The organism is Labedaea rhizosphaerae (genome assembly GCF_004362825.1).
Taxonomy (GTDB): Bacteria; Actinomycetota; Actinomycetes; order Mycobacteriales; family Pseudonocardiaceae; genus Labedaea; species Labedaea rhizosphaerae.
The window spans coordinates 1-57,671 of the sequence record NZ_SNXZ01000011.1; the positions used below are offsets into that span (position 1 = coordinate 1).

46 protein-coding genes (1 of these 46 running past the window's edge) are annotated in these 57,671 nt (G+C 72.1%); 24 read left to right on the forward strand and 22 right to left on the reverse strand.

Annotated elements, in window-relative coordinates:
• Positions 1-135: 135 nt before the first annotated feature.
• Together EV186_RS36735 and EV186_RS36740 are read right to left on the reverse strand one after the other, a co-directional pair.
• On the reverse strand, positions 136-723 hold the full coding sequence (locus tag EV186_RS36735) for an LOG family protein (RefSeq protein ID WP_243754517.1): 588 nt from the start codon (positions 721-723) through the stop codon (positions 136-138).
• Entirely contained in the window at positions 720-2,018 is a 1,299-nt protein-coding gene (locus EV186_RS36740; RefSeq protein WP_133854164.1) for a Zn-dependent hydrolase, read from the reverse strand. The genes EV186_RS36735 and EV186_RS36740 overlap by 4 nt, the downstream gene beginning before the upstream one ends.
• A 306-nt stretch (positions 2,019-2,324) precedes the next feature.
• Between EV186_RS36740 and EV186_RS36745 the strand changes: the two genes are divergently transcribed.
• From EV186_RS36745 to EV186_RS36765, 5 genes are read left to right on the forward strand one after another with little or no spacing between them, the layout of a single operon-like run.
• Positions 2,325-2,510, forward strand: coding sequence for an MbtH family protein (locus EV186_RS36745; RefSeq protein WP_243754518.1), 186 nt, complete (start codon positions 2,325-2,327; stop codon positions 2,508-2,510).
• Entirely contained in the window at positions 2,503-3,543 is a 1,041-nt protein-coding gene (locus tag EV186_RS36750) for a pyridoxal-phosphate dependent enzyme (RefSeq protein ID WP_243754519.1), read from the forward strand. Before EV186_RS36745 ends, EV186_RS36750 begins: the two co-directional genes overlap by 8 nt.
• Positions 3,543-5,048 (forward strand): lyase family protein, encoded by a 1,506-nt coding sequence (locus tag EV186_RS36755; protein WP_133854165.1) that lies wholly within the window; start codon positions 3,543-3,545, stop codon positions 5,046-5,048. Before EV186_RS36750 ends, EV186_RS36755 begins: the two co-directional genes overlap by 1 nt.
• On the forward strand, positions 5,048-6,226 hold the full coding sequence (locus tag EV186_RS36760) for an ATP-grasp domain-containing protein (protein WP_133854296.1): 1,179 nt from the start codon (positions 5,048-5,050) through the stop codon (positions 6,224-6,226). The genes EV186_RS36755 and EV186_RS36760 overlap by 1 nt, the downstream gene beginning before the upstream one ends.
• Before the next feature lie 14 nt (positions 6,227-6,240).
• Entirely contained in the window at positions 6,241-7,305 is a 1,065-nt protein-coding gene (locus EV186_RS36765; protein ID WP_133854166.1) for a GntG family PLP-dependent aldolase, read from the forward strand.
• Positions 7,306-7,551: 246 nt separating this feature from the next.
• Here the strand turns inward: EV186_RS36765 and EV186_RS36770 are convergent, their stop codons facing one another.
• The 6 genes from EV186_RS36770 to EV186_RS36795 all read right to left on the reverse strand — a co-directional run bounded on the left by EV186_RS36770 (position 7,552) and on the right by EV186_RS36795 (position 25,690).
• The gene (locus tag EV186_RS36770) at positions 7,552-8,769 is read right to left on the reverse strand and encodes an MFS transporter (protein WP_133854167.1); all 1,218 of its coding nucleotides are present in this window, start codon (positions 8,767-8,769) and stop codon (positions 7,552-7,554) included.
• Positions 8,762-17,494 carry a non-ribosomal peptide synthetase gene (locus EV186_RS36775; protein ID WP_133854168.1) on the reverse strand — a complete coding sequence of 2,911 codons (8,733 nt, stop codon included), beginning with the start codon at positions 17,492-17,494 and terminating at the stop codon, positions 8,762-8,764. Before EV186_RS36775 ends, EV186_RS36770 begins: the two co-directional genes overlap by 8 nt.
• Positions 17,495-17,519: 25 nt before the next feature.
• On the reverse strand, positions 17,520-20,684 hold the full coding sequence (locus EV186_RS36780; protein WP_166659513.1) for a non-ribosomal peptide synthetase: 3,165 nt from the start codon (positions 20,682-20,684) through the stop codon (positions 17,520-17,522).
• Positions 20,685-20,809: 125 nt separating this feature from the next.
• Entirely contained in the window at positions 20,810-23,140 is a 2,331-nt protein-coding gene (locus tag EV186_RS36785; RefSeq protein WP_133854170.1) for a lantibiotic dehydratase, read from the reverse strand.
• A complete protein-coding gene (locus EV186_RS36790) occupies positions 23,137-25,452 on the reverse strand; it encodes a lantibiotic dehydratase (protein ID WP_133854171.1) in 2,316 nt (771 codons plus the stop codon). Before EV186_RS36790 ends, EV186_RS36785 begins: the two co-directional genes overlap by 4 nt.
• 7 nt (positions 25,453-25,459) lie before the next feature.
• Positions 25,460-25,690, reverse strand: a complete 231-nt coding sequence (locus tag EV186_RS36795; protein ID WP_133854172.1) for an acyl carrier protein — start codon at positions 25,688-25,690, stop codon at positions 25,460-25,462.
• A gap of 166 nt (positions 25,691-25,856) precedes the next feature.
• On the opposite strand from EV186_RS36795, the gene EV186_RS36800 reads away from it, so the two are divergent.
• The 4 genes from EV186_RS36800 to EV186_RS36815 all read left to right on the forward strand — a co-directional run bounded on the left by EV186_RS36800 (position 25,857) and on the right by EV186_RS36815 (position 29,936).
• Positions 25,857-27,698 (forward strand): AfsR/SARP family transcriptional regulator, encoded by a 1,842-nt coding sequence (locus tag EV186_RS36800; RefSeq protein ID WP_133854173.1) that lies wholly within the window; start codon positions 25,857-25,859, stop codon positions 27,696-27,698.
• Between the two features lie 20 nt (positions 27,699-27,718).
• The gene (locus EV186_RS36805) at positions 27,719-28,327 is read left to right on the forward strand and encodes an LOG family protein (RefSeq protein ID WP_133854174.1); all 609 of its coding nucleotides are present in this window, start codon (positions 27,719-27,721) and stop codon (positions 28,325-28,327) included.
• A 46-nt stretch (positions 28,328-28,373) separates the two neighbouring features.
• Positions 28,374-29,303, forward strand: a complete 930-nt coding sequence (locus EV186_RS36810) for a GHMP family kinase ATP-binding protein (RefSeq protein ID WP_243754521.1) — start codon at positions 28,374-28,376, stop codon at positions 29,301-29,303.
• A 75-nt stretch (positions 29,304-29,378) separates the two neighbouring features.
• A complete protein-coding gene (locus EV186_RS36815) occupies positions 29,379-29,936 on the forward strand; it encodes a VanZ family protein (RefSeq protein ID WP_133854175.1) in 558 nt (185 codons plus the stop codon).
• 4 nt (positions 29,937-29,940) lie between these two features.
• On the opposite strand, the gene EV186_RS36820 is transcribed toward EV186_RS36815, so the two are convergent.
• Positions 29,941-30,432, reverse strand: coding sequence for a carboxymuconolactone decarboxylase family protein (locus EV186_RS36820; RefSeq protein WP_133854176.1), 492 nt, complete (start codon positions 30,430-30,432; stop codon positions 29,941-29,943).
• A 50-nt stretch (positions 30,433-30,482) separates the two neighbouring features.
• Positions 30,483-31,886, reverse strand: coding sequence for a MocR-like pyridoxine biosynthesis transcription factor PdxR (gene pdxR, locus EV186_RS36825; protein ID WP_133854298.1), 1,404 nt, complete (start codon positions 31,884-31,886; stop codon positions 30,483-30,485).
• 77 nt (positions 31,887-31,963) lie between these two features.
• Between pdxR and EV186_RS36830 the strand changes: the two genes are divergently transcribed.
• The 3 genes from EV186_RS36830 (at position 31,964) to EV186_RS36840 (ending at position 35,000) form a co-directional block, all read left to right on the forward strand.
• Positions 31,964-33,154, forward strand: a complete 1,191-nt coding sequence (locus EV186_RS36830) for an MFS transporter (protein ID WP_208115991.1) — start codon at positions 31,964-31,966, stop codon at positions 33,152-33,154.
• A gap of 69 nt (positions 33,155-33,223) precedes the next feature.
• Positions 33,224-33,574 (forward strand): effector-associated constant component EACC1, encoded by a 351-nt coding sequence (locus EV186_RS36835; RefSeq protein ID WP_133854177.1) that lies wholly within the window; start codon positions 33,224-33,226, stop codon positions 33,572-33,574.
• A gap of 1 nt (position 33,575) precedes the next feature.
• A complete protein-coding gene (locus EV186_RS36840) occupies positions 33,576-35,000 on the forward strand; it encodes a caspase family protein (RefSeq protein WP_133854178.1) in 1,425 nt (474 codons plus the stop codon).
• On the opposite strand, the gene EV186_RS36845 is transcribed toward EV186_RS36840, so the two are convergent.
• From EV186_RS36845 to EV186_RS36855, 3 genes are read right to left on the reverse strand one after another with little or no spacing between them, the layout of a single operon-like run.
• Positions 34,900-35,919: a hypothetical protein gene (locus EV186_RS36845; protein ID WP_133854179.1), complete on the reverse strand. Its 1,020-nt coding sequence runs from the start codon at positions 35,917-35,919 to the stop codon at positions 34,900-34,902. The genes EV186_RS36840 and EV186_RS36845 overlap by 101 nt on opposite strands.
• 30 nt (positions 35,920-35,949) lie before the next feature.
• Positions 35,950-36,417 carry an MSMEG_6728 family protein gene (locus tag EV186_RS36850; protein WP_133854180.1) on the reverse strand — a complete coding sequence of 156 codons (468 nt, stop codon included), beginning with the start codon at positions 36,415-36,417 and terminating at the stop codon, positions 35,950-35,952.
• 7 nt (positions 36,418-36,424) lie between these two features.
• Positions 36,425-36,811 (reverse strand): STAS domain-containing protein, encoded by a 387-nt coding sequence (locus tag EV186_RS36855; protein ID WP_133854181.1) that lies wholly within the window; start codon positions 36,809-36,811, stop codon positions 36,425-36,427.
• A gap of 117 nt (positions 36,812-36,928) precedes the next feature.
• Between EV186_RS36855 and EV186_RS36860 the strand changes: the two genes are divergently transcribed.
• The 6 genes from EV186_RS36860 to EV186_RS36885 all read left to right on the forward strand — a co-directional run bounded on the left by EV186_RS36860 (position 36,929) and on the right by EV186_RS36885 (position 42,171).
• Positions 36,929-37,672: a phytanoyl-CoA dioxygenase family protein gene (locus tag EV186_RS36860; RefSeq protein WP_133854182.1), complete on the forward strand. Its 744-nt coding sequence runs from the start codon at positions 36,929-36,931 to the stop codon at positions 37,670-37,672.
• A complete protein-coding gene (locus EV186_RS36865; RefSeq protein ID WP_133854183.1) occupies positions 37,669-38,535 on the forward strand; it encodes a helix-turn-helix transcriptional regulator in 867 nt (288 codons plus the stop codon). Before EV186_RS36860 ends, EV186_RS36865 begins: the two co-directional genes overlap by 4 nt.
• 73 nt (positions 38,536-38,608) lie before the next feature.
• The gene (locus EV186_RS36870; RefSeq protein ID WP_133854184.1) at positions 38,609-40,192 is read left to right on the forward strand and encodes an FMN-binding glutamate synthase family protein; all 1,584 of its coding nucleotides are present in this window, start codon (positions 38,609-38,611) and stop codon (positions 40,190-40,192) included.
• Positions 40,193-40,258: 66 nt separating this feature from the next.
• Positions 40,259-40,495 (forward strand): microaggregate-binding protein 1, encoded by a 237-nt coding sequence (mbp1, locus tag EV186_RS36875; protein WP_208115992.1) that lies wholly within the window; start codon positions 40,259-40,261, stop codon positions 40,493-40,495.
• A gap of 138 nt (positions 40,496-40,633) precedes the next feature.
• Positions 40,634-41,602: an RNA polymerase subunit sigma-70 gene (locus EV186_RS36880; protein WP_133854185.1), complete on the forward strand. Its 969-nt coding sequence runs from the start codon at positions 40,634-40,636 to the stop codon at positions 41,600-41,602.
• The gene (locus EV186_RS36885) at positions 41,599-42,171 is read left to right on the forward strand and encodes a dihydrofolate reductase family protein (RefSeq protein WP_133854186.1); all 573 of its coding nucleotides are present in this window, start codon (positions 41,599-41,601) and stop codon (positions 42,169-42,171) included. The genes EV186_RS36880 and EV186_RS36885 overlap by 4 nt, the downstream gene beginning before the upstream one ends.
• A gap of 27 nt (positions 42,172-42,198) precedes the next feature.
• Here the strand turns inward: EV186_RS36885 and EV186_RS36890 are convergent, their stop codons facing one another.
• From EV186_RS36890 to EV186_RS36905, 5 genes are all read right to left on the reverse strand, one after another.
• Entirely contained in the window at positions 42,199-42,945 is a 747-nt protein-coding gene (locus EV186_RS36890) for a hypothetical protein (RefSeq protein ID WP_133854187.1), read from the reverse strand.
• Position 42,946: 1 nt separating this feature from the next.
• Positions 42,947-43,525 (reverse strand): hypothetical protein, encoded by a 579-nt coding sequence (locus tag EV186_RS40385; protein WP_243754522.1) that lies wholly within the window; start codon positions 43,523-43,525, stop codon positions 42,947-42,949.
• A complete protein-coding gene (locus EV186_RS40390; protein WP_243754523.1) occupies positions 43,510-44,211 on the reverse strand; it encodes a hypothetical protein in 702 nt (233 codons plus the stop codon). Before EV186_RS40390 ends, EV186_RS40385 begins: the two co-directional genes overlap by 16 nt.
• A gap of 7 nt (positions 44,212-44,218) precedes the next feature.
• Positions 44,219-44,620, reverse strand: a complete 402-nt coding sequence (locus EV186_RS36900; protein WP_133854188.1) for a DUF6294 family protein — start codon at positions 44,618-44,620, stop codon at positions 44,219-44,221.
• A gap of 78 nt (positions 44,621-44,698) precedes the next feature.
• Entirely contained in the window at positions 44,699-46,561 is a 1,863-nt protein-coding gene (locus EV186_RS36905; protein WP_243754524.1) for a RiPP maturation radical SAM C-methyltransferase, read from the reverse strand.
• On the opposite strand from EV186_RS36905, the gene EV186_RS36910 reads away from it, so the two are divergent.
• A complete protein-coding gene (locus EV186_RS36910) occupies positions 46,538-46,762 on the forward strand; it encodes a hypothetical protein (protein WP_133854189.1) in 225 nt (74 codons plus the stop codon). The genes EV186_RS36905 and EV186_RS36910 overlap by 24 nt on opposite strands.
• A gap of 64 nt (positions 46,763-46,826) precedes the next feature.
• On the opposite strand, the gene EV186_RS36915 is transcribed toward EV186_RS36910, so the two are convergent.
• Positions 46,827-49,592 carry an AfsR/SARP family transcriptional regulator gene (locus EV186_RS36915; RefSeq protein WP_133854190.1) on the reverse strand — a complete coding sequence of 922 codons (2,766 nt, stop codon included), beginning with the start codon at positions 49,590-49,592 and terminating at the stop codon, positions 46,827-46,829.
• A gap of 135 nt (positions 49,593-49,727) precedes the next feature.
• Between EV186_RS36915 and EV186_RS36920 the strand changes: the two genes are divergently transcribed.
• Positions 49,728-50,366: an RNA polymerase sigma factor gene (locus EV186_RS36920; protein WP_133854191.1), complete on the forward strand. Its 639-nt coding sequence runs from the start codon at positions 49,728-49,730 to the stop codon at positions 50,364-50,366.
• 193 nt (positions 50,367-50,559) lie between these two features.
• A complete protein-coding gene (locus EV186_RS36925) occupies positions 50,560-51,732 on the forward strand; it encodes a CynX/NimT family MFS transporter (protein WP_208115993.1) in 1,173 nt (390 codons plus the stop codon).
• A 2-nt stretch (positions 51,733-51,734) separates the two neighbouring features.
• Here the strand turns inward: EV186_RS36925 and EV186_RS36930 are convergent, their stop codons facing one another.
• The gene (locus EV186_RS36930; RefSeq protein WP_133854193.1) at positions 51,735-52,412 is read right to left on the reverse strand and encodes a hypothetical protein; all 678 of its coding nucleotides are present in this window, start codon (positions 52,410-52,412) and stop codon (positions 51,735-51,737) included.
• Between the two features lie 65 nt (positions 52,413-52,477).
• Here EV186_RS36930 and EV186_RS36935 point away from each other — a divergent pair, with 65 nt between their 5' ends.
• Positions 52,478-53,185, forward strand: coding sequence for a DsbA family protein (locus EV186_RS36935; protein WP_133854194.1), 708 nt, complete (start codon positions 52,478-52,480; stop codon positions 53,183-53,185).
• Between the two features lie 27 nt (positions 53,186-53,212).
• On the opposite strand, the gene EV186_RS36940 is transcribed toward EV186_RS36935, so the two are convergent.
• Together EV186_RS36940 and EV186_RS36945 are read right to left on the reverse strand one after the other, a co-directional pair.
• The gene (locus EV186_RS36940) at positions 53,213-54,541 is read right to left on the reverse strand and encodes a carboxylesterase/lipase family protein (RefSeq protein ID WP_133854195.1); all 1,329 of its coding nucleotides are present in this window, start codon (positions 54,539-54,541) and stop codon (positions 53,213-53,215) included.
• Between the two features lie 10 nt (positions 54,542-54,551).
• Positions 54,552-55,079, reverse strand: coding sequence for a TetR/AcrR family transcriptional regulator (locus EV186_RS36945; protein WP_133854196.1), 528 nt, complete (start codon positions 55,077-55,079; stop codon positions 54,552-54,554).
• Between the two features lie 85 nt (positions 55,080-55,164).
• Between EV186_RS36945 and EV186_RS39735 the strand changes: the two genes are divergently transcribed.
• A complete protein-coding gene (locus EV186_RS39735) occupies positions 55,165-55,980 on the forward strand; it encodes a nuclear transport factor 2 family protein (RefSeq protein ID WP_208115994.1) in 816 nt (271 codons plus the stop codon).
• Positions 55,981-56,507: 527 nt separating this feature from the next.
• Positions 56,508-57,671, forward strand: partial view of an ATP-binding protein gene (locus EV186_RS36960; RefSeq protein WP_133854197.1) — the 5' portion only. 315 nt of this gene lie beyond the right edge of the window; the window shows 1,164 of its 1,479 coding nt (coding positions 1-1,164); it begins with the start codon at positions 56,508-56,510; the stop codon falls past the right edge of the window.

The window sequence follows — 57,671 nt, forward strand, 5'->3', positions numbered from 1 at the left end:
CGACAGGCCTGGGGACACGAGTGCTCACCCACCAGCAGCTACCACACCAAGCCTGCCCCACGACAGGCCCGTAACTCTCATTAGGGGACACACCCGACCGGAACGTGGGACACACCCGACCCGGGCACGCGGGGGTTAGCTGGCTAGGGGTTCGGCCAGGACGGGGGCGCATGCGTCGACGGCTTCGACGGCGGTGGTGGCGAGCCGCACCAGGCCGCGGTCGCGCCCGGAGACGAAGCCCTCGGCGAGGCTGCGGTCGAGCAGCGCGCCCAGCGGGCGGTAGTAGCCGTGCACGTCGAGCAGCACCACCGGCTTGGCGTGCAGGCCGAGCTTCGCCCAGGTCAGCGTCTCGAACAGCTCGTCGAACGTGCCGAACCCGCCGGGCAGCGCGATGAACGCGTCGGCCAGCTCGTACATCAGCGACTTGCGTTCGTGCATGGTGTCGACGACGTGCACCTCGTCGACGTCGGTCTTGAGCGGGTCGTGGCGGGTCAGGTGCTCCGGGATGATCCCGGTGACGTGTGCGCCCGCGGCCAGCGCCGCGTCGGCGACCGCGCCCATCACGCCGGCCGCGCTGCCGCCGTAGACCAGGCCGAGGCCCCGGCGGCCGATCTCGGTGCCCAGCAGCCGCGCCTGCTCGACGTAAGCCGTGCCGCGGCCGGGGTTCGCGCCGCAGAAGACCGCTATCCGGCGCTCGCTCATCGTGCTCTCCTCGCTGGTCATGGCCGGCCCGCCCCGAGCACGGTGCGCAGCAGGGTGTCCGCGCCGGCGACCAGGTGCAGGTCGTCGGTCTCCTCCTGGGGTGCGTGGCTGATCCCGTTCCGGCTGGGCACGAAGATCATCCCGATCGGCGCGATGGCCGCCACGATCTGCGCGTCGTGCCCGGCGCCACTGTCCATGCCGAGATGGCGCAAGCCGAGTTCGTCGGCGGCGTCGGCGATGGCCCGGCTGAGCGCGTGGTCGGTGGCCACCGGCTGGGTGACCGGGTCGAGCCGCACGTCGATGGTGGTGTCGGTCGCGCTCGCCAACTGGGCGAGCTCGGTGGTGATCGCCTGCTCGGCGGTGCGCAGCCGCTCGGCCCGCCCGTCGCGCAGCTCCGCGGTGAGCCGGACGAGGCCGGGGATCACGTTGGTGGTGTTGGGTTCCACGTCGAGCTTGCCGACCGTCGCCACCCGGCACAGGTCGCGCGAGCGGGCCAGGCGTTCGACCGCGAGCACGGCCCGCGAGGCCACGGCGAGCGCGTCGCGGCGCATCCGCATCGGCGTCGTGCCGGCGTGGTCCTGGCCGCCGCACACGGTGATGTCGAGCACCGTGCGCCCAGTGATGGCCTGCACGACGCCGATCGGCAGGCTCGCCTCCTCCAGCACGGGCCCCTGCTCGATGTGCAGTTCCAGGTAGCCCGCGACCGACCCGGGGGCCCAGGCCGCTTCGGCGATGGTGTCCAGGTCGCCGCCCGCGGCCCGCAACGCGTCCGGCAGGGCGACGCCGTGGGCGCTCATCCGCTTCGCGTGGTCGGTGTCGACCTGGCCGACGAGGCCGAGCGAACCGAAGAACGGGTAGGGGAAGAACGCGCCTTCCTCGTTGGTGAACGCGACGACCACCGGCTCGACGTCCAGTTCGACGTCGTGCTCGGCCAGCACGCGCAGCACCTCGCAGGCCGCCATCACGCCGTAGGTGCCGTCGAGCCGGCCGCCGTCGGCGACGGTGTCGATGTGCGAGCCGAGCAGCAGCGCGGGCTTGTCGCGGCGCCTCGCGCGCCGCACGACGAGGTTGCCGGCCTGGTCGGTGCGCGCGACGAGGCCGTCGCGGTGGCACTCGCCGGCCAGGTAGGCCCGCGCTTCGGTCTCCTCGGGGGTGAGCCCGAGCCGCGTGATGCCGTGGCCGGGGCGCGCGCCGATCCGGGAGATCTCGGCCAGGCGGCGCAGCATCCGCGCGCCGTCGACGCGCAGCTCGCCTTCGGGACGGGTACCGAGCGGCCACTCGGCCGCACGCACTGATCGTTCGGCGGGAATGCTCATGCGGCACCTCGCAAGCTCGGCGTCCGCGTGCGCGAAGGCGCGGTGTTCGGTGGTTCGCTCGCAAGCTCGCTCATGGGGCGCTCGACCTGCCTCGGGTGCTCGGGGCGCGGCGGCCGGTGGCAGGGGTTCGCCTCGGCGCGGTCCGCGGGATGTGGTTCCACGCAACTCCTCGGTCCTATCGATCCGGCATCCGAGCTCGATCGAATTCCGATCGCGCGCCGGGTGATAGCCGCGGAATAGCCGCGCGGTAAGCGGTCGCCGGATGCTCACCCGTGATCCGTGCGGGAGAGCAGAAAGGTGGCGACCGTGCCCGAAAGCCAGTTCAGGGTCGTGGTGAACGACGAGGAGCAGTACTCGATCTGGCCGGGGGGACGCGAGCTCCCGCCGGGCTGGCGCGCCGAGGGCGTGGTGGGCGGACGCGAGGAGTGCCTGGCCCACATCGAATCCGTGTGGACGGACATGCGTCCGCTGAGCCTGCGAACGGGTGGCTGAGCCCGTGCCGGCCTTCGGCGACGTGGTCGAGGCGTACCGGATCCCCACCGTGGTGCGGCTGGGGACCAACCTCTACGGCCTGGCCTACCGGTTGATGAAGATGGTGCCCGCGCGCCACATCATGCGCAGCGCCGCCCGCGACGGGTTGCTCGAGGCGGACACCACCGTCGTGGAGACCACGTCGGGCACGTTCGGGCTGGCGCTGGCGATGGAGTGCGCGATCACGCGGCGCCCGCTGGTGCTGGTCAGCGACCCGGTGATCGACGCGCCGCTGCGGCGCCGGCTCGAGGACCTCGGCGCCGTGGTCGACATCGTGCACCAGCGCGCGCCCGGCGGCGGTTATCAGGCCACCCGGCTGGCCCGCGTCGCCGAGGTGATGGCCGGGTTGCCGTCGGCGTTCTGCCCCGAGCAGTACTCGAACCCGGCCAACCCGGAGTCGTACGCGCTGGTCGCCGAGTTGCTTTCCACGCAGCTGGGCCAGATCGACTGCCTCGTGGGGCCGGTCGGTTCGGGCGGCTCGATGTGTGGCACCGCATCGGCGTTGCGCACGGCGTCGCCCGACCTGACCGCGATCGGGGTGGACACCCAGCGCAGTGTCCTCTTCGGACAACCGGATGGGCACCGCATGCTGCGCGGACTCGGCAACAGCCTGGTGCCCGCGAACCTGGACCACACCCAGTTCGACGAGGTCCACTGGCTGGGTGCGGGCGAGGCCTACGCCGCGACCCGCGAGCTGCACCGCGAGCATGCCTTGTTCATGGGGCCGACGAGCGGCGCCGCGTACCTGGCCGCCGCGTGGTGGGCCCGGCGCAACCCGGACGCCCTCACCGTGGTGACCCTGCCCGACGAGGGATACCGCTACCTCGACACCGTTTACGACGACGACTGGCTCGCCGCGGGCGGATGGTCGGCCGGTGCCTCAGCGCCGGTGACGGTGTCCGACCCGGGCGTGGTTGACGCCGGCTGGAGCCGGATGGCTTGGGGGAGAAGGACTTTGGCCGAGGTGGCGGGCGAGCTGGCCGGAGTCGGCTGATGACTGCTGTCGTGTCGGTGGACACCGGCCGGGTGAGCACCGGGCTCGGCGCGCGTGCGGCGGCGATCGTGTTCGGTGCGACCGCCGACGCGGGCATCGACGCCGAGTTGCCGTGGGTGAGCACGATCGACCAGGCCCACCTGCTGATGCTCGCCGAGCGCGGACTGGTTGCCCGATCGGCGGCCGCCGCTCTGCTCGCCGAGATCGATCGGTTGCGGGCCAACGGGTTCGCGCCGCTGCGTGGGCGTCACGCGGCGCGCGGGGCGTACCTGTTGTACGAGGAGCACCTCGGCTCGGTGCTCGGCCCGGACGTCGGCGGGGTGCTGCAGACCGGGCGCTCCCGCAACGACCTCAAGGCCACCGTGCACCAACTGCGGGCCCGCGTGGCGGCGGGGGAGTTGCTGAGCGGCCTGCTGCGGTTGCAGGCGACGCTGCTCGCATCCGCCCGGCGCCATCGCGCGACGGTGATGCCCGCGTTCAGCCAGTACCAGCCCGCGGTGCCGGTCAGCTACGGCTGGTACCTGCTGGGCGTGGCCGAGGCGCTCGACCAGGACGTGCTCGGGCTGTGGCAAGCGGCGCAACAAATCCGGCGCTGCCCGCTCGGCGCGGCCGCGGGGGCGGGCACCGACGTGGCCCTGGACCCGGCGCGGACCGCGCGATTGCTCGGCTTCGACCTGCCGGTGGAACACGCGGCGCACGCGGTCGCCGCCCGCGACGGCTTGCTGCGCCTGCTGGCCGCGGCCGCGCACGCCGGTCTCACCCTGTCCCGGCTGGCGGCCGACCTGCAGCTGTGGAGCACGCCTGAGTTCGGCCTGATCTCCTTCCCCGACAACCTCGTCGGCTCGAGTTCGGCGATGCCCCAGAAGCGCAACCCGTTCCTGCTCGAGCACATCAAGGGTGGTGCGGGTGCTCTGATCGGGGCCTGGACGGCCGCGGCAAGCACGACGCGCGCGGTGCCGTTCGGCAATTCCGTCGAGGCGACCACCGAGACGGTCGCTCCGGTGTGGCCGGCCCTGCACCAGCTGCGCGACGTCATCGGGCTCACCTTGTCGGTGGTCACCGGCGCCCGTCCCGACGCCGCGGCAATGCTGGCCGACGCCGAACGCGGCGGCACGACGGCGACGGCGTTGGCGAACCGGTTGGTGGGCGCGGGCGTGCCGTTCCGTCGCGCGCACCACGCGGTCGGCCGGTTGATCACCGAACTCGCCGGAAGCGGTTCGGTGGCGTGCGCGGAGCTGGTGACGGACGCGGCCGCCCGCCGGCTGAACGAACTCGTCGGGATCGACGTCGGCAGCGTGCTCGCCGATCTCGACCCGGCGGCCGTGGTGGTCGCGACCGACTTCGGTGGTGGCCCTGGCCCGAAGTCTTTCAACCGCGCCCATTCCCGCCTCACCGCGGAGTGGCGCACCCGCACGCGCGATGCGCTCGCGTGGCTCGCCGCCGTGAACGCCGCCGATGCCGAACGACTGGCCGCGGTGCGCGAGCTTGCCGGGAGCGGCTCGTGATGGCGCCCGTTCTGGTTCTGGTGGAGAGCAACACCACCGGCACTGGCCGTGACTTTGCGCTCGCGGCTCGCTCCCTGGGATTGCGACCGGTGTTGCTCACCAAGGGGGAGCGGCACTATCCCTACGTCGCCGAGCTCGATCTGGACGTTGTCCGTGCCGACACGGCGGATCCGGCGGCCGTGGTGGCTGCGTGTGCCGCCTTGCCTGGCGTGCGCGGGGTGACCAGCAGCAGCGAGTACTTCATCGAGACCGCCGCTCGAGCGGCTCGGGAGCTCGGCCTGCCCGGCCCCGATCCCGATGCCATCGCCGTCTGCCGCGACAAGATGGCTGCTCGCAAGCGCTTGCGGCACCTCGGTCCGGACTTCGCCGGATGCGTGACTCCTGACGAAGCGGCGGCCGCCGCGGCCAGGCTCGGCGCTGTCGTGGTGAAACCGGCGCGTGGCTCCGGGTCGATCGGGGTGCGGGCCTGCGCGAGTTCCGACGAGGCTCGCGAGTGGACGCAGCGGCTCCTCGCCGACGGCGCGACGGAAGTGGTGGTGGAGCAGGAGATCGTTGGACCCGAGTTCTCGGTGGAGGTGCTCGCGGGCGAGGTCGTCTGCGTCACCGCGAAGCATCTCGGGCCGGCGCCGTTCTTCGTCGAGTACGGCCACGACGTCCCCGCCGCGGCTCCCGACGCGATCGCCGAGGCGGCGAAGACGGCGCTGGCGGCCTGCGGGCTGGGCGACGGCACGGCACACGTCGAGTTGCGCTGGGCGCACGGGCGACCCTGGTTGATCGAGATCAATCCGCGTCTCGCGGGTGGGCTCATCCCGCGGCTCGTCCGGCACGCGCTGGGGCGCGATCTCGTGACCGAGGTGGTCGCCGCGGCCGCGGGCATGCCCGTCGACCGGCGACCGGGAACGCACACGCACGCGTCGATCCGCTTCCTGGTGCCCGGAGCGGGAACCGTCACCGAAGTATCCGGTGTGGACGAAGCGAGGGTAATGCCGGGCGTGCTCGAGGCCGTGTGCACCGCCGCGGTCGGACAGGACCTGGAGACCACAGGCAGCTTCACCGACCGGCGCGGCTACGTGGTCGCGCTGGGTCCCACCGCGGCCACCGCCGCGGCGCGCGCCGACGCCGCGCACGCCCGCATCCGCATCGCGGTCGCCCCGGCCGCGGTGCCAGCCAGCCGATGAGGAGAGGAACGACCATGCCGAGTTCGATCGTGGAGCTGCGCAGCGACACGTTCACCACGCCCACCGCCGCCATGACGGCCGCGATGGTGGCAGCCCCGCTGGGCGACGACGTCTACGGCGAGGACCCGACCGTGCGCGCGCTGGAGGAGCGGTCCGCGGACCTGCTCGGCAAGCAGGACGGCTGCCTCGTCCCCAGCGGCACGATGGCCAACCTCGCCGCGGTCATGACCCACGCACCCCGCGGCACGAGCATCTTCGCCGGTCGCGAGTCCGACATCTATGCCTACGAAGCGCACGGCATGTCGGTCGTGGGCGGGCTCGCGATGGAGCCGATCGAGACCGACGAGCACGGCCGGCTGCGCGAGGACAGCCTGCTCGCGGCGTTGCCGGAGGACCACGGGGACCCGCAGTTCGCGATCCCGGCCGTGGTGTCGCTGGAGAACACCGCCAACCGGGCCGGTGGGGTGCCGCTGACCGTCGCCGAGGTGGCCGACGTCGCCCGGTTCGCCCGCAGGCACGGCATGCGCTTCCACCTCGACGGGGCGCGGATCTTCAACGCCGCGGTGGCGCTGGGCGTGGACCCGGCGGTGCTGGTGGCCAGTGCCGACTCGGTGCAGTTCTGCCTGTCCAAGGGTCTCGCCGCACCGATCGGCTCGGTCGTGGTGGGGTCGGCGGAGTTCATCAACGGCGTGCGGCGGATCCGCAAGATGCTCGGTGGCGGGATGCGCCAGGCCGGCGTCGTCGCTGCGGCCGGCCTGGTCGCGTTGGACACGATGATCGACCGGCTGGCCGAGGACCACGCCAACGCGGCGACGCTCGCCGCCGGACTCGCCATCCTGCCGGGCGTCGAAGTCGAGCCGGTTCGGTTGCGCACCAACATGGTCCGCTTCCGGTTGACGGGCTCGCTCACGCACGCGGAGTTCATCGAGGCGACCGGCCGGCAAGGCGTGCGCCTCGCCGAGCTCGGCCACGGCGTGCTGCGTGCGGTGACCCACAACGACGTGGACGCGACGGACATCGCGCGTGCCTTGTCGGTGATGGGTTCCGTGCTGCGTGAATCGGTGCCCGTGCTGGTGTGACGGTTTCGGACTGAGAAGGCCGGTGATCCCGTGGGGGTCACCGGCCTTCTCATGTGTTCGTTTGCTTGCGCGCGCAGGGCCCACCCTCCCTGGGGGCTCCCCCTTGTCCATTCTATCGGGTTTGCGCTGCGGGAACGGGGTTCTGCTGGATCTGTGGACAACTGGTCGGGTGTGGACAACCCAGCGAGAAGGCCGGTGATCCGTGGTGGATCACCGGCCTTCCGCTTTCCGGTGGGGTGGTGGTTCTCAGACGGGCACCGGCTCCTCGTGCACCGGCTCGGCGGGGGTGGAGCGGTTGGCGCCCGTCGCCAGCGTCATGGCCGCGCCCACGACCAGCACCAGCGCGCCGATCACGAACAACACCTGGTACCCGACCAACGTCAGCAGCCCCGTGCCGATCGCCACCGACATCGCCAACGGCACCGAGACGACCAGGTCCGTCGCCGAGAAGACCCGGCCCTGCAAGCGTTTGGGCGTCGACACCTGCACGCACGTCAGCAGTCCCACGCCGGCCAGCGGCAGGCTCACCCCGGCCACCGCCATCGCGGCGAGCACCACCGGCAGCGACGGCACGGTCAGGAGCAGCAGGCTGACCGCGTACCCACCCAGCCCGAGGCGGACCAGCCGCAGCTCGCCGAGCCGCTGGTTCAGCTTGCCCGCGAACGGCCCGACCAGCACCGCCGCCGCGCCCTGCACGGTGCCGGTGATGCCGACGAACGCCGGACCCAGGTGCAGTCCGTCGCCCACCGCCGAGAAGATGCCGGATTCCGTGTAGCCGTAGGCGAAAGCAGCCACGCCGAAGCCCAGCACCAGCCACCGCAGCATCCGGTGCCCGAGCACGAACCGGGCACCCTGCGCGATCTCGGCCCCGAACGAGTGCCCGCTCGGCGTCGGCCGCTCCTCCCGCACCCCCATGCGCAGCAAGAACACCACGGCGGTCAGGAACGTCAGCGCGTCCAAGGCGATCACGGCCGGCGCGCCCAGCCAGACGAAGAGCCCGGCCCCCATCAACGGTGCCGCGATCCGCAAAGCCTCTCGCGTGGACCGCAGCAGGCCGTTGACCTCGGCCAGCCGGTCGGCGGGCAGCAGGTCGGCGATCAACGCCGACTGGGCCGAGCCGATCAGCTTGTTCACCAGGCCGTAGGCGAACATCGCCACGTACACGAGCCACACCTGGCTCGCGTCGTGCACGAACAACAGCGGCAGCACGACGGCCGCGCCGAGCACGTTCGCGATGACCAGCAGCCGGGCCCGGCGGACGCGGTCGACGACCGCGCCCAGCACCGGGCCCGCCAGCGCGGCGGCGGAGAAGAAGAACATCACCAGGCCGGCGCTGGCCGAGCTGCCGGTCAGCGTCTTCACCCAGATCGCCAGCGCCAGCCACAAGGCCGAGTCGCCCAGCGACGACAGGGACTGGCCGATCAGGTAGAGCCGCACGACGCGGTCCCGCAGCACGCTAGTCATGGATGATCTCCAGGTCTGTCGCGCCCATCTCGGCGTGCACCTCGCGCAGGAACTCGCGCCCGGCGTCGCTGTTGGTCATGATCACCATGCCGTTCTCCGATTCCCAGTCGAATGTAGCGAGGGCCTTGTACCCGGGTGTCTCGCCGCCGTGCCCGATGCGCGTCTGCCCGCCGAGGCGGAACACGAACAGGCCCAAGCCATATCCGGTCGTCATGCCCGGCGTCCGGATCTGCTCACCCAGCGCGGGCGTCAGCAGCGACGACCTGCCGTGCGCCGCGCGGTGCATCTCGAGGGTGATCCGCGCCAGGTCCGAAGCCGTCGTCCACAACCCCGCCGCGGCGTGCTCGGGGATGACCCGCCAGCCGCCGGGGTAGGCGACGCCGGTGGACCGGTGGCCGGTCGCGGCGCGCGGCCCCGGCGCATAGTCACTGGCGCGCAGGCCGAGCGGCTCGAACACCAGCTCTCGTGCCGCGTCCGCATAGGACAGTCCGGTCACATCGCCGATCAGCTGTTGCAGCACCGTGTAGTGGCTGCCCGAGTAGCGGTACTCGGCGCCCGGGGTGAGCTCACTGCGCACGGCCGGGGTGCCGACCCGCGGCGAGCCGGTGAGGATCTCCCGCAACGGCGGCAGGTCGGCGTCACGCCGGTAACCCGAATAGTCGTGGAAGGTCAGCCCACCGGTGTGGGTCAGCAGTTGCCGCAACGTCACCGGGACGCCGATCCGCCAGTCGCGCAGGTACTCGTCGGCCGGGGCGTCGAGGTCCAGGACGCCCGCGTCCACCAAGCGGAGCACGGTGAGCGCGGCGACCTGCTTGCTGGCCGAACCGGCCTGGAACACCGTGTCCGGCGTGATGCCCTCGCCGTGGGCGAACTCCCGCACCAGCTCACCGTCGGACACCACGGCAACGCTCATGCCGGGAATGCCTCGCCGGGCAGCCGGCACCATCAGCACCGGGGCGGCCGGGAACACCCGGCGCACCACCGGATCCGCCGCCGGTTTTCCACTGCCGGCAAGCAGCGCCAGCTCTTCGACCATGGCGTCGGCCAGCTTGCGCACCGTGGCCTCGTCGTGGCGTGCGGTGGAGTACTTCCACGTCACGTGCAACGTGCCCGCGGCGATCGCGGCGTCGACCTCGAGAAGGTACGGCCGCACGCCTTCGGGTGCCCGCGCCACCCCGACCGGACCGGCGACGGGGCGCAGGAAGCCTTGTCCGCCACCGGATCCCCGGCCGTGGTAGTTCAGCACGAGCTGCGCGGCTTGCGTTCCGGTCGCGAGACCGTGACCGATGCCGTGGTCCGGCACGCCGCTGAGCTGCTCGCCCACGGTCGTGAGGTCGGCGGTCGGGTCGTCGCCCAGGGTCATCAGCACCGGTTGCACGGCGGTGAACCAGCCGACCGTGCGGGACAGGTCCACGTCGGCGAACAGCGGCTCGCGCCCGTGCCGCTCCACGTCGACGACCACAGTGGACTCGCCGGTCCACCCGGCCAGCGTGCGACCCACCGCGGTCAGCAGCAGGCTCTCCACCGACGCGGGCGCATCGAGCACGACGTCCGCGGGCAGCGTGGTGGTGAGCTCCACGGTGGAGCCTTCGGTGTGCGCGCCGCCGTCCTGGTCGACCGGCAGCGCCGCCGCGGCGGAGAAGTCCAGTGACCGCCAGTAGGCGGCCTCACCCGCGAAGTCGTCACTGGTCGCGTAGGCGGTCAGCCGGGACGCCCAGTGCTGCACGGACGTCGTCTTGGCGGGCAGCGTGACGGGCCGGCCGGCGCGCACCTGCTGGTAGGCGGTGCTGAGGTCGTCGATCAGGATGCCCCACGACACCGTGTCGACCGCCACGTGGTGTGCCGCAAGGAGAACGCGGTCACCGCACACCACGGCCCGCAGCAGCGGCCCGTCCGTGAGGCTCATCCCGCGGTGCGCCTCGGTCGCCGCCGCCTCGAACTCGTCCTCGACGACCGTGACCGGCACCGAACCGTCCACATCGGACAGCCACTGGTGCCAGGTCCCGCCGTCGTCCACCAGCCGCAGCCGCAGCGCGTCGTGGTGGCGCACCAGGGCGGTCAGGGCCTTGGCCAGCACGTCGGCGTCCAGCCGCTCCTCGGCCGCCAGCAACGCGCTCTGGTTGTAGTGGTCGTGCGGCCAGTCCAGTTCGGTGAACCACCGCTGCACCGGCGTCAGCGCGACCGGCCCGGTGACCGGTCCCTGCTCGGCGTGCACCGCGACCGCGGCGGCCGTGTCGAGGTCGTCGACGCCGAGGCCGGCGATGGTCGGGTGGTCGAACATGCGGCGGGCGCTGATCGGAATGCCCACCTGCCGGGCCCGCGCGACGATCTGGATGGCCAGCACCGAGTCACCGCCGAGCTCGAACAGGTTGTCGTGCACGCCGACCTTGGCCACGCCCAGCACCTCGGCCCAGATGTCGGCGAGGGTCTGCTCGCGACTGGTGCGCGGCGGCTCGAACCCGGACGGAACCGCGACCGGCGACACCGCGACCGCGGCACGCGGGGCAGCGGGTGCGAGCCGGGCCAGCACCGTGCCGGTCACCGGATCGTCGTCGGCCGTCAGCCCACGCAGGACGGTCAGGCAGTCCTGCGCCAGCCGCCGCGCGGTCTCCGGGCGGTAGCTGTCGCGCTGGTAGTTCAGCTGCAGTTGCAGGCCGTCGCGCAGGATCGCGTCCAGCACCAGCGGATAACCGGTGTCGAGCGCCTCCGGCGAGTTGATCGGGGCGACCCCGACGGGCAGGTCCTGCGCGCCGTAGCGCTCGTTGTGGAACACGACGATCGTGTCGAACAGCCGCCGGGCGCTGTCGGTGAACGGCGCCTGCTTGCGCACGTCGGTCATCGCGCAGTGCTCGTGCTCGCGCAGGTCCACGAGCTGGTCGTGCAGCCCGCGCAGCCAGCGACCCGCCGGTGCGGTGCGGTCCACGGTGACCCGCACCGGCAGCGTGTTCATGACCATGCCCACGACGTCCTGGATCTCCGGCGCCGAACGGCCCGAGACCGTCGAGCCGAACAGCACGTCGTCGCGGCCCGCGTGGTGGCCCAGCACCATGCCCCACGCGGCGTGCACGAACGCACCCGCCGTGACGCGGTGCCTGCGGGTCGCGCGGTGCAGGGCCGCGACGAGCTCGGCGTCCGCGTCCACGGTCACCGTGCCGCTGCCGGTCTGGTCTACGTCGGGGGCCTCGCCGCCCGGCAACGGGGTCGCCTCGGTGCAGCCCGCGAGCACGGTCGACCAGTGGCGGGCGTCGGCGTCGCGGTCGTGGCCCGCTAGCCACGCCAGGTGCTCGCGTTGCGGCGTCGGGTCGGGCAGTACCGGGACGGAACCGGTGGTACGCAAGGACTCGTACACGGCGTAGACCTCGCGGAAGACCGCGGTGAGGCTCCACCCGTCGAGCACGATGTGGTGCGTGCGCCAGATCAACGCGCTGCTGTCCGCACCGGTCCGCACGAGCGTCAGGTGCATCGGCGGCCCGGCGGAGAGGTCGACCCCGGTGCGCTGCGCGGTCAGCATCAGCTCGCGTAGCCGGGCGTCCTGGTCGGCTTCGGCGACATCACGCCAGTCCAGCACGGTCATCGGCACGGTCGCCGCACGCAGCACCACCTGGTGCGGCTCGGCGAGCCCCTGCCACGCGAACGCCGTGCGCAGGGCCGGGTGCCGCTCGACGGTCAACCGCCAGGCCCGCTCCCAGCTCGCGACGTCCGGCGCGCCGGCCAGGCGGAAGCCGAACACCTGCACGTAGGCGCCGTCCTCGCCGATCGATTGCACGAGGATGCCGGTCTGCAAGGGCGACAACGGATAGGCGTCGGCCACGGCGTCCGCGCCGAACCGGGCACGCATCGCGGGCAGCACGTCCTCACCGCCCACCGGTGCCGCGTGCTTGACGCGGACCGCGGGCGCCACGACGGCCGCCAGCTCGGCGATCGTCGGGTGGCTGAACACGTGGCGTGGTCGCAGGTCCAGGCCGGCCTCGCGGGCGCGGGCCACCACCTGCATGGCCAGGATCGAGTCGCCGCCCCACTCCACGAAGTCGTCGTGCGGGCCGATCTGCGCCACGCCCAGCACATCGGCCCAGATCGCGGTCAGCACCCGCTCGGCTTCGGCGTTGCGCCGGACCGGGGCGGCGGCAGACACCGTCGATTCCCGTGCGATGGGAGGCGCGGCGGACTCGGCCAGCAGCTCATCGAGCGAAGCTCCGGCGGCCAGGCGGGCCAGCAGCGCTTGGTAGTCCGCCAGCAGCGCCGCGCTGTCCTCTTCGGACACCCGCTCGGGGTCGGCGAACAGTGACAGTTCGAGGGCGTCCCGATCGGCGACGTCCAGCACGAGCGGGTGACCGGAGCGGCCGTGGTCGTGCTCGACGCCGGTCAGCATCGCGCCGGGCAGCGCCAGCCGGGTGTTCGGCACGTTGTCGAACACGACGATGCTGTCGAACAACGGCGTGCCCGCCGGGACCGCGCAGTGGCGCTGCACGTCCGACAGCACGCTGTGCTCGTAGGGGCGCAACGCCCACTGCTCGGCGCTGAGCCGGGCGATCCAGTCCGCTGTGGACAGGCCTTCGGGGAAGCGGACCCGCACCGGCACGGTGTTCATCAGCATGCCGACCATCCGGTCGAGGTCGGCCACGTCGGCGAAGCGGCCGGTGACGAGCGAGCCGAACACGACGTCGCGGCGCCCGCTGCGCCGGGCCAGCAGCAGCCCCCACGCACCCTGCATCAACGCACCGATCGTGCCACGGTGCCGGCGGGCGAGCTCGCGCAGCGCCGCGCTGTCCTGTGTGGACAGAACGAGGTGGTCCTCCCGAGGCGCCGGGCGCGTGCTGTGCTCCGGAGCCGGGCGCACGACCGGAATGGGCGTCGCCTCAGCGAAACCGGCAAGGGCATCACGCCAGAAAGCCGCCTCCTGCGTGCGGTCGCGACCGGCGAGCCACGCCAGGTACCGCTGCGAGTCGACCGGTTCGGGCAGCTCCGATTCGGCCGTGCCGCGGTAGAGGTCGAACAGTTCGCCGACGACGATCGGCATGCTCCACCCGTCCAGCAAGGCATGGTGGAACACCAGGACCATGCGGTGGCTCTGCTCGGCCACCCGCACCAGGTGCACGCGCACCGGCGGGTGGTTCTCGGCGAACCCGCGAGCCCGCTCGGCCCGCAACAGCCCATCCAGCCGGTCCTCGGGCCGCTCAGGGTGCGGGTCGCGCCAGTCGTGGCGCTCCAGTGCCGCCACGGCGTCGGAGTGCACGACCTGCATGGGGTATGGCAGGTCGCGCCAGTGCAGCGAGGTGCGCAGGGCGGCATGCCGCCGGACGACCGTGCGCCACGCCCGCGCCAGCGCGTCGTGGTCGAGGTCGCCCTCGAACGCGAAGACGAACTGCTCCAGGTAGTCGCCCGAGGACGGGTCGGCGACCGTGTGCAGCACCATGCCCGCCTGCAGTGGCGACAACCGGTGCACGGCACCGAGCTCAGCCAGCTCGGCCGGGACCTCGGCCGGACTGTCCGCAATGGACGGAGCGTCGACCGCGGTGCCGGCCGCCTTGGCCTGCTCGGCGATCGTCTGGTGGCGGAACAGCATCCCGACCGAGAGCGCGAGCCCGGCCCGGCGTGCCTTGGCCGCCACCCGGATGGCGAGCACGGAATCGCCGCCGGCCTCGAAGAAGTTCTCCCGCACGCCCACCGACCGGCCCAGGACGTCACGCCAGATCCCGGCGAGCGTGTGCTCGGCGGGCGTGCCCGGTGCGTCGTCGGCGGGCTGTGCGGCCGCGGTGCCCGGCGCGGGCAGCGCGGTGCGGTCGACCTTGCCCGCGCTGGTCAACGGCATCTCGTCGAGGGTCACGAACACCGACGGCACCATGTAGTCGGGCAGCACCTCGGCCATGAAGGCACGCAGCTCGTTCGGCGCGGGCGGGTTCGCCTTGTCGGCGGCCACGAGGTAGCCGACGAGCCGCTTGTGCCCGCTCGGCCCGGTGACCGCGGCGGCCACGGCGTCCACCACGCCCGGGTGCAGGCCCAGCCGTGCCTCCACCTCGCCGAGCTCGATCCGGTAGCCACGCACCTTGACCTGGAAGTCCGTGCGCCCCAGGAAGTCCAGCTCGCCGTTGGGACGGCTGCGGGCCAGGTCGCCGGTGCGGTAGAGCCGGTCGCCCGGCGCGCCGAACGGGTCGGGCACGAACTTCTCCGCGGTCAACGCCGCGCGGTGCAGGTAGCCGCGGGCCACGCCGATGCCGCCGATGAACAGCTCGCCGACCACCCCGACCGGCGCCGGGTTCATCGCCGCGTCCAGCACGTACATCCGCAGGTTGTCGATGGGCCGGCCGATCGACACCGAGCGGGACGGGTCGAACTCGTCCTCGATCTCGTGCACCGAACAGCCGACGACGGTCTCGGTCGGGCCGTACTCGTTGAGCACACGGGCACCGGGCGCGATCTTGCGCCAGCCCGCGACCGTCTCCGGCCGCACCTCGTCGGCGCCGACCACGAACGTGCGCACCGAGTGCACGGAGTCCGCGTCGAGCATGCCGCGCAACACGTCCAGGTGCCCGGGGGTGATCTTGAGCAGGCTGAAGTCACCCGGCTCGGCCAGCACCTCGGCCAGGGTTTCCAAGCTGCGGTCCGGCGGCAGCAACGTCACGCACTTGCCGCCGATCAGCGGCAGCCAGAAGTTCGGCACCGACAGGTCGAACGCGATCGAGCCCAGCATCGGCGCGCCGCGCTCGCCGGCCAGGCCGTAGCCGGTGGTGGCCCAGTGCAGGTAGTTCACCACGCCGACGTGCGGGACGAGCACGCCCTTGGGGCGGCCGGTCGAGCCGGAGGTGTAGATGACGTAGAGCAGGTTCTGCGCGCCGGACACGGGTTCCGGCCGGTGCGCGGGCTGATCGGCGATCAGCGGCCAGTCGGTGTCGACGCGCACGATCGTGCCGTCGAAGGCATCCGGCACGGCGTCGGCGAGCGCTTCGGTGGTGACGACGATCGGGGCCGCGGTGTCGGTGAGGATCCACTCCAGGCGCTGGCTGGGCAAAGCCGCGTCCAACGGCACGTACGCCGCACCCGACTTCAGGATGCCGAGCAGCGCGACGAACATCTCGGGGGAGTGCCCGACGCACACGGCCACCATCGACTCGCAGCCCACACCCATGCCCCGCAGGTGGTGGGCGAGCTGGTTGGCACGGGCGTCGAGTTCACGGTAGGACAACGTGGTTCCGTCGGTGCACCGGACCGCCACGGCCTCGGGCTGGTCGCGCACGCACCGCTCGAACAACCCGTGCACGGTGGCGTCGCCGGGGAACCGGGCCGCGGTGTCGTTCCACACGCGCACGGCCCGGTCGCGCTCGGCCTCGGTGAGCAGGTCGAGCTCGGCGAGCGGGCGCTCCGGCTCGGCGCAGGCCCGTCCGGTGAGCGCGCCGACGTGGCCGAGCAGCCGGCGTGCGGTCGCCTCGTCGAACAGGTCCTCGGCGTAGGTCAGGATCAGCTCGATGCCCTCGGCCCTGGTCACGGCGAACAGGGTCAGGTCGGCCTTGGCGTGCCCGGCGTCCACCGGCACCGGCTCGACGTCGAGACCGGCGAAGCGCCACGGCGTCGCCCCGGCCTCGAAGGCCTGGAACAGCACCTGGAACAACGGGTTGTGCTCGGCACTGCGCTCCACCCGCAGGTCGGCGACCACCTGGTCGAACGGCACGTCGGCGTTGGCGAGCGCGCCGAGCACCGCGGTGTTGGTGCGGCGCAACGACTCCGCAGTGGTGGGCGTGCCCGAGAGATCGACGGGGATGGCCACCGTGTTGGCGAACAAGCCCACCAGCGGCTCGGTCTGCGGCACGGGCCGGCCCGCGACGAGCGAGCCGATCGCGAACCGGGGCTGGCCGGTGTAGCGGTGCAGCACGCCGGCGAACACGGTCAACAGCGTGCTGAACACCGTCGTACCGGCACCGGCGGCGAGGCCTTGCACCGCGGCGGAGGTCCCCTTGGACAGGGTCGCGCGCACGGTGGCGCCGCGGTGGGCGTCGGCGCTGCGCGGTCGGTCGGTCGGCAGTTCCAGCACCGGCGCCACGCCGTCGAGCGCGGCGCGCCAGTGGTCGAGCTGGCGACGACCCAACTCGCCGGACACGCGTTCTGCTTGCCACGCCGCGTAGTCTGCGTATTGGATGTCCATAGTGGACAGCGTGGCGCCCGCGTACAGCTCGCCGAGCTCACGGGCGATGATCGCGCCGGTCCACTCGTCGACCAGCAGGTGGTGCGCCCGCACGACCAGCAGGTGCGTGGTGGTCTCCCCGGCCACCGGCACCAGCACCGCCCCGAACAGCGGGCCGGCCGCCAGGTCGAACGGGGTGCGCGCGAGGTCGGTCGCCAGGGCCAAGGCGCCGTCCCGGTCCGTCGGTGCCTCGACCCGCAGCAGGTCGGCGGGCACGGAGCCGATCACCTGCACCGGGCCGTCCTCGCCCTCGGGGTACGCACTGCGCAACACATCATGGCGCTGCACCAGGGCGGTGAACGCCTTGGTGAGCGCGGCGACGTCGAGGTCACCCCGTAGCCACATCGTCCAATGCACGCCGTAGACGGCGTTGTCGGTGAGCAGCTGGTTGGTCAGCCACATCCCGTGCTGCACGGGGGACAGGCCGGTCGGTCCGGACCCGGTGGTCCGGCGGATCTCCGGGAGCTCCGGCGCGCTCGCGGCGCGCCCACGCAGCCGCTGCTCGAGGAGGCGTTGCTTGGCCGTGCTCGCCCGCACTGCTTCGGTGGTCATCTGGGTCCCTGTCGGTTCGGTGCGGTCAGGAGGTGAGCAGGCGCTCGGCGTCGGCGTCGCTGAGCTCGTCGATGTCGGCGAGCACGAGGTCGGTCACCTGCTCGGCCACCGCGTCGACGGTGCGGTGCTCGAACAGCAGGACCGGTGAGAGCGGCACGCCGAACGCGCGCGACATCCGGTTGGTGACCCGGATGGCCAGCAGCGAGTGCCCGCCGAGGGCGAAGAAATCGTCGGTCGCGCCGACCCTCGGCCGGCCCAGCGCCTCGGCCCACAGCTCGGCCACGGCCTGCTCGGTGGCGGTGCGCGGCGCGACGAACTCGGCCGCGGCCAGGTCGGTCTCCGCGGGCGCGGGCAGCGCCCGGCGGTCGAGCTTCCCGCTGGCCAGCAACGGAAGCGCGGGTATCGACACGAGCGCGCCCGGCACGGCGTAGCCGGAGAGCTGGCTCGCCGCGAACGCCCGCAGCTCGCCCAGGTCCGGCGCGTCCGGTCCGGCGGGCACGACGTAGCCGACGACCGCCGGGCCGGTGCTCATCGCGTGCACGACCGCGACCGCGTCGGCGATGCCTGGGTGCTCGTGCAGCACCGACTCGATCTCGCCGAGTTCGATCCGCACACCGCGGATCTTCACCTGGTGATCGGCGCGGCCGAGGAACTCCGCCGAGCCGTCGGCACGCAACCGGCCGCGGTCGCCGGTGCGGTAGAGCCGCTGCCCGGGCCGTTCGAAGTGCGGCACGAACGACTCCGCGGTGCGGCGCGGGTCGTGCAGGTAACCCCGCGCCAGGCCCACGCCGCCGAGGTACAGCTCGCCGGGCACGCCCGCCGGGACCGGCCGGAAGTGCTCGTCGAGGACGTAGACCTCGTTGTTGTCGATGGGCGTGCCCAGCGACACCGCGCCGTCACCGGCGTCCGCGTCGTAGTCGGCGGGTTCGCAGACGTGGCACGTGGAGTCGATGGACACCTCGGTGGCGCCCCACGTGTTGTCCAGGCTGATGCGGCGGCCCCCGACGGCTTCCGCGAAACGACGGACCAGGGCCGGGCGCAGGGCCTCGCCGCTGGACAGCACGCTGCGCAGCGACGGCCACCGGTCGAGGTCCGCTGTGGACATCGTGTCGACGAAGAACTCCAGCATGCTCGGCACGAACTGCACGTGCACGGCGTCGTGGCGCGCGCCCGCCTCGAGGATGGCCCGCGGGTCGCGGTGCAGGCCGGGGCCGAGCAACGCGACCGTGCCGCCGGTCATCAAGGGCCAGAACACTTCCACCGCGGCGTCGTCGAAGGTCAGCGTCGTCTTGTGCAGCACGACCTCGCCGAGGCGCAGGCCGTGGCGGCGCTGCATCCACGCCATCCGGTTGACCCAGCCCTCGTGTGTGCTGGCCACCCGCTTGGGTTCGCCGGTGGAGCCGGACGTGCAGTAGATCGAGCACAACGTCAGCGGCCGCACTCGCGGCAAGGTGGCCTCGGAGGGCCGCAGGTCGGCGACGGTGACGGTCGGCCGGCCGCTGTCCGGCAGGCCCGGCTCGGCAACACACAGCCGGGCCTTGGCCCCGGCCAGCAGCTTCGCCACGCGTGCGGGTGGCGTGTCGGTCTCCAGCGGCAGGAAGGCGGCACCGGCCTTGAGCACGCCCAGCAGGGTGGGGATCAAGTCGGGACCGCGGTCGAGCTGCACCCCGACCACGTCGTCGAGCCGGACACCATGCCCCGCAAGCGATCGCGCGATCGCGTCGGCGCGGTCGACGAGCGCGCGGTAGCTGGTGCGCGTGCCGTCCGGGTTGATCACCGCGGTCGCGTTCGGAGTGGCGGCGGCCTGGTCGTCGACGAACTCGTGCAGCCCACGCTGCGGGAACGGCACCGGTTTGGGCACGGTCACCGCCCGCAGCGCGGCCAGTTCCGCGTCGGTCGCCATCGGGATCTCGTCGATCGACGTGTCCGGCGCCGCGGCGAGGCTGGTCAGCAGCGTCTCGAGCTGGCTGGCCCAGCGCCGCACGGTGTCGGCCCGGTAGAGCGCCGCGTCGCCGGTGACCCGGCACGCGACGGTGCCGTCGGCCTGGGTGCTGAACGCGATCTCGGTGTCGTAGCGGGAGGTCTGCCACGTCACCGGCGCGGCCTCGGTGCGCACGCCGGGGAGTTCGGGCAGGCTGTTGGCACCCGGCTGGATGTCCACCAGGACCCCGAACAGCGGCGTGCGGGACAGGTCGCGCTCGGGGGCCAGCTCCTCGACCAGCAGGTCGAACGGGACGTGCCGGTGGGCGAAGGCGCCGATCATGCGGCGGCGCACCGCGGCGACGAGCGCACCGAACGCCGGATTGCCCGCCAAGTCGTTGCGCAGCACCAGCATCCCGAGGAACGGGCCGATCAACCCCGTCCGCACCGCCTGTTCGCGCTCGGCCACCGACGTGCCGGTGACGACATCGGTGCGACCCGACGCCCGGTAGCAGAACACCTGGCTCGCGGCCAGCAGGACGGTGAACAGGGTGGCCCGCCGCGCGCGGGCCGCACCGTCCAATGCGGACACGACGGCGGCGGGCAACGTGAACGAACCGGTGACGCCCCGCCCGGCCCGGCGCGGTGGGCGGGCCCGGTCCGTGGGCAGCTCGAACGGTTCGGCGCCGGCCAGCTCGTTGCGCCAGAATTCCAGGCCCTTGGTCAGCCGGTCACCCTCGGCGAGGCGGGCGTCGGCTTCGAGAGCGACCTCGCGGAACTGCGCGGGCAACGGTTCCAGCGCTTGCCCGGCGTACAGCGCGGTGAGCTCCTTCTGGAACACGCCTGCCGACCAGCCGTCGAAGGCGATGTGGTGCACGCTCACGCACAGCAGGTGGTCGTGCTCGTCCATCCGAAAGAGCCGGGCCCGGATGGGCAGACCGTTCGCCAAATCGAACCCGGCCCGCAGCTCGGCATCGGCGGCGGCCCGCGGGTCGGTGACCGGCGAGAGTTCGGTGAGCGGCAGTGCGAAGGCACTCACCGGCCGCACGACGGCCTTGGGTTCGTCGTCGACCGTGATCACCGACGTGCGCAGGACCTCATGACGCGCCACGATTCCGGTGACCGCGGCCCGCAGGGCCGCCACGTCGAGCGGGCCGGTGAACCGGAGCACCAACGGCACCAGCAGCTCCTGGCCGCTGGGGTCGAGCTGGTGGGTGAACCACAGCCGCCGCTGGCTGCGCGGAAGCTCGGCCGCCTCCCCGCATTTCACTCCGCCGGTTACCTTGGGCGAAGCAGGCGCCGCTTGATCCCGTGCTCGTGGCTGGGTTGCGTCACGTTCCCCTGAGGTGCGGTTGGCCGCCCCGCGAGCTGATTTCGATCCTGCGGTAAGGGGTGTCATGACTGTCCCTTCGCGCTGCAGGTCCGGTCGAACGCGGCGAAGCGGAGTTCCGAGGTGTGGGCGCGGCCGGCACGGTCGCGCAGCCACAGCTCGTCGTGGTCCGGCAGCATCTCGGTGATGGTCAGCACCGCGCCGTCGGTCTGGGCCCGGCGCACGAACTTCGCCAGCAGGTTCACGTACGTGGGGCTCGCGAAGTCGATGTACACCGGCTTCGCGCCCTTGTTCGGCGTGACGAAGATCTGGTCGGGCAGGCCGAGCTCGTGTTGCCAGCGCCGCGCCAGCACGAAGCGGCGCGCCTCGTCCTTGCCCTTGGCGAACGGCACGTCCGCACTCGGCAGGCGCCACTTCTCCCGGCACAGCACGACCTTGTCGACGGTGATGCGCGGGGTGTGCGGCCGGTCGTCGAAGAGCTTGAACCGGTCGATCACCGCGTCCATCAGGATCTCGCTGAACGCGTCGAGCACGTCGAAGGTCTCGCCGGTGGGCAGGCGCAGCACCAGGGAATCGCCCTCGGGCCGCACCTCGACGTCGCCCGCCTTGACCAACCCCGGCCGATCCGCGGGCACCGTGTGGTGCGTCGTCTCCAGCAGGAAGTCCTTGTCCCGCACGAATCCCGGGTGGGTCCGGATCGACAGGCGCGGGAGGCTTCCCTTGGGCAGCACGGGAAGCAGCCGCGGCGCCGGGAACTCCACGTCGGTCTGCGCGTGCAGGACCGACAGGTCCGGGTGCTGGCTGACCAGGCAGTTGCTGCGCTGGGCGTTGATCGCCATGTGCACCTCGCCCAGCACCAGCTGGAACTCGCCGCGGTCGATGGCCGCGGTGTCCCGGGCCGCGACCATCAGGTCGGGGCTGAAGTGCCGGGCCGCCGACCAGCCGGGGCCCTCGGCCGCGAACGCCGCCCGCACCTTGGGCAGCAGCTCCGTGAAGCCGTACCGAACCCGCCGGCCTTCCGGCAGGTCCAGGATCGACGCCCACCGGCGCCAGAACTCCTGCTGCACCGCCGAAGTCGCCGTGTTGATCGCGGTCCGCAGCGGCATCAGCGACTTCATCCAGAACGCCGCGAAGTCCACCACCGGCCGCTGCGCGGCCAGTGCGGCGTAGACGTCGTTCAGCACCGGCCGGATGCCCTTCGCGACCTCCGCGCAGAACCAGCGCCCGCTGTCGGCGAGCAACCGCACGGGCTCGGCGGCGGCCAGCACCGTCGTGCCCAGCGTGAGGTCGGCGTCCCGGCGCGAATCGCAGTAGACCAGCGTGCGGCCGCCGTAGGCCTGCCCGGCGTTGCGGGTGGACGGGCCCGCGGTCAGCTCGGTGAAGGTCGCGTCGAGGGCCAGCAGCGCCGCGGTCAGCTCCTCGGCCGGGGCGTGCACCTTGAGCTGCAGATCCGCCCGGCCCGCGTCGAGCCGGTCGAGCATCCGCAACGCGGGCACGCGCACCGCGTCGTCCGACACTCCTTCGACGAACCCGCGCAGCTCGCGCATCGGCCACTTCGACAGGGGGACGTCGAGCTTCCACGTCACCCAGCGCCGCTTGACGAACGACTCCAGCACGGCGACGGCGTCCTCGCCCAGGTCGCGGGCCCGCGTCCGGCCGTCGCACGACCGCAGCACCGACGCCTCGAACTCGGTCAACCGCACGGGTTTGCCTACCGGCGGGGTCACCAGATCGCCGTCGAGGCGGACGAAGGCGTTGCGGCGCGGGGGAACCCACATCCGCATGCCCGGCAGCTCGTGCACCACCTCGGCCAGCCGGTCGATCGCCCACGGCTCGAAGAAGACCTCCATGCTGCGGGTCAGCCGCGTGCCCGGACGCAGGCGCGTGCTCGCGGCGCCGTCGGCCACGCTCCACAGCACCGGCCCGAAGAACCCGATGGAGTCGTTCTTCACGCAGTAGCGCTGCCAGTACGACGCCACCAGCCCCTCGCGGTCGCGGTGCTTGGCCAGGCGCGGGTCGGTGTCGGCGTCCCAGCGCAGCAGCGGGGCCAGCGCGCTGTCGACCAGCCGGTGGTTCTGCAACGCGACCGCGCGGCGGAAGTCGTCGTCGACGGCGATGCGTTGCAACTCGCGACCCGCCGCGCGAGCGGCAGTGTCGAAGCGAGCGCGGAACTCGGCCCAGCGTGGGTCATCCTGATCGGCGTCGGCCAGCTCGTCGGCGTGCGCCGCCAGTTCGGCGGCACGCAGCCGCAGCACGCCGTCGGCCGGGAACCCGGCGCCGCGGGTGATCACGTGCGGCGACAGGGTCCAGTCGCCGCCCAGCACCAGTTGGTCCAGCGTCAGTTGGTGCTGGGCGAGGTGATCCGGGGCCAGTTGGTCCGGCAGCACTGTCGTCACGGGGCATCCTCTCCGTCCGGTCCGCCGAGCCGGTCGACCATCGCGAAGCGCAGCTCGGAGGTGTAGCGATCGCCTGCCTGGTCGACCAGCCACAGGTGGTCCAGGTCGGGCAGCAGTTCGGTGAAGCCGACCGCGTGGCCCGGCTCGGCGCCGCGCAGCATCTTGGCCAGCACGTTGACCAGCACCGGGCTGTCGAAGTCGATGTACACCGGCTTGTCGGTGGCGCCCGCCTTGGCGAAGACCCGCGAAGGCAGTCCGGCCGCCACCCGCCAGGCGCGGGCGGCGACGAACCGGCGTGCCTCGTCCTTCTCCTTGACGAACGCCGCCGTCGCCGGGTCGATCCGCCACGTCTCGCGGTGCACGACGCAGCGGTCGATCACCACGCGTGGCGCGTGCGCGCGGCCGGCGAACAGGCTGTGCGCGTTCAGCACCAGGTCCATCAGGACCTCCGAGAACACGTCGAGCACGTCGAAGCGCGGCCCGTCCGGCAGCACGGCCACCAGCTCACCGTCCTGTTCGGACACCACGATGTCCGCGCTGGGCACCAATCCCGGCCGGTCCGCGGCGACCGTGTGGTGGTGGAACTCGACCAGCACGTCGCGGTCGCGGGTGAGCGCGGACTGCGTGCGCACCGACCGGCGCACCGGCCCGCTGCGGGGTGGTGCGGGCAGCAGCCGCGGGGCGGGGAAGTCCTCGTCCACGTGGCGCAGCAGTGTCTCGGGCTCGGGGTGCTGGCGCACGAAGCAGTTGCTGCGCTGGCTGTTCATGGCCAGGTGGAGCTCGCCGACCACGACCTGGAACTCGCCTCGGCGCACCGCGTCGAGGTCCGGCGCCGACACCATCAGGTCCGGGCTGAGGTAGCGGGCGCCGTTCCAGCCCGGCCCGTCCACGGCGAAGGCGCTGCGCACCAAGGGAAGCAGTTCAGCGTAGGTGCGCCGCACCGCACGGGCGCCGTCCGGGACGGCGAACACCGACGTCCAGCGCCGCACGTACTCGGTGCGTGCCTCGGCCACGGCCGCGCCGACCTGCTTGGTGAGCGGGCCGAGCGCGGCGGCCCACATCGCCGACAACGCACACGATCCGTCTTGGGCGATCCGCCGGTGCACTTCGAGCAGCGCGACGCGTGCGGCGTCCGCGGCCTGACGGCACAGCCACCGGGCGCCGCGGGCCAGCAACTCCACCGGCAGCGCGGCGGCCATCAGGTCCTGGCCGAACACGGCGTCCAGGTCGCGGGCGCAGTCCTGGTACATGAGCGTGCGACCGCCGTAGGCCTGCCCGCCGTTGCGCTTGCTCGCCGCACCGGTCAGCTCGTGGAAGGTCTCGTCGGCGGCCGCGAGCGCCGCGCTCAAGGACGCCGCGTCGGTTGCCTCGGCCACCGCGGCCTTGCACCGCTCCATGAGCTCCAGCGGCCGCAGGCACCGGGCCCGCAGGCCCTCGTCGTCGACCCGGGCGAGCACCGCACGCAACGAGCGCTCCGGGAACGGGTCGCCGGGCAGTTCGATCCGCCACGTGGTCCACCGGCGGCGCGCGAAGTCGGCCAGCACCGCCTCGGTTTCCGGGCCACCGAGGTCGCACGCCCGGGCCACGCCGTCGCAGGCCCGCAGCAGGCGCGCCTGCGCGGGCGTGAGGGCGACCCGGCCGCCCGTCGGCAGGACCAGGTCGTCGCCGTCCAGACCCAGGTAGGGCATCCGGCGCGGGGCGAGCCACCGGCGCAGGCCCGGCTCGGCCTCGATCGCCGCGACCAGCTGGTCCACCGCCCACGTCTCGAAGTACACCGTCGACCGCCGCACCAGGGCATCGCCCACGACGACGTCGCTGTGCGGCCGGTCGTCCCAGCCGGCCCAGCCGACCGGCCCGAAGAACCCGATCGAGTCGTTCTTCATGCAGTAGCGCTGCCAGTAGGACGCGACGAGCTCCTCGCGCTGGCGGTTCTTGGAGTTGCGCGGCTCGGTGGCCGGTCTGCGCAGGAACGGTTCGACGGCCAGGGGCAGCAGCGTGTGGTTCTGCCACGCGACGGCGTGCTGGAACCGCGGCGACGCGGCGATCTCCCGCAGCCGCACGCCCATCCTGGTGGTGGCGTCGGCGAACGCGGCACGAAACCGTTGCCACGCCTCGGGGTTCTCCTCGGCGGCGAGCACCGCCGCGGCCATGGCGCCCAGGTCGGGGTCGGCGAGGTCCAGTACGCCGGAAGCGGCGAAGCCGGCTCCGCGCACGACCAGCTCCGGCCACCACCGGAAGCCGTCCGGCAACGCGGCTTCCGGTTCGGTGCTCTGCTGGTCGTCCGGACGCGTGCCGGTGGCGACGGCGGTCATCCGCGGACTACCCGAGGTCCATGACCGCGCCGGCGCAGCTGGCCGGCGTCGGGTACATGAAGATGACCACCGGGTCGAGGTCCTTGCCCACCAGCTCACCGATCTGCTGGATGGCGTCGATCGCCAGCAGCGAGTCGCCACCGGCCTCGAAGAAATCGGCTTCTTCGCCGATATCGGCATTCCTGAGCACGTTCCGGAAGATCTCGAGGACCGACGTCTCCATCGTTTCCACCGTCATCGCGAGCCACCTCCTGTTTCCTTGCGCATGCGGCACTCCAGCGACGCGAACGCTAAGAACGGCGGTTATCGCCGCGCTATCGCCACGGCAACGGCCTGCGGATTAGTGCCGTGATACCGGCGCGATAAGTGCGCCGCGAGAATGGGAACCGGCAGGACGGATCGGCTTGAGCCAAATCGAGGTGGAGGGATCGCAGGCGATGTTCTTCCGCATTCTCGGCCCGCTCGCCGCGGCGGGCCTGTCGTTCGCGCCACGCCAGCGCACGGTGCTCGCCATGCTGCTGCTGGACGCGGGCCGGGTCGTCGCGGTGGACCGCCTCGTGGACGCCGTGTGGGACGCGAACCCGCCCTCGACCGCGCGGGAGCAGATCCAGATCTGCGTGTCGGCGATCCGCCGGGCCCTGCGGGCGGCCGGGCGGCCGGACGCGATCGTGCGGCAGGCTCCCGGCTACGTGCTGCGGTGCGCGGCCGACGAACTCGACCTGCTGGCGTTCGACCGCCTCGTCGCCGAAGCCCGGGAGTCCGACGACGAAACCCGTGCCGCGGCGTTGTTGCGCGAGGCGCTCGGGCTCTGGCGCGGCACTCCGATCGATGGGGTGAGCAGCCGGGTCGTGGACGCGGCCCGGGTGACGCTGGCCGAGCGGCGGATCTGCGTGCTGGAGGAACACGTCGACCTCCAGTTGCGGCTCGGTGCTCCGGCCGAGATGACCGAGCTGGCGGCCGAGCTGGCCGAACTGGTGGCGGCGCACCCCTTCCGCGAACGGCTGCGTGCGCAGCTGATGACCGCGCTGCACCGCACGGGCCGCCGGGCCGAGGCCCTGGCCGTGGGCCGCGCCGGGCGCAAGCTGCTGGTCGACGAGCTCGGCCTCGACCCCGGCGCGGACCTGGTGCGGATCGAGCAGGCCATCCTCGCGGGACCAGGACCGGCGACACCGCCGGTGCCCGCAACTCCGCTCGTGCCGCGGTCCCTGCCGCCCACCAGCCGCGACTTCACCGGCCGCGCCGACGACCTGGCGCGCCTGCACGCCCTGCTCGCGCCCGCCGCCCGCGGTACCGCCCCACGGGTCGTGACGCTCGACGGCCGCGCCTGGATCGGCAAGACCATGCTCGCCGTGCACGCGGCCCACGCCCTGCGCGAGCACTTCCCGGACGGTCAGCTCTTCGCCCGGCTCGGCGGTGCCGACGGCGCGCCGGTCGCGCCCGCCGTCGTGCTCGCCGGTTTCCTGCGTGCGCTGAGCGTTCCCGCTGGTGCCGTGCCGGCGGACCCCGACGAACGCGCGGCCCGCTACCGGGATCTGACCGCCGACCGCTCGCTGCTCGTCGTGCTGGACGACGCCGCCGACGAGCGGCAGGTCGACGCCCTGCTGCCGGGCAGCGCGAGCTGCGCGGTGCTGGTCACCAGCAGGCGCAGGCTGACCGCGCTCGCCGGTGCGTGGCGCGTGGCCGTCGGCCCGCTCACCGCGGGGGAGGGCACGCGGCTGCTCGCCGAGGTGATCGGCCGCGACCGCGCGCTCGCCCAAGCGCAGGACACCCGTCGGCTCGCCGAGGCCTGCCACGGCGAACCCTTGGCATTGCGCCGCGCGGGCGCCCGGCTCGCCGCACGTCCACATTGGACGGTCGCTGCCTCGGTGGACCGGCTCACCGGGCTCGACGACGACCTCGAAGCCGAACTGGCCGAAGTGCACTCCCGCCTCTCGGTCGCAGCCCGCCGGTTGTTGCGCCGCATCGGGGCCATGGGCCGTGCGGAGTTCCCTACGCGCCTGTGCCCCGAACCCTCCGATGTGGACTCCGGCAGCGCCGACGACGCGATGGCGGAGCTGGTCGACGCGGGCCTGCTCGACCTCACCCGCGCCGCGGATGGCGAACCCGTCTGCCGGGTCGGCGGGATCGTGCTGGCCTTCGCCCGTACCCGCGAGCGCCACCCGGACCGCGGCGGCGTCGTTCTCGCCCTGCCCACCGCTCGCGCGGCACACCAGCGGACGCCAGTCGCCCGCGCCTTACCCCACTGACCCCCGAAAGGACGTGGACCATGCTGGATCAGGCCAGCCGCCCCACCGTCGTCGCGGCGGCGCCCGCCGGTCCACCCGTCCACCGGGTCGGGCTCGTCTGCGGGTCGGGTGCCGGAACGGGCCGGCACTACCTCGACTTCGCCGCCGAACTCGGCGGCGCGCTCGGCCGGGCGGGCTTCGACCTGGTCTGCGGCGGCACCTCGGCCGGCCTGCTCAGCGAGGTGGTGCGCACCGCGCACGCCTTCGGCAGCGGCGTGCTGAACGTGGTGCCGCACGCGCTGCTGCCCGAGGCCGCCTGCGGCGAGATGGCGGGCGGCGTCGTCCTGCAGGTCGTGCGGAGCACTTATGAGCGCATGCGCATGGTGCACCGGCTTTCCGACGCTGTGGTGGTGCTGCCCGGCGGCGTCGAGGTCCTGCGGGAGCTGGGCGAGTTGCTCAGCGTGGAGGCGGTGACCGGCCGCGTCGGCCGGATCGTGCTGGCCAACCGGCGCGGCTGCTTCGACCCGCTGCTCGAACTGCTCGACCACGCCGAGGCCGACGCGTTCGCCACCGGCGCCGAGCTCCGCACGCTCGAGGTGGCCGAGACCGCCGACGACGTGCTCCGCCTGCTCGGCAGGCCCCAACCGTGACGCGTGCAGCACCCGACCCGACCAACCGCAGAGGTGGAGACGAATCGTGATCGAGGGAGTCACCGCCCCGAGGGCGGGCACGGCGGTCCTGAAGGACGACACGGTCTTGACCGGCACGGGCGTGTCGTTCGGGACGTTCGGCGAGCTGCTGCAGGGCGCCCTGCCCGGCGCGGGCGAGGACTTCCTCGTGACCCTGCCGATCGCGCGCTGGTCCACCGCCCGAATCACGTTGTTCCCGGACGTCGCCGAGGTCTGCGTCGAGCCGTCGCACAAGCAGAAGTCGGCCCACGTGGCCCGCTGCCTGCTCGACGCGTACGGCGCACGGCTGGGCGGCACGCTGGAGATCACCAGCGACCTGCCCGAGGGCAAGGGGATGGCGAGCTCGTCGGCCGACCTCGTGGCCACCGTCCGCGCGGTGGGCGCCGCGCTCGGGCTCGCGGTCAGTCCGGAAGAGACGGAGCTGGTGCTGCGCGGCGTCGAACCCACCGACGGCCTGATGTACCAAGGGATCGTGGCGTTCTACCACCGCAAGGTCGCGTTGTGCCGCGACCTCGGCGCGCCGCCGGCGCTGACGGTCGTCGGCGTGGACGAGGGCGGCCAGATCGACACCGTCGACTTCAACGTCACCCGGCCCTCGATCACCCGGGCCGAGCGCCGCGAGTACGAACGCCTGCTCGAGGACGTGAGCCGGGCCCTGCCCCGCGGCGACCTGGCCGCGCTGGGCCGGGTCTCCACCCGCAGCGCGCGGCTCAACCAGCGGCGCTGCCACAAGCGCACGCTGGACCGGATGATCGAGATCAGCGCCGCCGCCGGCGCGCTCGGCGTGGTCGTGGCCCACAGCGGGACGATGATCGGCGTGCTCGTCGCCCGCACGGACCCCGACCACGCCCGCAAGGTCGCCGACATCCAGGCCGCGTGCGCCGAACTCGGCATGCCGGTGTCCGTCGAACACACCCTGAGGGCGGCGCGGACCTGAGCCGCCTGCTCAACCAGCGCCACCTCCGTGCGTCTTGAGTTGTGGCACGGATTGGACAACGGAGGCGGAGGTCGCGTGATCGACGGGAGGCACCTGGTCGGTTCGTTCACCGGCGTGGCGTTGCTGGCGGTGGTCGCGCTGCCGGTGGCCGCGCTGGTGGCGTGGGCCCTGGCCCGGCGCAGGCGTGGCCGTGGCGCCTCGCCGCGGTGGGCCTGGCGCAAGTCGCTCGCCGAGGTCGGCATCGTCTGGGGGACGGTGCCGTCGGTGTGGGTGATCATGTTGCCCGGCAGCCACGCCGGGACCGTCACCGGGCGGGTGAGCCTGATCCCGCTGCGGGACCTGTTCTCGATGCCTGCGGTCCAGATCGTCGGCAACCTGCTGGCGTTCGCGTTGCTGGGGTTCCTGGCCCCGCTGCGGTTCGCGGCGCTGGCCTCGGTGCCGCGGATCCTGGCGCTCGCAGCGGGGTGCTCGATCTTGGTCGAGACCGCGCAGTACGTCCTGCGGCTGGACCGGGTGTCCTCTGTGGACGACGTGCTGCTCAACGCCGCCGGCGCCGCGCTGGCCGCGTGGGCGTCGCGCCGCTGGTGGCGTGTGCCGGCCGCGGACCGGTCCAGCCCGGCCCTGGTGCGGTGAGCGGTCAGTCGCGGGTCCGCACGGCCACGGGCCAGCAGCGGGCCGTCACGCCGATGGTGTTCCACGTGTTGATGGCCACCACCAAGGAAAGCAGCGCGGCGGCGCCTTCCTCGCCGTAGGCCTTGACCACCGCTTGGACGCAGTCCTCCGGGACCCGGCTGCTCGCGACAAGCGTGACCTGCTCGGTGAATTCCAGGGCGGCGCGCTCGTCGGCGGTGAACAGGTTCGAGTCGCGCCAGATGGCGATGGCGTCGACCCGTTGCGCTGCCGTGCCCTTCTTGCGGGCGGCACGGGAGTGCATGTCGACGCAGTAGGAGCAGCCGTTGAGCTGCGAAGCCCGCAGGCGCAGCAGTTCCCGCAGGGCCGGGTCGATCCCGGCGCGGTCCGCTTCCGCGGTGGCGGCCTCGTCGAGGTCGTTGACCGCGCGGGCGAAGCCGGGAACCAGGGCGTCGAAGTCGAGTCGCTGGGCGATGGGCACGTAGTCGGTCGTTGTCATGACGGGAACGCTAGATCGCCGGCTGCCCAGCAAACTTGGCCAATCGAGCGCTAGAAACCTGGGTCATTGATGCTGTCGACCATGATCCGCAGGGCGCGTTCGTACTGGCCGTGCGACGGCGCGCCGTACCCGACGACCAGGGCGGGCTCGGTGTCGCCGGTGGCTCCCGGCGCCCGGTGTGCGCTCAGCGCCTCGATGGCCAGCCCGCGCTTGGCCGCCGCCCGCTCGATCGCAGCCTCGTCGGCACCGGGTGGCAACCGCAGCAGGCATTGCATCCCCGCCGCCAGTCCGGTCACCTCGCACCCGGGCAGGTGATCGGCGACGACCTGCTCCAGCCGGGTTCGCCGCGCGCGGTAGCTCGCGCGGAGCCTGCGGACGTTGCGGTCGTACTGGTGGGAGTCGACGAACGCGGCCATCGCCAGTTGCTGCAGCGTCGCCGGCTGACCACCGCTGAGCTCGCGCTGGTCGAGCACGTCGGCGAGCAGGTGACCGGGCGGCACCGCCCACGCCAGTCCCACCGCGGGCGCGAGGCCCTTGCTCGCCGTGCCCAGGTAGACGACTCGGTCCGGCGCGAGGGCTTGCACGGACCCCACGACGCGCCGGTCGTAACGGAATTCCCCGTCGTAGTCGTCCTCGAGCACCACGGCGTCGGTGCGCTCGGCCCAGGACACCAGCCGGCGCCGTCGCGCGGCCGACAGCGGCACGCCGACCGGGAACTGGTGTGCGGGCGTGAGCAGCACCGCGGCCACCGGCAGGTCGTCGAGCACGGTGACGTCGGCGCCGTCCTCGTCGACGGGAATCGGCACGAGCTCCAGGCCGGTCGACGCGATCAGCCGCCGGTGGGTGGCGTGCCCGTACTCCTCGACCGCGACCCGGGTCGCGCCACGCGCCTGCAACGCCCGGCACAGCAACACCAGCAGCTCGCCGAACCCTTGGCCGACAACGACTTCCGCCGCGGTCGTGACCACGCCGCGGGTGCGGGACAGGTAGCCCGCCAGCGCCTCCCGGAGCCGGGCCGTACCGGCCGGATCGGGGTACCCGAAGTCCGCGGCGGCGGCGCCGGCCAACGCGGCGCGCACGGCGGCGACCCACTCGCGGCGCGGGAACCCGGTCGCGTCGGGCAGGCCGCCACGCAGGTCGATCAACTCCCGGTTGGCGGTCCGGACCCGGCGTTGCCCGCCACGCGGTTGCGTGCCGCCCTGGTCGCTGACCCAGGTCCCGGCGCCGACCCGCGATTCGAGCCAGCCCTCGGCCATCAGGTCGGCGTAGACGCCCGCGACCGTGTTGCGGCTGAGCCCCAGGTCCGCGGCCAGGGTGCGGGCCGCGGGGAGCCGGGTGCGCGCGGCGAGCCGCCCGTCGACCACGGCTTCACGCAGGGCCGCCGCCAGCGACCGGCCCGGGCGGGTGGGGGACAGGTCGAGGTGCAGGTCGAGGCCGGTGCTCACACCGACCATCATGACCGGAATTGACCTAACTTTGTAGGCCGAGATTGCCATGCTTGTCTGGGCCGATCGCGGCCTAGCGTTGCGCCATGACCTCGAACCGGGTGTACCGCGTCCAGGCCGTCAGCTCGGTGGCCGACGGCGCCTTGCTGACGACGGTCGTCCTGTACTTCAGCCAGGTCGTCGGGCTGGCCGAGAACGCGATCGGCGTCGTGCTGGCCGTTGCCGCGTCGGTGGCCCTGGCGCTGGCCGCTCCGCTCGGGCGGTTGGCGGACACGGTCGGCCTGCGCCGGATGGCCGTGGTCTACTCGCTCGCGCTCGCGGCAGCGCTCGCCGTGTACACCTTCGCCCACTCGCTCTGGACCTACGCCGCGGCCGCGATCGTCTTCACCGTCGCCCGTGCCGGCGTGGCCGCGACGATCCAGGCCGTGGTGGCCGCGCAGCACACCCCGGCCGACCGGGTCATGGCCCGGGCGCGGCTGCAGTCGCTGCTCAACGCCGGCTTCGGGATCGGCTCGGTCGTCGGCGCCGTCGTGCTCGCGGTGAACAAGCCCGCGCTGTTCGTCCTGGTCTTCGCCGGCGCCGCGGCGGCCGCGCTCACGTGCGCGCGCATGTTCCGGAAGGTCCCGGTCGAGCGTGTCGCTCCCGCACGGCGTCCCCTACGTTCCAGCGCGCTGCATGATCGCAGGCTGGTCACGGTGACGGCGCTGACGTCGGTGCTGTTGCTGACGACGCCGATCCTGTCGGTGCTGCTCCCGTTGTGGCTGTTGACCCGCAGCAGTGCGCCCGGCTGGGTCGCGGCGGTGGCGTTCGGCCTGAACACCTTGCTGGTGTTCGCTTTGCAGTCCCCGTGGTCGGCCCGCGTGCGGACCGATGCGTCCGCGTCGCGCTCCGCCCTGCTGGCCGGTGCGGCGATCGGCGTCGCGTGCGTGGTCTTCGCCCTGATGCCCTATGGCGGCCCGGTCACCGCGACCGTCCTCGCGTTGGTGGGCGTCGCGGTGCTGACCGTCGGCGAGGTGGCGACCGGCCCGGCCGCCTGGCACCTGGCGTTGCGCGACACCCCCGCGGACCGGCAAGGGGAGTACCAGTCGGTGTTCGGGATGTGCTTCTCGGTGGCCCGCATCACCGGCCCGCTGCTCGCCCTGCCGCTGATCACCGCGTTGGGCTCGGCGGGCTGGCTCGTCGTCGCCGCGGCCGTGCTGGCCGCCGCCGGGGGACTGGCGTTGGTGGGCACCCCCATCACCCGGCGGTCGCGCGTCGGCGAGTTGACGCCGGCGTGACGGGTCTGGATCGCTTGCATCGCCTGAACTCCCGGTCTTCGTGCGGGCCGACCAACTACGATGCGAACCGTGACGGAGACCACGGTGTTGATCACGGTCGAGGGTGAGGACGACGCGCTCGGCCTGCTGCGGTGGCTCGACGAGGACTTCCCCGGGCGGGTGCGCCTGCACGACCAGGCCGCGGGCGAGGGCGCGATGGGCCCGGCGCTCGACACGGTCTCCCTGCTGATCACCAGCGGTTTCACCGCCACGACGACCGCGCTCGTCGCGTACCTCAAGACCCGCGGCGCGGACGTCGACCTGACGGTCAAGGCCGGCGACAAGTCCGTCACCATCAAGGGCAAACACCTGCACGGCGCCGGGGTCGAGGAGCTGACCGAGACCGCGGCGGAACTGGCCGAGCGGCTCGGCGGGAAATGACGTGCGCCTGGCCAAACCCGAGACGTCCAAAGCGATCCTGATCGGCGCCGCCCAGTACGACGACCCGGCGCTGGCCGACATCACGCAGGCGCGGGCCAACGTGGAAGACCTCGCCGCGATCCTGGTCGATCCCGCGCTCGGCGAGTTCCGGCCGGAGCACGTGCGCACGATGATCAACCCGCGGCACAAGGAAGACGCGAGCCTGGAGATCGACCAGTGGTGCCGCACGGCCGAGGACACCCTCGTCGTGTACTACGCCGGTCATGGGCTGGTGGACGACAACGGCGAACTGTTGCTGGCCACCAGCGACACGATCGAGGCCGCGAAGCACCACCGCTCGCTGCGGGCCGAGCTGCTCCGCCGGGCGGTCAAGGTATCCCACGCCAGGATCAGGATCCTCATCCTGGACTGCTGCTATTCCGGTCGTGCCTTCGGTCAGGTGATGGCCGACGAGGCCTCCGCGGTCCTGGACCAGACCGAGACGACGGGCACGTGCGGTCTCGCGTCGGCGCCCCGCCACCTGACGTCGTTGTTCGTCGCGGGCGAGCGGCACACGGTGTTCTCCGGCGAGTTGATCAGGGTGCTGCGCGACGGGTTGCCGGGCGAGGGTGCGGCGCTCTCGGTGTTCGCCGTCTACCAACAGCTCCGGCGCCGGATGCGCGACCGGGGCCACCCCGAGCCGAAGATCGTGCACAGCGATTCGGTGAGCGAGTTCGCCTTGGTCCGCAACCGGGCCCACGACGCATCCGTCGTTCCGCCCGCGACCGCCACCCCACCGGTCACCTCGCCGCCTCCGCCGATCGTCCCGCCGTCACCGGTGCGCGCCGCCCGGCCGCGGCTGAAGTCCATTGCCGAGGCCGACGAGTTCGCGAACCGGATTCCCCACGCCACCGAGCTGGCCATCGCCGCGAGCGGGATGGACTGGCCGCTGCTGGCCCGGTTGCGGTTCATCGCGGACCTCGCGCGGACCGGCGAGAAGAACTTCGCCCAATGGGCCCTGCAGGACCTCCGGGCGATCGACGCCCCGGGTGCGGTCACGGCGATCAACCGCCTGCTCAAGGAGCTCGGGAACGGCCGGGCGTGGGACGACGAGGCGTGGCGCACCGCCGATCTGGTGCAGGGCAGCTGGGAGCCGACGGACGTCAAGGCCCGGCAGGTCTGGGGCGTCGCCATGGCGATGCTGCTCGCCGCGGCCGCCTGGCCCACCCCGCTGCGGGTGCAGGCGATCGAGGAGCTCGCCGAGCTCGGTCACCGCGACGAGGCGGTGTGGATCGCCCAGGGTGTGCTCCGCGATCGGCGGGCCGATCCGGCGTTGGTCGACGCGGTCAGGGCTTTCCTTGCCCGGGCAGGAGCCGGAACACCGGGCCCGATCGGCGCAGTTCGTCCAGCACCGCCGAGATCCGCGGATGGTCGGCCCCGGACCTGATCAACCGGGCCAGTTCGGTGTACGCCCGGTAGCCGCACCAGCTCGCGGCGGCGGCCGCGCCGGCCGCCGTGATCACGAGGATGATCACCAGCCAGAGTGGCGGTCCCCAAAGGAAAAGCGCGAGCGCGGCGGCCACGGCGACGTAACCGGCGATCAGCGCACCGATCGCGGCGCCACCGCGTTCCATGGCATCGACGGCGTCGCCGACGTCCTCGGCGTCCGCGTTCCGGACGGCCAGCTGGAGCGAGAACAGGCCGGCCAGCGGCACGACCAGGTACCCGCCGAGCACCGCCACCAACGTCAGCACGACATCGACGAACCGCGCCAGCTCGAACGACGCCATGATGGTGATCAGCACGGCGGCCAAGCCCGCCCCGACCGTGGCTGTCACCATCCACCGGTCCGGGTACTCGTCCATCGGGCCTACGTCGCCGAAGGCCGCGATGTACGCCCCGGCGACCGCGGCCGCAGCGATGAAGAACGCCGTGCTCACGTTCACCAGCTCGTCCCAGCCGGGACCGAAATCCACCAGGATGTCGGCGAGCAGCGAGGCGACGGCGAAGAACGGCAGCCGGATGAACGCGTCGTCGCCGTCGTCGGCCAGGGCGACGGCGATCGCCCCGATGCCGACCAGGACCGCGACGACGATGCCCAGCCACGGCTGCGTGACGTGGATCCGGTCGGCGAAGTGCGTCACGCGTTGGGCGACCATCACCGCGATCCCGAGGGCCAGTGGGAAGACTCCGACGCCGAAGCCGTTCTGCGCGAGTTCGGTCAGGATCAGCAGGACACCGATGCCGATCGCGGCCCAGGAGCCGCCCGCGACCAGGTCCGCGGTGTGCGGCGGCACGGCGACGACCAAGTGCGCGAGCAGCCCGGCGACACCCGCGACGACCGCGACGAGGCCAGCCCTGATCACGACCGGTGATCATACTGGCGCCGCCGGTCCTCAGGAGGTGGCTCGGCGCGATCGGTCCGAGGATGGCCACACGTAAGGCAGGTCGTCCGGCACGTCGGGGAAGTGCGGCCGGTAGTGCGCGGGATCCTTGCGCACGAGCGCCGATCGGTGGCTGCGGTGGAAGCCGGGGTCACCCAGCCACGGCGGCAGGTCCCCGGCCGCCGCCAGTTCCGGCCGGCTGCGCACCCGCACCGAACCGAGGTCCTGGCGCAGGGTGTCGGCACAGGTGTCCTGGCGCCCGGTCGCGCACCACACCGCGCAGACGGTGAGGCCGTACCGGGTCAGGGCTTCCTCGTACCCGGCCCACATCTTCGCGGCGGGGTGGTGGCGCCAGCCGTAGCCGGGCACCGTCAGGGCCCGCAGGACCTGGATCGCCTCGACGCGTTGCTTGCCGAGTCGCCGCGGGTCCAGGACGGTGGCCGAGTCGTGGAAGTCCGCGCAGGGCAGGAAGGTCTGCATCCGCCCCTCAGCGCAGGAGGACCGGCGGGGTCTCGCGCATGGCGTCGGACAACGTGAGGAACCGCATCAGCTGGGGACCGGCGTGGGTCGCGGCGAGCACCTTCGCGGCGGCGCGTTGCGGCACCACGACGGAGAACCGTCGCTGCTCGGCCCGGGCGCGGGCGTGGGCGCGGGAGATGGTGCCGGCCGCGGCCGGCGTCAGCTCCGGGACGGCCGAGAGGTCCACGATCAGCCGGGGCGTGCGGTCCTGCCGCAGCACCCGCTCGAGGGCGCGGACGGTCGGCTGGTCCAGCGCACCGGTCACGGTGACCACGGTCATGTCGCTTCGGTGCCGGGAAACCCGCACGGCGGGGGTGCCGGCGTCCCACGCCGGGCGAATCACGCTCTTCCTCACGCCCAACCCTGTACCCAGGAACGCGGCGAAGCATGCGTCGTTCCGCTGTGATGTGGCCGGAATTGCGGCGGCGAAACGGGAACGTCAGGCGCGGGCGGCGACGGTAGCTTCGCCCCCATGAGCTTCGACGAGGACGGGTTCGCGTGCACCGGCGAGCTGCTGAGCGCGGCCGAGGTCGAGACCTACCGCGCGATCTACGACCGGTTCCTGACCGGCGCGATCGACTGCGGGCCCAAGCGCTCGGACCTCGGCGCGGGGACCACGCGCCGCGACGACGCGGTCGAGAACATCACGCAGATCATGTGGCCCTCGGCGCTGCACCCGCCGCTGCTGGCGCTCCCGTTGCACCGGCGCGCGCTCGACCTGGCGCGCCGGCTCATCGGCGACGACGCCGTGCTGGACTTCGACATGCTCATCGACAAGGCGCCGGGCAGCGCGGTCGCGACGCCGTGGCACCAGGACGCCGCGTACTGGCTGGACTTGCCGGACCCCCGTGCGGTGTCCGTCTGGGTCGCCCTGGATGAGTCGACTGTGGACAATGGCTGCATGTGGTACGTGCGCGGCTCCCACCGGACGCCCATCCGGCCGCACTGGCCGGCCGGGACCGGCGGCGGCGCGATCGAGTGCGCGTGCTCGGAGGACGAGCCCGGCGCGACGCCCGTGCCGTTGCCGCCCGGCCACGCGGTCGCGCACGCGGGCGGCACGTTGCACTACTCGCGGGGCAACAGCACCGACGGCCACCGGCGGGCGTACATCCTCAACTTCCGTCCGGCGGCCATGGTCGAACTGGAGCGCGAGCGCGGCATGGACCACGGCCTGGAGAACAACGAGCGGACCGTGCGCAACACCGCCGCGCGGTGACCTCCCGAGGAGCGGGGATCCCGTACAGCGAGGTCATCGACCTCGAGCAGAGCCCCGAGCGCACCATCGTCGAGTTGCCCGGCCTCGGCGCCCTGGGCGGCTACCGCTACCTGCACGCGCACGCACCGCGACCGCCCAGCCGGCACCGGACCCTGCTGGTCCTCGCGATGCCGGTGCGTGGCGCGTTCTCGTTCGACCTCGACGGCGACGTGCACGAAGTCCGTCCTGGCCGGCTGATCCGGATCCCGCCGGGCCGCACGTACACGACCGGGCTGGCCGCCGAACCCCGCGGCGCGCTGATCTGGCTCATCGCTCGCGTCCTCACCGGGCCGGACACCACCGCGCGAGCGCTTCGATTGCTGGCCGAGCCCGCTGGTGCGCTGATCGCCGATGCGGAGCAGGTCAGCGCGCCGTTGCAGCAGGCGTTGACCCTCGCCACGGCGGAGCGCGATTGGATCGGCGACGCGTTGCTGTCCCACGCCGTCGCCACCGGCGTGCTCGCCGCCGCCCGGGCCTTCACCAGCGGAGATCGGTCGCCGTCGTGGCCGCACCAGCGGGTCGCGCGGGTGCTGGCCTGGATCGAGGAACACGTCGACGAGCCGATCACCGCCGCCGACCTGGCCGCCGTGGCGGGGCTGTCCACCACCCGGTTCTACGACGCCTTCCGCGCGGCGACGGGCACCAGCCCCAAGGACCACCTGTTGCGCCGCAAGACCGAGCTGGCCCGCGACTGGCTCCGCCGCGACCCGGCCGTCAAGGTCACGACCGTCGCCCACGCCCTGGGCTTCTCGACCCCTCAGCGCTTCGCGACCGTGTTCCGGCGCTACCAGGGCGTGTCGCCGTCGGCGTGCCGCGAACCGTAGCGACGCCCGGGTGGGGCGGGCGCCGAATGCGGGATGTCATGCGTTGGGTGCGACCCACGGTTAGCGTGTGCGCGTGCTGAGATTCGCTGTCGTCGCGGTGATCGCCCTGGGCGCGCTCGTGGGCATCGCCGCGACCGTGTTCTGGTCGTGGTGGTGGCTCTTCCTGGCCTTACCGCTGGTCGTCCTCGCCGCGGTGGGGATCTGGGACCTGGTGCAGCGCAAGCATTCCGTGCTGCGCAACTACCCGCTCATCGGGCACCTCCGGTTCCTGATGGAGGCGCTGCGCCCGGAGCTGCAGCAGTACTTCATCGAGCGCAACTTCGATGGCCGGCCGTTCGACCGGGACGTGCGCTCGATCGTCTACGAGCGGGCGAAGGGCACCGACGACGCCGAGGCGTTCGGCACCGAGCGCAACGTCTACGACGACGGTTACGAGTTCTTCGTGCACTCGATGGCGCCGGTGCCGGTGCCCGACGAGCCGCCGAAGATCCGGGTCGGCGGCCCGGGCTGCACGAAGCCCTACGACATGGCGCTGCTCAACGTGTCCGCGATGAGCTTCGGCTCGTTGTCGGGCAACGCCGTCCTCGCGTTGAACCAGGGTGCCAGGCTCGGCGGGTTCGCCCACGACACCGGCGAGGGCGGTTTGTCGGAATACCACCTGCGCGGCGGCGGTGACGTCATCTGGGAGATCGGCACCGGCTACTTCGGCTGCCGCACCCACGACGGCGGCTTCGACCAGGCCGAGTTCGCCGACAAGGCCGCCCACGACTCCGTCAAGTGCGTGTCGCTGAAGCTGTCCCAAGGCGCCAAGCCGGGAATCGGCGGGGTACTGCCAGGCAGCAAGGTCAACGCCGAGATCGCCCGGGTGCGTGACGTGCCGCAGGGCCGGACGGTGATCTCGCCGCCGTACCACCGGGTCTTCTCCACACCCCGCGAGCTGGTGGCGTTCATCGCGCGGATGCGAGAGGCGGCAGGCGGCAAGCCGACCGGGATCAAGCTGTGCCTGAGCTCGCGGGCGCAGTTCCTCGCCGTGTGCAAGGCGATGGTGGCGGAGAACGTCACGCCCGACTTCATCGTCGTGGACGGCGCCGAAGGCGGGACGGGCGCGGCCCCGCTGGAGTTCGCCGACCACATCGGCACGCCGCTGACCGAAGGCCTCATCACCGTGCACAACAGCCTGGTCGGCACCGGCCTGCGCGAGAAGATCAAGCTCGGCGCCAGCGGCAAGGTGGCCACCGGCGCGGACATGGTCAAACGCATGCTGCAGGGCGCGGACTACACCAACGCCGCACGCGCGATGATGTTCGCGGTTGGGTGCATCCAGTCCCAGCGCTGCCACACCAACACCTGCCCGGTCGGGGTCACCACGCAGGATCCCCGCCGGGCGCGGGCCCTGGACGTGGGGGACAAGACGCAGCGGGTGCACCGCTTCCAGCAAGCAACCGTGCACAGCGCGTTGCAGATCATGGCGTCGATGGGCGTGCGGCACCCCGACGACCTGCGACCGCACCAGCTGCGTCGCCGCATCGCCCCGCACGAGGTCCGCTCCTACGCCGAGCTCTACGACTGGCTCGAGCCTGGCGAACTCCTCGCCGAGCCGCCGCCGGACTGGGCCGAGGACTGGCGGCGCGCCGACCCCGACCGGTTCACCGTGTGAGATCGCGGGTGGCTGGGTACTCGACGGGTCAGCACGCGCAACAAGCGCAACAAGGAGGTGCGGCTGATGTCTGATCGCAGTGGCCCGGCCGAGGGTGTCAAGGGCGTCGTCGAGGACGTCAAGGGCAAGGCGAAGGAAGCCGCCGGCGCGGTCGTCGGCAACGACTCGATGACCCGCGAAGGCCAGGCGCAACAGGACAAGGCCGAGGCGCAGCGCGAGGCCGCGGAGAAGGAAGCGGCCGCCGAGAAGGCGCGCGCCAAGGCGGACGTGCACGAGGCTCGGGAGCGTTCCGAGCAGACCTGAGCACCTGAGTAACACGCGCGGTCCCCGCGCGATGTACCTGTCGAGCCCCGCGGTGCTGTCGGACCCCCGACCTGGCAGCACCGCGGGGCTTCGTCATGCGCCCGATTCCTTTCCGGCGCCGTGTGCGTCTATATACGCATGGAGGGTGAGACCCAGTTCGCGGCGCGGACCGAATCCTTGCGCGGGGAGTTGCTGGCGCACTGCTACCGGATGCTCGGCTCGGTGGACGACGCCGAGGACGTGGTGCAGGAGACGTTGCTGAACGCGTGGCGGGCGTGGGAGACGTTCGCCGGTCGCTCGTCGCTGCGGACCTGGTTGTACCGGATCGCGACCAACGCCTGCCTGTCCGCGCTGCGCGGGCGGGCGCGCCGGGTGCTGCCCTCGGGGCTGGGGCCGCCGGGGGAGGACCCGCACGCGCCGATCCAGGCCGCGGGCCCGGGTGTGCGCTGGTTGCAGCCCGTCCCGGACGCCCTCGTCACGCCGGCGTCCGATGATCCCGCAGTCGCGGCCGTCGCGCGGGAAGACCTGCGGCTGGCGCTGATCGCGTGCCTGCAGTACGTGCCGCCCCGTCAGCGCGCCGTGTTCCTCCTGCGGGAGGTGCTGGGGTTCTCGGCGCCGGAGGTCGCGGAGATGCTCGGGGTCAGCGTCGCGGCGGTCAAGAGTTCCCTGCAACGTGCCCGTGCCAACCTCGACGCGGCCCCGGCGGACGCCGAACCGCCTGCGGAAGCCGAACAACGCGTGCTGCTGCAGGAGTACATCGCCGCCTTCGAGAACGCGGACGCCGCGGCGTTCGAACGCCTGCTGCGTGCCGACGCGGCGCTCGAGTTCCCACCCGCCGCCACGTGGTTCGCCGGTCGCCGCCGGTGTGTGCCGTGCCTGGCCCGCACCGCGACGACGCCCGGCGAGTGGCGGATGTTCCCCACGACCGCGAACGGCCAGCCGGCCGCCGTGTCGTACCGGCGCGGCGAGGACGGCGTGCTCCACGCGTACGGCGTCGCCGTGCTCACCATCGTGCCCGGCGGCATCGCCCGTATCACCGCGTTCGGCGATCCCGGTCTCGTACGCCGGTTCGCCATGCCAACCACCTATTCCGGAGGACTTTCATGAGACAACTCCACGCCTCTTCGCTGATGAGCCTCGACGGTGTCGTGCAGGACCCCGGCGGGTTCGGCGAGACCGACCAGGGCGGCTGGGCGCTCCCGTACTTCGACGAGGAAGCCGTTCGCGACTCGATGGCCGCACTCGCCGCGGCCGACACGTTCCTCTGCGGGCGGGTGACGTACGAACTGCTGTCCCGCGCGTGGTCGGGGAACACCGGCCCCTACCCGGACATGATCAACGCCATGCCGAAGCTGGTCGCCTCCAAGACGTTGAGCGAACCCCTGACCTGGAACGCGACCGTGATCGACGGTGACCCGGTGGAGCACCTCACCGCGCTGAAACAACGCCCGGGCAAGGACATCGTGATGTACGGCAGCCCGACCTTGATGCACACGCTCATGCAGCACGACCTCGTCGACACCTTCAAGGTCACGCTGATGCCCTTGGTCCTCGGCAGCGGGAGCCGGCTGTTCCTGGACGGTGCGGTGCCCAAGACGCTCGACCTCGTCGAGACCAAACCGCTGCGGTCGGGTGCCGTGATGCTCACCTATCGGCGCGGTTCAGCACCGGCTTGAGCAGGCCCGGCACCGCTTCGTCGATGCTCACCTCGTCCCACCGGTAGGCGCCCCGCCGGCCGCGATCGTCGCCTCGTGCGTGATCGGGCCGGCGGGGCGCTGCGCCCTTTTCTTGGGTCGAGGTGCCGTAGTGGTGGGTGTCGTGCAGTTGGTCGGGGCGTCCCTGGGGGTCGGCGTCAGGGTGGTGCCGCACGGCGGAAGTGGCTTCGGCGGCTCGGGCGACGGCCACGCCACGAGGACCGCCAGCACGATGGCCGCGGCCGCCACGACGCCGCCGACCACGGCGGGCACGGTGAAGCGCCGGGATCGGGGGGTGTCGCTGACGGGAGTTTCGCTCGCGGTGACGGCCGACCGCATGGCGAAGGGCGCGGAGCTCTCCACCGTGAACCCGGCTTCGTCGGCCAGGAACCGGCGGTAGGTTCTCAGGGCGGCGTCCCGCGCCTGCTCGAGATCCGTCGCGGCGGGTGAAACGACCGCCGAGCTGACGAAGCCGAACAGCAGCCGCAACGGCCGGCTGTGGGCGTCGCGCGGTGCTTCCTCGGTACCGGCATCTTCGGCACTGACCACCTGTTCGGTCCACACCAGACACACACGACGACCGCGGGCGCTCTGCCCATCGGCCACGTGGACCGCGTCGGTGTGCGACGGAACCGCTTGCTCCTCCAGGAATCCGTAGTCGCCGTCGGCGATCAGGAACTCGGGCGCGAGCAACACGGAGTACCCGCGGTCACGTCCGCGCGCGACGAGGAACGGCCATGCTTGCGTGGCGGCCATGTCAGAACCCGCCGTTCAACCGGGAGGCGGGCAACGCGGTCTCCAGCCGGACCACCTGGTGTTCCAGCTCCCGCATGACCTGACGCCGGGCCCGCACCACCTCCTCGGCGCGCCGGTCGGCGGCGCTGAGGTTCGCCATCGCCGTCGCGTACCCGGTGTCCGGCTGGGCCCGGGAGTCCAGGAACAGGGCCATCCCGACCTCGCCGAGCACCCCGCCACCCATGGCGGCGGCCAGCGCGCGGCCGGCTCGTTCGGCCAGGAACTTGCTCAGCGACCGGACCGCCTCCCGCGGTCCCATCGACATGCGGCGCTGCGCCTCGGCGAGGATCCGCTCGCGGGTGGCCTGGTCCAGCGACGCTTCCACCTGCCGAAGGATGTCCGGCACCACCGCGGACAGGACCGCCTCGACGTTGGCGGGCTCGTACCGGCCCTCGGGCAGCTTGCGCACCTCGCCGTCCTTGAGCACCGCGAAGTCGTGCCCGACCGCGCTGACCGGGATCAGCCGGACGATGCGCCACTGGGTGTGCACGCGGACGAGCTCGCGGAACCCTTGCACGGCGGTCATCAGGAAGTCGCGCACGAGCCGCAACCTGGCGTCCTCGCCGGTTCCAGGCCGTCGAGCAGGTCCCACTTGGTGATCACGAAGACGATCGGCGTCCGCGTCGCCAGCATGCCGTGGATCATCGAGTCGAGCGTCGACTGCAACGTGACCCGCCCCCGCGGGTCGCCCCGGTAGGCCCGCAGGACCATGAGCCCGTCGATGATGCCGACCAGCGCGTGCGCCGACGCGATGGCGGCGAGCAGCCGGGCCTGGGCCGTGGACCCCGGCGCGTCGCGGTCGGTGAGCAGTTCGCCCGGGTATTCGAGATAACCCAGTTTCAGCACCGTTTCCGGTGTTTCGGTCAGGTGCGCGACGACGCTGAACTCGTACTCGCGCATCTCGCCGCGGGTGGTGCCTTCGGGCCAGTCGGTCCGCGAGTCGGCGGTCTCCCGGTACCAGCGGTTCAGCTCGATCAACTGGTCGTAGGGCGCCTTGAGGTAGTAGCTGCGATCGCGCGGTACCTGCAGCGTGCGGTAGATGCTCGTCAGCAGCAGCGTCTTGCCCGAACCCTGCAACCCGAGGGAGACCACGTTGAAGGTCGGTACCGGGAACTCGTCCGAAGAGGACTCGCGGGCGGGCTGGTTCGTGGTGCGCCGCAGGTGCACCACGAGCGCGGTGCAGCCCGCGATGACCACGAGGCCGAGAACGACGACGGTGAACGACATCACGGCCTCAGCAGCTCGAGTACATCTTCAGGGCGGCGATGTCGTTCCACAGCTGTGGATCGAAGCTCGCCCAGGCGCGGAACCGGTAGTGCTCGCCGGCCTCGGGCATCTTGCGGACGAACTTGCGCCAGTCGCCCGCGACGGGGTGCTCGGTGGTGAGCGAGCCGAGGGCGGCGCCGTCGGCGTCCACCAGGTCGACGTGCCAGATGACCCACGTCGCACTGTCCGCGCCGCTGGTGACGGTGCCCGCGAACGTCGCGCTGCCGTCCGGCACCAAGGTCCACGTGGCGCCCTCGGCCAGCGTGCAGTGGCCCTTGCTGATCGAGTCCCACGAGAAGACCCATGGCGCCCACCCGGTCCGGCGCACCGCGGCCCGGCTCGACGCTTCGACGATCACTGATGGATGCATGGCACCGTTCCTCGCTCACTGGCCCTCGCTCACTGGCCCTATGTCTTGCCAGAGGCGGTGGACGAGCGCGTGATACCGCTATCGACCGGGGGTCGCGGGCAGGGCCAGTGCGACGGCGAGGTCCTCGTCGAGGAACATCAGCCCCCGGTCGGCGAAGCGGCGCAACGCCGACCGCACGACGGCGACCGGCATGGCGAGGTCGAGGTCGCGGCGCACGGCCGAGGCCGTGCGGGGCCGGTCCACGCACGCGAGGTAGATGTCGGCGAGCGTGTCCCGGAAGGTGTAGGTGCCGGGCTTGTCCGGCCGGCTGTCGTGGATCTGCAGGAAGCCCGGCGCCGAGCGGTACTCCAGCCGTGGCGACGCCCGCCAGGCGGCCGACCACTCCGCCACGGCCTTGGTCACCGGCGCGTACACCGCCGGGTCGAGCGCGGCTTCCGTTTCGTAGTCGAAGAAGTAGGCGACCCGGTCGAGGTCCACGGTCGCCGGGTAGACGTGCCGGTAACTGGCTTCGGGGGCACGCACGCGCATCGGCTGGGCGAACATCGGGCTGAACCGTTCGAGCCACACCCGGTCGGCGCCGGTCGGCGGTTGCAGGTGGACCAGGTGCGGGATCGCGGCGGCCTGCTCGGCGTAGTCCTCGGGCGTCTCGCCGGGGAAGCCCCAGAGGATGTTCCAGCTGACGTCGATGCCGTAGTACCGGGCCCAGCGCAGGAGGTTGACGTTCTGGGCCGCGCGCACGCCTTTGGCCATGAGCCGCAGGACGTTGGAGTTGAGGGATTCGATGCCGGGTTGCAGGCGCTTGACCCCGGCCGCGGCCAGGCCCTTCACCTGCGCACGCGTCAGGTTTGCCTTGACCTCGTAGAAGAACTCGTAGTCGTGACCACCGTCGACGATGGCGGGGAAGACTTCCTTGAGGTAGGTGGGATCGAGGATGTTGTCCACGGCGGTGAACCGGAACCTGCGGTAGCGGCGGGCCTGCGTGCCGAGCTCGTCGAGGACCCGGTGCGGCGACTTGGATCGGAACCGCATGGTGGTGCCGTTGAGCCCGCAGAACGTGCAGTGGTGCTTGGCGCCCCACCAGCAGCCGCGGGCGGATTCGAACGGGAGCTCCGCTCGTCCGGTGGGGATGCCCAGGCGGGCGGCGCGTTCGAAGTACTCGTCGTAGTCGGGGACGGGCAGGTCGTTCAGCTGGTTCAGCGGTGCCGGCGGGGTCGTCACGACCTGGTCGCCGATTCTCCTTGCCAGACCGGGGACTCGAGCCGGATCAGCATCCGTGGCCAGCGCTTCGAGCAAGCTCGGGAACGCGGTGTCACCCTCGCCGACGACGGCGTGGTCGATGCAGTCCAACGCGCGGACCAGCTCCGGACCCATCTCGCCGTCGAAGTTCGCGCCGCCGAACAAGGTCACGACGTCGGGGTAGCGCTGCTTGAGCCGGCGTGCGAGGGCGAACGAGGCCGTGTTCTGCTGGTAGGTGGAGCTGAACCCGACCAGCCGGGTACCGGCCAGCTCGTCGACGAGGGCGTCGAGGAACCGGGGCACGTCGTGCTGCCGGACGGCCAGCAGTTGTTCTCGGTCCACATAGGACAGCTCGGCGACGAACTCGGCCAGGAACCGGCCGTCCTGGTCCGGGGCGGCAGCACCGAAGGCCGCGACGGAGAACAGCCAGTCGCCGACCTGCCGGCCACGGTGCTCGGCCAGCAGGGCATAGCACTCCGCGCCGATCCGTGCCGCGAAGTCGAGGTTCGCGTGCAGGGTGCGGACGGGGAAGCCGTGCTGCCGGCCGATGGCCCCGAGCAAGCCGAGCTGGATCGATGGCCGGTCGATGTGCTGGAACGGCATCGACACGATGACCGTCGGCCACGCCGCCCGCTGCTCGGCCGTGCTCACAGCGACGGCACCGGAGGCGGTGACGGCGGCGTGGCCGTCGTGGTCGTGGTGCACGTGATGCTGGTCGGACCGATCGTGTTGGTGATCGAGTGGGTGGAGGAGGACGGTGGCGATGGTGACGGCGCCCCGGGGCCGGGTTCGAAGCTGACGGCGAACTCCGCAGCGAAGGTCGAATCCGGGCCGATGACCTTTTTGACCGGGCCGAGGATCGTGTCGAGCAAGGTCCTCTCGTCCGGCGTGAGATCGCAGGCATAGAGCTTCGCGAACAACGAGGCGGCAACCGCTGGGAGATTCGGTTCTTCGGACATGGATCCTCCGGTCATGGTCTGTCGGCTGTGTACTTCCTGAGCTTGTCGAGCACCAGCAACGCCTCCGGGTGGCCGAGCTGGTCGAGTATCCGGTGGGCATGCCGCCACGCGGCGCACGCCGCCTCCAGGTCGCCGGTGTCGTGGTGCACATCGGCGAGGCGGGTCAGCGTGCGGGCCTCGTTGATGAGGTAACCGTTGCGCCGGAACAGCTCGATGGCTTTCGAGTAACACTCGACGGCCCTGGTCGCGTCGCCCAGGTGGCTGTGGGCGTAGCCGAGGCTGTCCCACGTCGGCGCCGCGTTCAGGAGATCCCCCAAGCTGACGTGGAGGTCCAGGGCCTCCTGGCAGTACTCGACGGCGACCTCGTGCTCGCCGAGCAAGGCGTGGAACCAGCCGACCGCGTTGAGCTCCTTCGCCTGCCCCGCCAGGTGCTCCGCGCCGCGGTACAACGCCAGGGCCTTCTCGGCGTGCGCCAGCGCCTCCACGGTTTTGGCTTGGGTATCGAGCATCCATGCGTAGCGGTGGTGGACCTCGGCCTGGCCGATGACGTCGTCGACCGACTCGTACAGGTTCAACGCGGCCTGCAGGTTCGTGCGTGCGTCGTCGTACCGGCCGAGCCAGACCTGGCTGCAGCCCACGTAGCAGTGGGCGAACGCCTGTTTCGCCGGATCGCCCAGCCGGGTCGCCGCGGCCAGCGCGGTGGTGAGCGCGACCAGCTCGTCCTGCCAATGACCTTGGATGGCAAGGAATCGGCGCAGCGTCCAGCCGAGCTCCCACACCTGGGCATCGAAGACGGCATCCTGGTGCAGCGCCGTCAACAGGATCCGGTATTCGGTCTTGAACCACGTGAGGGCGTGGTTGTGGTCGGCGATTCGTCCGGGTTCGGCTCCGTCCGGCAGGGGGCTCAGCGTGGGTGGGACCTCGCGGCGCGGATCGAGGAACCCATCCGCGAGGTAGGCCGTGTGGACGTAGTGGCCGAGCACCCGTTCGACCGCATCATGCCGGTCGGCCGCGGAGTCGTTGGCGTACACGAGTTCCGCCGCATACGCGCGCAGCAGGTCGTGGCAGGAGTAGCGGCCCGCGGCGTGCTCCGTGATCAGGTGTGCTCGCGCGAGTTCGGTCAGCTCTGGGCGCACTGGCCGCCCGGCCAGGCTGGCCGTCGCCGCCACCCCGATGTCCGGGCCCGGGTGCAGCCCGAGCTGGCGGAACAGCCGCGCGGCCGCCGGGCTCAGCCGCCGGTAGGACCACGAGAACACGGCCCGGGGATCGGTCGCCGGGTCGGTGTCGGCGAACTCGTCGAGGCCGCCACGCGCTTCGCGCAGCTGGTCGGCCAACGCGGCGAGGCGGAAGCGCGGGTGGGTCGCGGCGCGGGCCGCGACCACCGCCAGCGCCAACGGCAGCCGCGCGCACAGGTCGATGATCTCGTCCACGGCGCCGGGCTCGGCGGCGACGCGGGCCGCGCCGATCCGCTCGTGCAGCACGGCGAATGCCTCGTCGCGGTCCAGCAGGTCGACCGCCACCGGGTGCGCACCGGTCGTGACGAGGCCACGCAGCTGGTCGCGGCTGGTCACCACGGCCAGGCAGCCGGGCGCGCCGGGCAGCAGCGGGCGGACCTGCTCGACGTCGCGGGCGTTGTCCAGCACGACGAGGACCGGATGCGTGGCGAGCAGGCTCCGGTACAGCCCGATCTGCGCCTCGAGCGTGCTCGGGAGGCGGTCCCGCGGCACCTCGAACGCCTCGAGGAATCCCCGGACCGCCTCCGACGGCGTCACCGGCGCCCCCGACGGGTCGAAGCCCCGCAGGTTCACGTACAGCTGGCCGCCGGGGAACCTCGCGCGCGCCGTGTGAGCCCAGTGGATCGCCAACGTGGTCTTGCCGACGCCTGCTGTGCCGGAGAGGACCACGGTGCGCGCCGCCGTGTCGTCCTCGGCGAGCACGCGGTCGAGCTCGCCGAGTTCTGCTCGCCGCCCGGCGAAGCCGCGGGTGTCGGCGGGCAGCTGGGCCGGTGTCACCCCGGCGTAACCACCCGATGCCGTGGCCGGCAGTTCGTCGCGCAGCAGCGCGGCGTGCAGGGCCCGCAGTTCCGCGCCGGGTTCGACGCCCAGCTGGTCGGCGAGGCGACGGCGCACGATCGCGAAGCGTTCGATGGCTTCCGCACCCCGGCCGACGGCGTGCAGTGCCTTCATGAACAACGCTTCCAGCGGTTCGGCCAGCGGGTACTCGGTGACGAGATCGGGGATCCGGCTCAGCACCAAGGCGGCGCGGCCCAGGCGCAGTTGCAGCTCGCTCCACTGGACCGCGGCCTCGACCCGGCGCCGGTGCCAGGTCGTGCGCACCTGTTCGGCCCATTCCCCGGTGATCCCCGCGAGCGGTGTGCCTTGCCAACTGTCCAGCGCCTCGGTCAATGCGGCGGCGCGTTCCGCGTCGCCGTGATTGGCCGCCGACCCGCGTTCGACCAAATGAGTGAACCGGTGCAGGTCGACGTCGTCCGGGTCGATTTCCAGCACGTAGCCACCACCGCGCCGGGTGAGGTTCACGGACATTTCCCCGGCTTCGGCCAGCAGCCGCCGGATTCGGCTCAGGTGTGAATACAGCACATTGCGAGCCGCCGCCGGCGGGTCCTCGTCCCACACGCGGTCGACGAGGACCTCGATGGGCACCGGACGACCTGCATCGACCGCAAGAACGGCCAAGACCGCATGCTGGCGGGGTGTGCCGAGGTCGCGCAGCCGGCCCCCGGCCCGCAACTGCACCTCCCCGAACAGACGCAACTCCATTCGGCTCCCCGGAGTCCGACCTGCGGCGAACGGCCCAGCCGATGCTGCCTGCTCCGCAAGGTCGCCGCAAGGTCGCCGACCAGGTCGTGGCGAAACCGTGAGCGCGAATCCTTCGAACCCCGCCGAGGAGGAACGATGGTTTACCACGACGAACCCGTCCGGCCGCTGCTGCAGCGAGCGGCGAAGGGAATGGATTCGGCCTGGCGAGAAATTGTCCAGCGCTACGCGCCGTTGGTTTTCGCGGTGTGCCACCGGTACGGCATCGGGGGAGCCGACGCCCAGGATGTCGCCGGTTCGGTGTGGCTCGGGCTGGTCGCGCACCTCGACCGGATCCGGGAACCCGAAGCCCTGCCCGGCTGGATCGCGACGACGGCGAAGAACGAGTGCCTCGCGCAACTGCGGCACCGGGCCCGGCAGATCCCGACCGACGCCGACCAGCTCGACGTCTCCGTGGCGGCCGACTTCGACGCGACCTTGATCGCCGCCGAGCGTGACGACGTGGCGCGGGCGGCGTTCGCCCGGCTGCCCGAGCGCGACCAGGACCTGCTGTCGATGCTCTTCGCCGATCCGCCGGTGTCCTACAAGGAGATCAGCTCGACCTTGGGCATCCCGGTCGGCGCGATCGGCCCCACCCGGGCGCGCTGCCTGACGCGGGCTCGCCGGACCCCGGCCGTCGCCGCCTTGGCCGGGGCCGAGCGGCGGACGGCACGGAGAACACCGAAGGAACCTCTGGCAACGTCGCACGACCTGAAGAGGGAGGTGGAAGCCGCCTGATACCGCCGGTTCGCGCCGGGTTCGGGACCGACGTCACAGCCTCCCGGGTGCGGAGCCGTCTACGATGGCCATTCGTCCCATGGTAGGAGGACTTGTGGGGGAGGTGGCGAGGACGGTGTCGGCGCGAACAGGTCAGACAGCCGAGCCGGGTCAGTCGGCTCAGTCGGCGCGAACGGGTCTGTCGGCTCGGTCGGTGCGCCACACCCGCTACGGCCTGCTGTTCGTCGGCGTCCTGCTGATCGCGGCGAACCTGCGCGCGGCGATCACCTCCGTCGGGCCGGTGCTCTCGGACCTGCGCGCTGACCTGGGGCTCAGCGGCACGGTGGCGTCCATCCTGACCAGCACGCCGGTGTTCGCCTTCGCCGCGTTGTCGCCGGTGGCGCCCGCCGTCGCGGCGCGGATGGGCATCGAGCGGGCGCTGGGCCTGTCGCTGGCGGTGCTGAGCGTCGGCGTGGTGATCCGGTCGGTGCCCGGCACGGCGCTGCTGTGGACCGGCACCGTCCTGCTCGGCGCGGCGATCGCGTTGATCAACGTGCTGCTGCCGTCGCTGGTCAAGCGCGACTACCCGGACGCGGTCGGCAAGACGACCGGGCTGTACTCCTCGGTGCAGAGCGGGACGGCGGCGGTCGCCTCCGGGCTGGCCGTGCCGATCGCCGGCGTGGCGCAGCAGGGGTGGCGGCTGTCGCTGGGCATCTGGGCCGGGCTCGCGGTGATCGCGTTCGCGGTGTTCCTGCCGCAACTGCGCAGCCGGACCTTGCCGGCCGTGACCCCGGCCGCGCGCGGCCGGACGCCGTGGCGTTCCCTGCTGGGCTGGGAAGTCACCCTGTTCATGGGCTTCCAGTCCACTGTGTACTACACGATGGTCACCTGGTGGCCGTCGATCGAGCGCGACCACGGCGTCTCCGCGACGGCCGCGGGCTGGCACCTGTTCGTGCTGCAGATGATGAGCATCGTCGGCAACCTCGGCACCGCCACCATGCTGCACCGCCGCACCGCTCCCGGCGAACGTGCCATCGCCGTCACCATCACCGGCTTGCTGTTCCTCTCGGTCGGTGGGGAACTGCTCGCGCCGGGCGTGTCCCTGCTCTGGGCCGCGGCGTCGGGGGTCGGCGTCGGGTGCTGCATCGTGTACGCGTTGTCGCTGTTCGGGCTGCGTACGCGCAACTCGACGCAGGCGGCGGCGCTGTCCGGGATGGCGCAGTCGGTCGGCTACCTGCTCGCGGGCCTGGGCCCGGTGCTGTTCAGCCTGCTGCACGACGCGACCGGCGGGTGGAAGTGGCCGCTGGCGATCCTGCTCGCCCTGGTGGTCGGCCAGATGCTGCTAGCGGTGCTGGTCAGCAAGGACCGCTACGTCGCCGACGCCTGAGCTCAGGCCTTGCTGACGAAGTCCGTGCGGAGGTGTCCGCTGTGGCTGTAGTCGATCGTGGCCGCGTGCCAGGGTTTGCCCGCCGCGCGGTGGTGGCGCAGCAGCTCGTCCAGGAACGGCGGTGGGGTCCACGGGTGCTCGGTGTCGTTGACCGTGCGCACGGTGGCCGTCGGCCGCGTTCCGGGTGTGGCGGACAGGTGCACGCCGACGGAGCCGGGCGGGAGGTCGAACCGCAGCGAGGAGGCGATGCGGTTGAGGATCTGCTCGCGGTCGCCGTACTCGGGTTCGCCGCCGCTCCACCACGACGGGACGTGCTCCGGCTTGCGCGGGTAGGGGTTCAGGTCCTCGGCGTACTCCTCGGCGGTGATCACCGGGTCCCAGTCCGGGGTCAGCTCGAAGTTGTAGGACACCAGGTAGGCACCGGGCGGGTCGATCATCATCCGCAGCGCGAGCCAGGTCCCGGTGTTCGGCTCCCACTGGACCTGGCGCAGCTCGTCGAGCGTCATCAACAGGCCGGGCGGCAGGTCGAGCGGGACCGTCGAGTCGTCCGGGAGCACCGCCACGATCCGCATGTCGGCCATGAGGTTCACCATGGTGGCGCGCAGCTCGACGCGTCGCCAGTCCGGTGGCGCCACCGACAGCACGAGCCCGCCCAGCCGTGATTCCAGTTGGTCCAGCACGAGGCCTCCCCAGGTCGGGGCCGACCCTAGCCGACGTCCTGATCGGTCCACGTAACCTCGATGGCATGGCTGACGCTGATCTGCACTTCTACTTCGACCCGGTCTGCCCATTCGCCTGGATGACGAGCAAGTGGGTCCGCACCGTCGCCGAGCGCAAGAGCTACGCGGTCGAGTGGCGGTTCATCTCGTTGCGCCTGCTCAACGCGCACATCGACTACGACGCGCACTTCCCGCCGGAGTACGAGGCCTCGCACACCGCCGGGCTGAAGCTGCTGCGCGTGGCCGCGCGCATCCGCGCCGAGCACGGCGCCGGGCCGATCGGCACGTACTACCGCGCCGTCGGCGAGCAGACCTTCGAGCGCTCGTCCCGGCCCGAGGGCGGCACCCGCGAGCTCGCGACCACCGCACTGTCCACATGCGACCTGCCCGCCGAGTACGCGGACGCGCTGGAGGATCCGAGCTGGGACACCGTGATCCAGGCGGAGACCGACCAAGCGCTGAGCCTGACCGGCAAGGACGTCGGGACGCCGATCCTGCACTTCGAGCCGCCGAACGGCACCGCGCTCTTCGGCCCGGTGATCAGCCGCCTGCCCGGCGACGACGAGGCGCTCGAGCTGTGGGAGCACGTCGTCGCGCTGTCGCGGTTCCCCGGCTTCGCCGAGCTCAAGCGCAGCCTGCGTGAGCAGCCGCAGCTCGCCTCGTTCGGTGTCCAGTCGGGCGAGGTCGGCAAGCAGGAGGACTGGCACGGCGGCAGCCGCCGGCAGAAGAAATGACGGCAGCTGGACTCGCTTGAGTCCGGTTCAGGGGCGCGGCCACAACGGCCAGAACCGGCCCAGCGGATCGTCCACAACGGACGGTTCGGTGTCCCAGACCATCGTCCGCCTGCGGTCGAGGTCGAACCGGGGCCAGCCCGGATCACCGGTGGTGGCGAAGCCGACCCACGCGGCGCGGACCCGCTCCGACAACGCCTCGAACTCCGCCGGCGGGGTCGCGCCGAGGAAGCGGGCCGCATACCGGGTGTCCGGGTTGCCGAACACGAACGGCAGGTCGACGCCGTGCCCCGCGCCCGTGCCAGGGCTGCGCCACGCGAAGTCGTACAGCCAGGTGCGGCCACCGGCGCCGGCGTGCGCCTCGGCGACCCACGTCGTCGGCATGCGCACCAGGGCGTCGGACAGCAGGTCGACCGCGGAACCCGCGTAGACGTCCGCCGCTTCCGGGCCGAGCCCGACCGCCGCCGCCAGGGTCGGCAAGTCGGCGGCGGGTAGGGGACCGTGGCCGCGGAACTCCTCGTGGGTGTAGCCGCACACGAGCTCGACCTTGCCGACGGCCTGCCACGGTGGACCGGTCACCACGTCGCCGTCGAGCACCGGACCGAAGGCCGTCTGGCCCGGCCGGGAACGCAACGGCGCGTCCTGCACGGCGAGGATCGCCTCCGGCGCCAGTTCGGTGACCGGAGCCCCGGCCGCCGCGGCGATCATCTCGGTGCAGGAAGCGGCCTCCGCCAAGGAAAGGATTCCGGCGGGCACGCTCTGCGCGATCGCCCGCTGGAACAGGCCGCTCCCGCTCAGCAGCACGGTCGACGCGGCGCCGGCCGACTGGCCGAACACCGTCACCGCACCGGGATCGCCACCGAAGGCGTCGATGTTCTCCCGCACCCACCGCAGCGCCGCGAGCTGGTCGCGCAGGCCGCGGTTCTCGGGCTTGCCGGGCACATGACCGAACCCCTCGAAGCCGAGCCGGTAGTTCACCGTCACCACGACCACACCAGCCGACGCGAGCCGGGCCGCGTCGTACTGGGGCATGCGGGTGGCGCCGTGTTTCCACAGCCCGCCGTGCAGCCACACCATGACCGGTAGTCGCGTGGCGCCCGGCGACGGCGTCCACACGTTGAGGTTGAGGCAGTCCAGGCCGTCCGCGGGCTGCCACACCGGGGGCACGCCGGGAGCGGGTGGGAGCTGCGGTGCGGCCGGCCCGAACCGGCTGCCGTCGCGGATTCCCGCCCACGGCGCACGCGGTGCGGGTGCGCCGAAGCGCGGTGCCGTCGCGTACGGGATGCCCAGCGCGGACAGCACGCCGTCGCGCCACTGACCGCGCACCGCACCGGACTTCGTGGTCACGACGTCGGTCACGGTGCAAACCCTAACGGCGCAGGCCGTTCAGCAAGAGCGCGAGCATCCGCTCGGCGCGGTCCGGGTTGTCCTGGCTCGCCCACGCGATGGCGCCGATCATCCGCACCACGTCCTCCGCGTCGGTGCCGGGGACGATGACCTCCCCGGCCCGGCGGACCAGTTCCGTGCCCACTTCGAACAGCCGCGCGTGCCACGTCGACACGAGTTCGGAGTCCAGCGCCGAGTTCATCACCGCCGCCGCCAGACCGCGGTAGGTCAGGCCGTGCACGAGCGTGGCGCGCAGCCACGTGGTCAGCGCCTCGAACGCGTCGTCGGCGGCCAGCAACCGCTTGCCGAGGTCGACCAGCCCGCCGATCTGGTCGGCCAGCACCGCCTCGATCAGGTCCAGCCGGGTGGGGAAGTGCCGGTACAGCGTGCCGCTGGCCACCCCGGCGCGGCGGGCGATCTCGTCCAGCGAAGCGTCCACACCGGACTCGGCGAAGGCCAGCTTCGCCTGCTCCACCAACCGTTCGTAGTTGCGTCGCGCGTCCGCACGCACGGCCGACCACCGCCCTTGCTAACCGGAGACACAGTCCGGTACCGTGCCACCTAACCGGACTGTGTCTCATCTTAGTGGGGGCGGCATGGCACTGTCGGAGCAGGACCGCATCGACATCACCGACTTGATCAACCAGCACGGCCACCGCACCGACGCGGGCGAGCTGGACGAACTGTGCGAGCTGTTCACCCCGGACGTCACCTACGACGTGAGCGACTTCGGCTTCGGCGCACTGCACGGCGCGCAGGCCATCCGCGCGGCTGCGCTCACCCTGGGCGAGGCCAACCCGGTCGGCCATCACGTCACCAACATCGTGATCACCGGTCTCGACGACGGATCGGCACGGGTGCGGTCCAAGGGGATCGGTGTGCTCGCCGACGGCACCTCGGGCAGCGTGACCTATGACGACGTCGTCACGCGCCGGCCCGACGGCTGGAAGATCAGCCACCGCAAGGTGCTCGCCCGGCGCACGCCGCTGGGCGGCCGGGACGACGGCCGGGACGACGGCCCGCGCGCGGTGCTGGACCGCTGGCGCGCCGCGGTCGTCAGCCAGTCCATCGAAGAGCTCGCCGACCTGTACGCGCCCGACGCGGTCCACGAGTTCCCGTTCACGCGCCCCGGTCTGCCCGCGCGGCTCGAGGGCCGCGACGAGATCATGGCCTGGGTGGCGCAGGGGTGGCAGGGGGGCGCGTTCAAGTACGACCGCTACCGCACCCTGGCGATCCACGACACCGCCGACCCGCACACGATCGTCGTCGAGCAGGACGCCCTCGGCACGAGCGCGGCCACCGGCGAGTTCGCGTTGCCCAACATCGTCGTGCTGACCGTCCGGGACGGCCGGATCGTCCGCCTGCGCGACTACGTCAACATCTTGGCGGCCATGGCGGTGATCGGTAGCTGATCATGGCACCTGCCACGATCAAGTGACCCCACGATCGGGTGGCCGTCTAAGGCGCCTTGCCATTGCCGAGTGCTCACGGAGAGTGCCGGAATGGCCACGGTAGTGAAGGTTTTCCCATTCGGCCGGTCGTCGTGGGCCGACCGGCGGTACGCCTCGTCGGTGCTGGTGGCGGCGGGGACGGGGTCGGACGGAAATCATCGAGCAAACCCCGTCGAATGTCCGAGGTGCCATTCCATGGCTCGCAAAGAAGCGGCCGGCGAACAATTCCTCGGACTTCGTTCGCGTCATTCTTTGGCAGAAGTTCCGCGTGTCCGGTAATTGCGGTGGCAATGGACTTTGCCGTGTTGACAGCGATGGTCGGCGGTGCCAAGCTTCCACCCCTGTGTCTGGATACGCCCTGACGCGCCGCGGATGATAACGGGTGAGGTGTTGTCCCGGTCGTATCACAGCGCGGTATAGGATCTGCCGCGCTCGTTCGACTGCCAGTGCATTGTTGCGCCACCGACTCCACGCGAGGAACTTCACCCATGCCGGAGCAAAACCCATTACCGCACCCCGACCGGCGCAAGCCGGTCGCGCGGCCGCTGCTGGCCGCACTGGTGACCGCGGTGCTGGTCGGTGGCCTGTGGTTCTGGGTCACGACCACCACCCCGCACGACGCGCGGCTGCCCGTCGCCATCGCGGGCGGCGTGACCGGGCTGCTGTTGTGCTTCGCGGTGTTCCTCGCCGTGTATCGCGCCGACGCCGTCCACACCAGCGAGGTTTCCGTGCGCCGGGCGTGGGAGGACACCCAGCAGATCCGCGGTGCCGCCGAGCACATGCGGGGCGAACTCGCCCGGCTGCTCGACCAGGTCGTCCCGGCCCTCGTGCAGAAGTTGCGCGAGGCGTCGAGCGCCGAAAGCGCGCTCGCCGAGATCGGCCAGCCACCCGACGAGCTGCACCAGCGCATCCTGCGCACCCTCGCCACCGAGATCGCGGTCGGCGAACGCAGGCGGGCCGCGGCCATGGCGGCCTGCGCGAACGCCGCGGGCCGGGTGCAGGCGCTGTCCACCAGCATGCTCGCCGACCTGCGGGAGATGGAGAACCGCAGCTCCGAGGACATGCTGGGCGACCTGATGAAGGTCGACCACAGCACCGCGCAGGCGGGCCGGCTGGCCGACTCCATCGCCGTGCTCACCGGCGCCCGCTCCGGTCGCCGCTGGACCAAGCCGATCAAGATGGAGTCGATCCTGCGTGGCGCGATGGGCCGCATCGGTGCCTACCAGCGCGTCCGCGTGCACTCCACGAGCACCACGGCGATCGCGGGTTACGCGGCCGAGGACGTCATGCACGCGCTCGCGGAGCTGATGGACAACGCCACCAAGTTCTCCGCGCCGTCGGAGGAGGTGCACGTCTACGTCGAGGACCTGCACAACGGCACGGTGATCACCATCGAGGACGGCGGCCTCGGGATGAAGCCACAGGCCCTCGCCCGCGCCGAACTCGCCGTCTCCCCGACGGAACCGCTCGACCTCACGATGCTGTCCGGCACCCGGCTGGGCCTGGCCGTCGTCGGTGTCCTGTCGCGCAAGCACCACCTGCACGTGTTCTTCCGGCCGTCCTCGCGCGGCGGCATCGGCGTGGTCATGCGGATCCCGAACCAGCTCATCACCCAGCCGCGCCTGGAACCGCTGCCCGAGGCGATCCCGCAG

Bases quoted from the DNA above. Each gene is read 5' to 3' on its own strand.
- mbp1 (WP_208115992.1), top strand. From the start codon at position 40,259: ATGTCTGATCGCAGTGGCCCGGCCGAGGGTGTCAAGGGCGTCGTCGAG.
- EV186_RS36885 (WP_133854186.1), top strand. From the start codon at position 41,599: ATGAGACAACTCCACGCCTCTTCGCTGATGAGCCTCGACGGTGTCGTG.
- EV186_RS36820 (WP_133854176.1), bottom strand. From the start codon at position 30,432: ATGACAACGACCGACTACGTGCCCATCGCCCAGCGACTCGACTTCGAC.
- EV186_RS36830 (WP_208115991.1), top strand. From the start codon at position 31,964: ATGACCTCGAACCGGGTGTACCGCGTCCAGGCCGTCAGCTCGGTGGCC.
- EV186_RS36915 (WP_133854190.1), bottom strand. From the start codon at position 49,592: ATGGAGTTGCGTCTGTTCGGGGAGGTGCAGTTGCGGGCCGGGGGCCGG.
- EV186_RS36770 (WP_133854167.1), bottom strand. From the start codon at position 8,769: ATGACTAGCGTGCTGCGGGACCGCGTCGTGCGGCTCTACCTGATCGGC.
- EV186_RS36900 (WP_133854188.1), bottom strand. From the start codon at position 44,620: ATGCATCCATCAGTGATCGTCGAAGCGTCGAGCCGGGCCGCGGTGCGC.
- EV186_RS36765 (WP_133854166.1), top strand. From the start codon at position 6,241: ATGCCGAGTTCGATCGTGGAGCTGCGCAGCGACACGTTCACCACGCCC.
- pdxR (WP_133854298.1), bottom strand. From the start codon at position 31,886: ATGGTCGGTGTGAGCACCGGCCTCGACCTGCACCTCGACCTGTCCCCC.
- EV186_RS36740 (WP_133854164.1), bottom strand. From the start codon at position 2,018: ATGAGCATTCCCGCCGAACGATCAGTGCGTGCGGCCGAGTGGCCGCTC.
- EV186_RS36795 (WP_133854172.1), bottom strand. From the start codon at position 25,690: ATGACGGTGGAAACGATGGAGACGTCGGTCCTCGAGATCTTCCGGAAC.
- EV186_RS36860 (WP_133854182.1), top strand. From the start codon at position 36,929: ATGAGCTTCGACGAGGACGGGTTCGCGTGCACCGGCGAGCTGCTGAGC.
- EV186_RS36880 (WP_133854185.1), top strand. From the start codon at position 40,634: ATGGAGGGTGAGACCCAGTTCGCGGCGCGGACCGAATCCTTGCGCGGG.
- EV186_RS36760 (WP_133854296.1), top strand. From the start codon at position 5,048: ATGGCGCCCGTTCTGGTTCTGGTGGAGAGCAACACCACCGGCACTGGC.
- EV186_RS36805 (WP_133854174.1), top strand. From the start codon at position 27,719: ATGCTGGATCAGGCCAGCCGCCCCACCGTCGTCGCGGCGGCGCCCGCC.
- EV186_RS36790 (WP_133854171.1), bottom strand. From the start codon at position 25,452: ATGACCGCCGTCGCCACCGGCACGCGTCCGGACGACCAGCAGAGCACC.
- EV186_RS36935 (WP_133854194.1), top strand. From the start codon at position 52,478: ATGGCTGACGCTGATCTGCACTTCTACTTCGACCCGGTCTGCCCATTC.
- EV186_RS39735 (WP_208115994.1), top strand. From the start codon at position 55,165: ATGGCACTGTCGGAGCAGGACCGCATCGACATCACCGACTTGATCAAC.
- EV186_RS36755 (WP_133854165.1), top strand. From the start codon at position 3,543: ATGACTGCTGTCGTGTCGGTGGACACCGGCCGGGTGAGCACCGGGCTC.
- EV186_RS36735 (WP_243754517.1), bottom strand. From the start codon at position 723: ATGACCAGCGAGGAGAGCACGATGAGCGAGCGCCGGATAGCGGTCTTC.
- EV186_RS36890 (WP_133854187.1), bottom strand. From the start codon at position 42,945: ATGGCCGCCACGCAAGCATGGCCGTTCCTCGTCGCGCGCGGACGTGAC.
- EV186_RS40390 (WP_243754523.1), bottom strand. From the start codon at position 44,211: ATGTCGTTCACCGTCGTCGTTCTCGGCCTCGTGGTCATCGCGGGCTGC.
- EV186_RS36775 (WP_133854168.1), bottom strand. From the start codon at position 17,494: ATGACCACCGAAGCAGTGCGGGCGAGCACGGCCAAGCAACGCCTCCTC.
- EV186_RS36850 (WP_133854180.1), bottom strand. From the start codon at position 36,417: ATGCAGACCTTCCTGCCCTGCGCGGACTTCCACGACTCGGCCACCGTC.
- EV186_RS36920 (WP_133854191.1), top strand. From the start codon at position 49,728: ATGGTTTACCACGACGAACCCGTCCGGCCGCTGCTGCAGCGAGCGGCG.